At 45.7% G+C, this 57,671-nt stretch carries 51 protein-coding genes and 4 tRNA genes (2 of these 55 running past the window's edge); 31 read left to right on the forward strand and 24 right to left on the reverse strand.

The genetic code is table 11. The annotated features are described in order from the left end of the window. The 4 genes in view from DLM76_RS02970 to DLM76_RS02985 are tightly spaced (at most 7 nt apart) and all read left to right on the forward strand, a layout consistent with a single transcriptional unit that may run on beyond the window. On the forward strand, window positions 1-100 hold the 3' portion of the coding sequence (locus tag DLM76_RS02970; RefSeq protein ID WP_118964550.1) for a beta strand repeat-containing protein. Its footprint begins 5,576 nt before the window's first position; only the last 100 of its 5,676 coding nucleotides appear in the window; its start codon lies off the left edge, out of view; it ends in the stop codon at window positions 98-100. Window position 101: 1 nt separating this feature from the next. Next, on the forward strand, window positions 102-581 hold the full coding sequence (locus tag DLM76_RS02975; RefSeq protein ID WP_241548167.1) for an LIC_10463 family lipoprotein: 480 nt from the start codon (window positions 102-104) through the stop codon (window positions 579-581). Then, entirely contained in the window at window positions 556-936 is a 381-nt protein-coding gene (locus DLM76_RS02980; protein ID WP_118964304.1) for a Bor/Iss family lipoprotein, read from the forward strand. Before DLM76_RS02975 ends, DLM76_RS02980 begins: the two co-directional genes overlap by 26 nt. 7 nt (window positions 937-943) lie before the next feature. Then, entirely contained in the window at window positions 944-1,252 is a 309-nt protein-coding gene (locus DLM76_RS02985) for an LA_3781 family PerA/PerB upregulated protein (RefSeq protein ID WP_118964305.1), read from the forward strand. A gap of 8 nt (window positions 1,253-1,260) precedes the next feature. Here the strand turns inward: DLM76_RS02985 and DLM76_RS02990 are convergent, their stop codons facing one another. Both DLM76_RS02990 and add read right to left on the reverse strand, forming a co-directional pair. Further along, window positions 1,261-1,671 (reverse strand): VOC family protein, encoded by a 411-nt coding sequence (locus DLM76_RS02990; protein ID WP_118955029.1) that lies wholly within the window; start codon window positions 1,669-1,671, stop codon window positions 1,261-1,263. Window positions 1,672-1,740: 69 nt separating this feature from the next. Next, window positions 1,741-3,069, reverse strand: coding sequence for an adenosine deaminase (add, locus tag DLM76_RS02995; protein ID WP_118955028.1), 1,329 nt, complete (start codon window positions 3,067-3,069; stop codon window positions 1,741-1,743). A 406-nt stretch (window positions 3,070-3,475) separates the two neighbouring features. Here add and DLM76_RS03000 point away from each other — a divergent pair, with 406 nt between their 5' ends. Continuing rightward, window positions 3,476-4,675, forward strand: a complete 1,200-nt coding sequence (locus tag DLM76_RS03000) for a DegT/DnrJ/EryC1/StrS family aminotransferase (protein WP_118955027.1) — start codon at window positions 3,476-3,478, stop codon at window positions 4,673-4,675. Here DLM76_RS03000 and DLM76_RS03005 read toward each other — a convergent pair. Next, window positions 4,672-5,535 carry an alpha/beta fold hydrolase gene (locus DLM76_RS03005; RefSeq protein ID WP_118964306.1) on the reverse strand — a complete coding sequence of 288 codons (864 nt, stop codon included), beginning with the start codon at window positions 5,533-5,535 and terminating at the stop codon, window positions 4,672-4,674. The genes DLM76_RS03000 and DLM76_RS03005 overlap by 4 nt on opposite strands. Window positions 5,536-5,719: 184 nt before the next feature. On the opposite strand from DLM76_RS03005, the gene DLM76_RS03010 reads away from it, so the two are divergent. Genes DLM76_RS03010 through DLM76_RS03025 form a run of 4 tightly spaced genes read left to right on the forward strand, consistent with a single transcriptional unit; the run spans window position 5,720 to window position 11,334 of the window. Then, window positions 5,720-8,041: a PAS domain S-box protein gene (locus DLM76_RS03010; RefSeq protein WP_118964307.1), complete on the forward strand. Its 2,322-nt coding sequence runs from the start codon at window positions 5,720-5,722 to the stop codon at window positions 8,039-8,041. A 31-nt stretch (window positions 8,042-8,072) separates the two neighbouring features. Further along, the gene (locus tag DLM76_RS03015; protein ID WP_118955024.1) at window positions 8,073-9,584 is read left to right on the forward strand and encodes a hybrid sensor histidine kinase/response regulator; all 1,512 of its coding nucleotides are present in this window, start codon (window positions 8,073-8,075) and stop codon (window positions 9,582-9,584) included. A gap of 6 nt (window positions 9,585-9,590) precedes the next feature. Beyond that, complete coding sequence (locus tag DLM76_RS03020) at window positions 9,591-10,595, forward strand: aminoglycoside phosphotransferase family protein (RefSeq protein WP_118964308.1); 1,005 nt, start codon at window positions 9,591-9,593, stop codon at window positions 10,593-10,595. A gap of 10 nt (window positions 10,596-10,605) precedes the next feature. Beyond that, window positions 10,606-11,334 (forward strand): sugar phosphate nucleotidyltransferase, encoded by a 729-nt coding sequence (locus DLM76_RS03025; RefSeq protein ID WP_118964309.1) that lies wholly within the window; start codon window positions 10,606-10,608, stop codon window positions 11,332-11,334. On the opposite strand, the gene DLM76_RS03030 is transcribed toward DLM76_RS03025, so the two are convergent. From DLM76_RS03030 to DLM76_RS03040, 3 genes are all read right to left on the reverse strand, one after another. Beyond that, the gene (locus DLM76_RS03030) at window positions 11,325-12,212 is read right to left on the reverse strand and encodes a hypothetical protein (RefSeq protein ID WP_118964310.1); all 888 of its coding nucleotides are present in this window, start codon (window positions 12,210-12,212) and stop codon (window positions 11,325-11,327) included. The genes DLM76_RS03025 and DLM76_RS03030 overlap by 10 nt on opposite strands. A gap of 310 nt (window positions 12,213-12,522) precedes the next feature. Continuing rightward, a complete protein-coding gene (locus tag DLM76_RS03035; protein WP_118955020.1) occupies window positions 12,523-12,858 on the reverse strand; it encodes a hypothetical protein in 336 nt (111 codons plus the stop codon). A gap of 125 nt (window positions 12,859-12,983) precedes the next feature. Further along, window positions 12,984-14,321 carry a glucose-6-phosphate isomerase gene (locus DLM76_RS03040; RefSeq protein WP_118964311.1) on the reverse strand — a complete coding sequence of 446 codons (1,338 nt, stop codon included), beginning with the start codon at window positions 14,319-14,321 and terminating at the stop codon, window positions 12,984-12,986. A 197-nt stretch (window positions 14,322-14,518) separates the two neighbouring features. On the opposite strand from DLM76_RS03040, the gene galK reads away from it, so the two are divergent. The 3 genes from galK to DLM76_RS03055 are packed head-to-tail and all read left to right on the forward strand — an operon-like array spanning window position 14,519 to window position 16,759. Beyond that, complete coding sequence (galK, locus tag DLM76_RS03045) at window positions 14,519-15,670, forward strand: galactokinase (protein ID WP_118955018.1); 1,152 nt, start codon at window positions 14,519-14,521, stop codon at window positions 15,668-15,670. 35 nt (window positions 15,671-15,705) lie between these two features. After that, window positions 15,706-16,128 (forward strand): STAS domain-containing protein, encoded by a 423-nt coding sequence (locus DLM76_RS03050; RefSeq protein ID WP_118955017.1) that lies wholly within the window; start codon window positions 15,706-15,708, stop codon window positions 16,126-16,128. A gap of 13 nt (window positions 16,129-16,141) precedes the next feature. Beyond that, window positions 16,142-16,759, forward strand: coding sequence for a uracil-DNA glycosylase family protein (locus DLM76_RS03055; RefSeq protein ID WP_118955016.1), 618 nt, complete (start codon window positions 16,142-16,144; stop codon window positions 16,757-16,759). Window positions 16,760-16,787: 28 nt separating this feature from the next. Here DLM76_RS03055 and DLM76_RS03060 read toward each other — a convergent pair whose 3' ends face one another. Continuing rightward, a complete protein-coding gene (locus DLM76_RS03060) occupies window positions 16,788-17,708 on the reverse strand; it encodes a TIGR01777 family oxidoreductase (RefSeq protein ID WP_118964312.1) in 921 nt (306 codons plus the stop codon). 87 nt (window positions 17,709-17,795) lie between these two features. Here DLM76_RS03060 and DLM76_RS03065 point away from each other — a divergent pair, with 87 nt between their 5' ends. Then, window positions 17,796-18,416 (forward strand): hypothetical protein, encoded by a 621-nt coding sequence (locus DLM76_RS03065; RefSeq protein WP_118964313.1) that lies wholly within the window; start codon window positions 17,796-17,798, stop codon window positions 18,414-18,416. A 146-nt stretch (window positions 18,417-18,562) separates the two neighbouring features. Here the strand turns inward: DLM76_RS03065 and DLM76_RS03070 are convergent. The 7 genes from DLM76_RS03070 to sppA all read right to left on the reverse strand — a co-directional run bounded on the left by DLM76_RS03070 (window position 18,563) and on the right by sppA (window position 21,860). Then, window positions 18,563-18,638, reverse strand: a tRNA-His gene (locus tag DLM76_RS03070). Window positions 18,639-18,653: 15 nt separating this feature from the next. Next, window positions 18,654-18,730: transfer RNA gene (locus DLM76_RS03075), tRNA-Arg, on the reverse strand. An 18-nt stretch (window positions 18,731-18,748) separates the two neighbouring features. Continuing rightward, window positions 18,749-18,820: transfer RNA gene (locus DLM76_RS03080), tRNA-Pro, on the reverse strand. A gap of 35 nt (window positions 18,821-18,855) precedes the next feature. Beyond that, a complete protein-coding gene (locus DLM76_RS03085) occupies window positions 18,856-19,563 on the reverse strand; it encodes a tetratricopeptide repeat protein (protein WP_118964314.1) in 708 nt (235 codons plus the stop codon). Beyond that, window positions 19,556-20,305 (reverse strand): 5'/3'-nucleotidase SurE, encoded by a 750-nt coding sequence (gene surE / locus DLM76_RS03090; protein ID WP_118964315.1) that lies wholly within the window; start codon window positions 20,303-20,305, stop codon window positions 19,556-19,558. Before surE ends, DLM76_RS03085 begins: the two co-directional genes overlap by 8 nt. Next, window positions 20,302-20,901, reverse strand: a complete 600-nt coding sequence (locus DLM76_RS03095) for a hypothetical protein (RefSeq protein ID WP_118955012.1) — start codon at window positions 20,899-20,901, stop codon at window positions 20,302-20,304. The genes surE and DLM76_RS03095 overlap by 4 nt, the downstream gene beginning before the upstream one ends. A 5-nt stretch (window positions 20,902-20,906) precedes the next feature. Next, window positions 20,907-21,860, reverse strand: a complete 954-nt coding sequence (sppA, locus tag DLM76_RS03100) for a signal peptide peptidase SppA (protein ID WP_118955189.1) — start codon at window positions 21,858-21,860, stop codon at window positions 20,907-20,909. Window positions 21,861-22,034: 174 nt separating this feature from the next. On the opposite strand from sppA, the gene DLM76_RS03105 reads away from it, so the two are divergent. Further along, window positions 22,035-25,148: an efflux RND transporter permease subunit gene (locus DLM76_RS03105; RefSeq protein WP_118964316.1), complete on the forward strand. Its 3,114-nt coding sequence runs from the start codon at window positions 22,035-22,037 to the stop codon at window positions 25,146-25,148. Between the two features lie 4 nt (window positions 25,149-25,152). Next, window positions 25,153-25,848, forward strand: coding sequence for a TetR/AcrR family transcriptional regulator (locus DLM76_RS03110; RefSeq protein WP_118955010.1), 696 nt, complete (start codon window positions 25,153-25,155; stop codon window positions 25,846-25,848). Between the two features lie 127 nt (window positions 25,849-25,975). Here DLM76_RS03110 and DLM76_RS03115 read toward each other — a convergent pair whose 3' ends face one another. After that, entirely contained in the window at window positions 25,976-27,640 is a 1,665-nt protein-coding gene (locus DLM76_RS03115) for a porin (protein ID WP_118964317.1), read from the reverse strand. Between the two features lie 471 nt (window positions 27,641-28,111). Here DLM76_RS03115 and DLM76_RS03125 point away from each other — a divergent pair, with 471 nt between their 5' ends. Beyond that, complete coding sequence (locus DLM76_RS03125) at window positions 28,112-28,978, forward strand: MBL fold metallo-hydrolase (RefSeq protein ID WP_118964319.1); 867 nt, start codon at window positions 28,112-28,114, stop codon at window positions 28,976-28,978. A 6-nt stretch (window positions 28,979-28,984) separates the two neighbouring features. On the opposite strand, the gene DLM76_RS03130 is transcribed toward DLM76_RS03125, so the two are convergent. Continuing rightward, the gene (locus tag DLM76_RS03130; protein WP_118955006.1) at window positions 28,985-29,386 is read right to left on the reverse strand and encodes a hemerythrin domain-containing protein; all 402 of its coding nucleotides are present in this window, start codon (window positions 29,384-29,386) and stop codon (window positions 28,985-28,987) included. Between the two features lie 328 nt (window positions 29,387-29,714). Here DLM76_RS03130 and DLM76_RS03135 point away from each other — a divergent pair, with 328 nt between their 5' ends. After that, window positions 29,715-31,385, forward strand: a complete 1,671-nt coding sequence (locus DLM76_RS03135; RefSeq protein ID WP_118964320.1) for a GGDEF domain-containing phosphodiesterase — start codon at window positions 29,715-29,717, stop codon at window positions 31,383-31,385. Here the strand turns inward: DLM76_RS03135 and DLM76_RS03140 are convergent. From DLM76_RS03140 to metG, 3 genes are all read right to left on the reverse strand, one after another. Beyond that, window positions 31,382-33,079 (reverse strand): acyl-CoA dehydrogenase family protein, encoded by a 1,698-nt coding sequence (locus DLM76_RS03140; protein ID WP_118955004.1) that lies wholly within the window; start codon window positions 33,077-33,079, stop codon window positions 31,382-31,384. The two genes, DLM76_RS03135 and DLM76_RS03140, sit on opposite strands and share 4 nt — an antisense overlap. A gap of 160 nt (window positions 33,080-33,239) precedes the next feature. After that, window positions 33,240-35,870 carry a [protein-PII] uridylyltransferase family protein gene (locus DLM76_RS03145; RefSeq protein WP_118964321.1) on the reverse strand — a complete coding sequence of 877 codons (2,631 nt, stop codon included), beginning with the start codon at window positions 35,868-35,870 and terminating at the stop codon, window positions 33,240-33,242. A gap of 25 nt (window positions 35,871-35,895) precedes the next feature. Continuing rightward, a complete protein-coding gene (gene metG / locus DLM76_RS03150; protein WP_118964322.1) occupies window positions 35,896-38,052 on the reverse strand; it encodes a methionine--tRNA ligase in 2,157 nt (718 codons plus the stop codon). A gap of 116 nt (window positions 38,053-38,168) precedes the next feature. Between metG and DLM76_RS03155 the strand changes: the two genes are divergently transcribed. Together DLM76_RS03155 and DLM76_RS03160 are read left to right on the forward strand one after the other, a co-directional pair. Further along, window positions 38,169-38,672 (forward strand): tellurite resistance TerB family protein, encoded by a 504-nt coding sequence (locus DLM76_RS03155; RefSeq protein WP_429946397.1) that lies wholly within the window; start codon window positions 38,169-38,171, stop codon window positions 38,670-38,672. Between the two features lie 65 nt (window positions 38,673-38,737). Then, window positions 38,738-39,706, forward strand: coding sequence for a hypothetical protein (locus DLM76_RS03160; protein ID WP_118964324.1), 969 nt, complete (start codon window positions 38,738-38,740; stop codon window positions 39,704-39,706). Window positions 39,707-39,815: 109 nt separating this feature from the next. Here the strand turns inward: DLM76_RS03160 and DLM76_RS03165 are convergent, their stop codons facing one another. Further along, complete coding sequence (locus DLM76_RS03165; protein WP_118964325.1) at window positions 39,816-41,006, reverse strand: DUF1554 domain-containing protein; 1,191 nt, start codon at window positions 41,004-41,006, stop codon at window positions 39,816-39,818. 271 nt (window positions 41,007-41,277) lie between these two features. Further along, window positions 41,278-42,435 carry a helix-turn-helix domain-containing protein gene (locus tag DLM76_RS03170; protein ID WP_118964326.1) on the reverse strand — a complete coding sequence of 386 codons (1,158 nt, stop codon included), beginning with the start codon at window positions 42,433-42,435 and terminating at the stop codon, window positions 41,278-41,280. A gap of 672 nt (window positions 42,436-43,107) precedes the next feature. Between DLM76_RS03170 and DLM76_RS03180 the strand changes: the two genes are divergently transcribed. Both DLM76_RS03180 and DLM76_RS03185 read left to right on the forward strand, forming a co-directional pair. After that, complete coding sequence (locus DLM76_RS03180; RefSeq protein WP_118964328.1) at window positions 43,108-45,306, forward strand: Lcl domain-containing protein; 2,199 nt, start codon at window positions 43,108-43,110, stop codon at window positions 45,304-45,306. Between the two features lie 13 nt (window positions 45,307-45,319). Continuing rightward, on the forward strand, window positions 45,320-45,952 hold the full coding sequence (locus DLM76_RS03185) for an Lcl C-terminal domain-containing protein (RefSeq protein ID WP_158586363.1): 633 nt from the start codon (window positions 45,320-45,322) through the stop codon (window positions 45,950-45,952). 103 nt (window positions 45,953-46,055) lie between these two features. Here the strand turns inward: DLM76_RS03185 and DLM76_RS03190 are convergent, their stop codons facing one another. Continuing rightward, window positions 46,056-46,670, reverse strand: a complete 615-nt coding sequence (locus DLM76_RS03190; protein ID WP_135581128.1) for a hypothetical protein — start codon at window positions 46,668-46,670, stop codon at window positions 46,056-46,058. A gap of 261 nt (window positions 46,671-46,931) precedes the next feature. Here DLM76_RS03190 and DLM76_RS03200 point away from each other — a divergent pair, with 261 nt between their 5' ends. The 8 genes from DLM76_RS03200 (at window position 46,932) to DLM76_RS03235 (ending at window position 54,844) form a co-directional block, all read left to right on the forward strand. Further along, the gene (locus DLM76_RS03200; RefSeq protein ID WP_118964330.1) at window positions 46,932-47,915 is read left to right on the forward strand and encodes a c-type cytochrome; all 984 of its coding nucleotides are present in this window, start codon (window positions 46,932-46,934) and stop codon (window positions 47,913-47,915) included. Between the two features lie 302 nt (window positions 47,916-48,217). Then, window positions 48,218-49,699, forward strand: a complete 1,482-nt coding sequence (locus DLM76_RS03205) for a SpoIIE family protein phosphatase (protein ID WP_118954990.1) — start codon at window positions 48,218-48,220, stop codon at window positions 49,697-49,699. Between the two features lie 5 nt (window positions 49,700-49,704). Then, on the forward strand, window positions 49,705-51,156 hold the full coding sequence (locus tag DLM76_RS03210) for a tetratricopeptide repeat protein (protein ID WP_118954989.1): 1,452 nt from the start codon (window positions 49,705-49,707) through the stop codon (window positions 51,154-51,156). Further along, on the forward strand, window positions 51,153-52,136 hold the full coding sequence (locus tag DLM76_RS03215) for an LB_137 family protein (protein WP_118954988.1): 984 nt from the start codon (window positions 51,153-51,155) through the stop codon (window positions 52,134-52,136). Before DLM76_RS03210 ends, DLM76_RS03215 begins: the two co-directional genes overlap by 4 nt. Window positions 52,137-52,149: 13 nt before the next feature. Continuing rightward, a complete protein-coding gene (locus DLM76_RS03220; protein ID WP_118954987.1) occupies window positions 52,150-52,557 on the forward strand; it encodes an STAS domain-containing protein in 408 nt (135 codons plus the stop codon). A 94-nt stretch (window positions 52,558-52,651) separates the two neighbouring features. Further along, window positions 52,652-53,428: a helix-turn-helix domain-containing protein gene (locus tag DLM76_RS03225; RefSeq protein ID WP_241548168.1), complete on the forward strand. Its 777-nt coding sequence runs from the start codon at window positions 52,652-52,654 to the stop codon at window positions 53,426-53,428. A gap of 51 nt (window positions 53,429-53,479) precedes the next feature. Further along, window positions 53,480-53,971 carry an Mpo1 family 2-hydroxy fatty acid dioxygenase gene (locus DLM76_RS03230; protein WP_118955187.1) on the forward strand — a complete coding sequence of 164 codons (492 nt, stop codon included), beginning with the start codon at window positions 53,480-53,482 and terminating at the stop codon, window positions 53,969-53,971. Between the two features lie 276 nt (window positions 53,972-54,247). After that, window positions 54,248-54,844: a DUF1569 domain-containing protein gene (locus DLM76_RS03235; RefSeq protein WP_241548185.1), complete on the forward strand. Its 597-nt coding sequence runs from the start codon at window positions 54,248-54,250 to the stop codon at window positions 54,842-54,844. Between the two features lie 102 nt (window positions 54,845-54,946). Here DLM76_RS03235 and DLM76_RS03240 read toward each other — a convergent pair whose 3' ends face one another. Next, a complete protein-coding gene (locus DLM76_RS03240; RefSeq protein ID WP_118964331.1) occupies window positions 54,947-55,777 on the reverse strand; it encodes a metal-dependent hydrolase in 831 nt (276 codons plus the stop codon). A gap of 275 nt (window positions 55,778-56,052) precedes the next feature. Here DLM76_RS03240 and DLM76_RS03245 point away from each other — a divergent pair. Together DLM76_RS03245 and DLM76_RS03250 are read left to right on the forward strand one after the other, a co-directional pair. Next, a tRNA-Val gene (locus DLM76_RS03245) sits at window positions 56,053-56,129 on the forward strand. A 195-nt stretch (window positions 56,130-56,324) separates the two neighbouring features. Beyond that, complete coding sequence (locus DLM76_RS03250) at window positions 56,325-57,527, forward strand: MFS transporter (protein WP_118964332.1); 1,203 nt, start codon at window positions 56,325-56,327, stop codon at window positions 57,525-57,527. Between the two features lie 67 nt (window positions 57,528-57,594). Here DLM76_RS03250 and DLM76_RS03255 read toward each other — a convergent pair whose 3' ends face one another. Then, window positions 57,595-57,671: the 3' portion of a HEAT repeat domain-containing protein gene (locus DLM76_RS03255; RefSeq protein ID WP_118954983.1), read on the reverse strand. The gene runs 802 nt beyond the window's last position; only the last 77 of its 879 coding nucleotides appear in the window; its start codon lies off the right edge, out of view; it ends in the stop codon at window positions 57,595-57,597.

The raw sequence follows: 57,671 nt of genomic DNA on the forward strand, positions 1-57,671 counted from the left end.
CTCGGCGATTTCTGGAGCGGACGCCGGAATGAACTACATCTACGTCAGCGTCGGAAAGAACAATCAACCCGTACGAGTTTACAGACAACAGAATAATTGATATGCTACATCGACAAACCTTATCACTGATCGTTACCGTGCTAATTCTAATCTGCTTCGTTCTCTGCGGAGAAGAGGGAAATTCGGAACGACTTTCGTTTACGACGAACGATCAGAACGAAATGATTCGGCTTCAATCCTTCGTTCACGGAAGAATGGAACCGGGAAGAAACATTCAAACTTATGAATTTATTCTCAAACAATCGGAGAATATGCGTGGAGTCTTTCAAATCGATTCCGTGAGTTCCGATCTGAAACTCGAATTGATCAAAAAAGAATTTCCCTTCGACTCAAAGACTTCCTGTGCAAACACGAATTCAGGAAACACATTCTCCTGCAAAATCGAAATCCAATCCCTGGAAAAAGGAACGTATCGACTGACCGTTTTCAGGGCCACAAACAAAAAAGAATCCGATTTCAATCTATTTGCAGGGATATTCGGGAAAGGTTATATAGATGTCGACTCAACATCCGATCGTTAAAGCGACGATCGTGCTTTTATTCATGGGAATCTTCGTCGCATGTCAGCACACACGCGTCCGATTTCCGCAGGATCCGCCCAAATCCTGTTTAAATCCGTCCGCGCAGAGACAGTGCAGGGCCGCGCTGGAGGACAGAGAACGGTTGAACGCGGAGCCGTCGCAGATGCACGTGATTCCTCAGTCCTTTTATTTCTGGGGAATGAGTCCGAAAAACTATCCGGTGAACGCGGTCAGCTATTGTCCGAACGGAGTGAAGGAAGCGCATCAGTATTCCACTTTTTTCGACGCGCTCTACGAACAGCTTACGCTCGGAATCTATTCACCGCGGACTCTGGATCTGATCTGCTACAACTGAGAACTATATGAGATTTTTGAAAACTATCCTTTTTGCGATTTTGATCGGAGCCGCGGCGGGATGTCACAATACCACATTACAAATTTATAATACATCCGAAGCGGTCGCATTTCCGGTAGAAACCAAAGCGGATCAGACCTATAAACAAGGCGGTTACGCCGTGGGTTTGATCGAGTCTTTCGATACGCCCGAGGTGAAATGTCAGGAAGGAAAACCCCAGATCCTCATCCAAAGAAACTTTTGGGATAACGTGATTCACTGGACGATCGGTGGAATCTACACCCGAAGGACCGTCCAAGTGTTTTGCAAAAGGTGATTCAAGAATCAGGAATCTTTCGGTCCCGGATAAAACGCAGGATTCCAAGCGACTTCCCAATAATATCCTTCGGGATCCTCGAAGTAGCTCGAATAACCGCCCCAGAAAACGTCTTGAGGTCGCTTAACAATTTTCGCTCCCGCCTTCTCCGCTTTTGCGATCACTTCGTTCACTTCCTCTTTGGAATGTCCGTTGTATGCAAGCGTAAATCCCCGAAAACCGCTTCCCTTTGCGGGAACTCCGACGTCTTCGGCGAGGTCTTCGAGCGGATACAAAGCGAACCAGGTTCCGTTTAACGTAAAGAAGGCGATGTTTCCTTCGAACTTCATGCGCGGGAATCCGAGTCCTTCTTCATAAAAACGAACCGCTTTTTCGAAATCTTTTACCCCTAAGGTGATGATGTTGATTCTTGGCTGCATGAAACCGGATAATTCCTTTCAAAAAAATTTTGAAAAGAAGAATTCTAAGGAAATTTGAATCAGTATTAATTATCTTTTAAGACCGTATCTCGCTTTCACAGCTTGGATTTTCTTTTCCATTTCCGCCCAGAGCGATTCCTTGTTCGGATGAAAGGAGGCGAAAACACCCTGACGAATCAGATCCACGATCTCGTCCAAAGAGAAATCCAAGAATCTCCAAAGTTTATAATATTCGTATGTAAGATTTACGTTGAATATTTCCGGATCGTCCGTGTTCACGCTGAGAGGAAGTCCCTGATCGTAGTAGTATCGAACCGGGTGATTCTGTTCTTTGCGGACGTATTTTCCCGTAAACACGTTAGACGTCACACAGATCTCGATGGGGATGTGATTCTCTCTGAGATACTTTACGAGTTCCGGATCTTGGATCGCGGAAGTTCCGTGTCCGATCCGTTCCGCTTTGAGAAGTTCTACCGCTTCCCAGATCGCCCAAGGGCCGTCGTCTTCTCCCGAGTGAGCTACCACGCGAAGTCCCGCTTCTCTCGCTTTTTTGAAAACTTCCTGATAATCCCGCGCTGGTCCCATCAGTTCCGCGCCGCCCAAACCGATCCCGATCACTTCGGGATGTCTGAGTTTTAAAACGCGGTTCAGGTTGTTCATCGCGTTTTCCGGTCCGAACGAACGCGACACATCGACTAACAAGCGTATGGTGATTCCGTCGGCTTCCTTTTCTTCACGGATGCGGTTCACGAGAAAGTCGATCATCTCCTCGAAGTCGAGTCCGTTTTGGATGAACTTGGAAGGAGCGAAGAATACTTCGGTATAAACGATGTTGTTGGCCCGCATGTATTCCGCCAAACTTCCGACAAAGTAGGAAAAGTCCGCGGGTTCTTTCACGAGTGATTGTATAAAAAAGAATACTTGGATGAATCCGTTCAAGTCCTTGAAGTTGAACTTCGCTTCGAATTCTTCGTCCGAAACGCTGATCCCGTTCTTTGCCATCAACTGTTTCATCGTGTCTTTGTTGACGCAGGCCTCGAGATGAAGATGGATTTCGGTCTTGGGGAGTTCCCGCAGGAAGTTGATCACATCCTGGTCGTCGGGTTTCTCCTTGGAAAGATCTCCAGAAGGAAAAAGCCCTTTGATCGGGACCGGAGTTTCCTGAGGAACACCGGCCGTGGGAACTCCTAAAATCCAAGAAGGAGGGTCCAGAACCTCGAGTTCCATGAGCCCGACCCTTTCGTTCAAGAGTTCGTTGATCTGTTTGTCGAAAGAAATCTGTAAGGAAGAAGAATAAGGACGGTCGGCGGGAAGCCTGGATTTCAGGCGGTTCAACTCGGTTACATCGCGATCGATGATCCGAATTCTATCTAAAATCTCTCCAAAAGTTAACGCCACTAAGGCAAAATATATTTCCGGGCAAAAGATTTCAATTCTATATCGAGCGACACGTATGAAGCGAGATAGCCAAAAGGTAGCAGAGCGTCACCGTTGGCTCTCAAGCGAAGCTTGAGATAAACAATCTGAAACAAGGCAAGCTCAGTGGTAGTTCCTACACTTCCAACCGCAAGGGACAGCAGGGCTTGGTCTGAAAGACCGAGCGGGACTCCGCGAGCCCGAAGTCGGCCCGGTCCGCGAAGGGAAACTCAACGCTTTCCCTCCCTATGGGTCGCTTCAGCGGGATGCGGCCGCAAATTTTCCGAAAAAGATTTTGTAGTAGTTCCTACGCTTCTCCCCATTTCTTGCTCAGGAAAAATCCAAATCTGCCGAAGCTTAAAAAAGCACCGGGGGTTATGTCCGATTTATGATTACAGCACGCAAAACCTTTCTCCCATTCGCACTGCCTTGCATTTCCGAAAGGGCCATCGAAGAAGTTTCCGCAGTTCTACGATCCGGCTGGATCACCTCCGGTCCTAAGGTAAAAGAATTCGAGGAAGAATTCGCGCGTTACACCGGAGCCCAATACGCGCTCGCTCTCAACTCCGCGACCGCGGGCCTTCATCTCGCACTCGAGGCGATCGGAATGAGCCGGGAAGACGCCGCCATCTGTCCCGCGGTAACGTTTACCGCGACCGCGGAAGTCATCTGTTACTTCGACGCGGAACCGATTCTTACCGACGTCGATCCGATCTTCAACCTGATGACCCCGGAAACTCTCCGCGCCACCATCGAAAGAGACTGTATTTATCAAAACGGAACCCTCTTCCATAAGAAGACCGGAAAAACCGTACGAGCGATTCTTCCCGTGCATCTTGCCGGAGTGATCTGCGACATGGAAGGTATATTAGAAATCGCTAAAGAATATCATCTATACGTGATCGAAGACGCGGCTCATGCGTTCCCCGCCGTTCACAAAGGAAGAAAGATCGGAACCTTCGGCGATTTTACCGTTTTCAGTTTTTATGCCACGAAGGGAATCACGACCGGAGAAGGAGGAATGGTCACAACGAACCATTCTCACTTTGCGGATCGGATCAAATTGATGCGTCTCCACGGAATCAACCGGGAGACCTACGATCGCCCGGGTTGGTATTACGAAGTCGTTTCCCCCGGTTTTAAATACAATATGACCGACGTCGCCGCCGCGCTCGGAATCGTTCAGCTTTCCGAAGCGGACGATCTCTGGAAACGTAGAATTTCAATAGCCGAATTGTATAAAAAAGAATTCGCCGATCTTCCGTTTTTGCATCTGCCTCTTTCCGCTCCGGACGGAGAACATTCCTGGCATCTCTTCCGCGTGGAAGTGGATCGCGCTTCCTCCAAAATGGATCGAGACATCTTCGCATCCGAATTAAAAAAACGGAATATAGGTTCGAGTCTCCATTTTATTCCTCTTTACGAACACCCGTTTTACGGTTCCCGTTTCGGATTTAAAAAGGAACATTTCCCGAACGCGAACGCGATGTATTCAAGATCGCTTTCGATTCCTTTGTTTCCGGGAATGAAGGACGAAGACGTTCAGGATGTGATCAAAGCGGTGAAAGAAATTTTCAACGCGCTTTAATCCAGATAACGATTGATTTCCAACGAAAGCTCTTCCGGTTTTTCCATGTGGATGGCGTGTTTCGCATCGGGAATCAAAACGAGCTTGCTCTTCTTCAAGTAAGAATGAAGCTTCTTCGTCATCGCTACGTCCGTGATCGGATCTTCTTTGCCGGATACGATCAGAGCGGGAATTTTAATCTCACCGAGTTTTTTGCCTAAAAAGATTTCTTCTTCCCGTTCGAGCGTATTGATCGTCAGAAATTGATTGGGCAGTTCGTTCCAAGATTGGATCAAAGCCTTTCTCGCAATTCTTCCCGGAAGTTCGGGAGTTTCGTAATACAACGCTTCGATCAGTTTTACGAGATCGTCTTCGTTTTTCGGAAATAGAAGTTCTTTCATCTCGTCCCTCTTCGGATGCGGAATTCCTCCGGGAGAAATCAGAACCAATTTGGAAATCCGTTTCTCCCGATCCCGCAACGCGATATGCATCGCGATCAAAGCGCCCATAGAATGTCCGCCTAACACGAGATTATCGAGATCCAGTGTGCGGATCGCCTCGTAGATCAAATCACCGAACACGTCCACTTGATAGAGATATTTGAGAGGAGGAAGTTTGCTCTTTCCGAATCCCGGAATGTCCGGAATTAAAATACGATAATCCTGCCGCAGCTTGGGAGCGACCCTACGAAGTCCCGTAGCCGAATCGAGCAACCCGTGAATCAACAGAATCGACTTATTCCGGTCCGGATTCTTCTCCAAAAAATAAACCGAATTGCCCCCGATATCCGCTTTAAGATCCCCGAACCCGAGAATCTCTTTCATGTATTTTTTCTTTTTCCAGTGATAGTAGCGCAGGAACAATCCGTACATCGATTTCATGATTGCATATTCTCTATGTTAAAAGTTGCAAAGTTCCGGCGAACAAGAATAAGAGCCGGTCCGATTTCAAAAATTCCATCCCCGTTCTCGCTGTAAATCCTTCCGTTTACCCGTTTCAGGATTTAATTCTTGCAAAGAATCGAAAGTAATCCGAAATACAATATAGGTTTTACCTGGAATCAGAATGCCCGACTCTTTACTTTCCGTGCTTCATTCCTTCTTCTATCCGGTTAAGGAAGGAATTCTCGCCTTAGACACGGAAACGGAGAAAATTCTATACGTCAATCCGACTCTCGAAAACCTTCTCGGTTATTCCAGCGAAGAACTCAGCGGGAAACCTCTCGATTTCATTCTTCCCAGTCCGAACAATCCGAGAGAAACGTTCACGATCAAACGCAACGAACCTCTCAAAGTCTATTGGCAGTTAAGGGATAAGGACGGACAAAGAAAGCTAGTCAACTTTACCATCAACACCTCCAGCTTCGGAGGAAAGGACGTCTTTCTTTTTTATTTCACGGATCGATCCGAGATCCAACAAACGGAACTCAGACTTTATTATATGCAAAGTATCTTAAGAACCCTCCGGCTCTTGAGACAAAACCTGAGATACTTGACTTCGGAAAGTTCCGTCTTTCAAAAACTCTGCGACACTTTAAAGGAGAATCCGCATTACTTTTTAGTCTGGGCGTTCTTTTTTAAAGAGGGAGAATTGCAGGTCATCGGCCAGCGGGACATGAACCCGGTTCTCAAACAGCAGATTCATTCATTCATTTCTTCTAATGCTCCCTTTCCGATGCGGAACCTGATCGAAACGAAGGACAACTTCATCATCCACGAATTCGGAAACGGAAAATACGCCGATTGGGAATCCCTGTTCGCGGATCATAAATTCCGCAGAAGTCTTTCGATCGGAATCCGGGAAAAAGGACAACTCCTCGGAGGTATCGAAATTCTTTCCTTGGAAGGAATGGCCTTCGATTCGGGGGAGAATTTTCTCTATGAAGAGATCATCTCCGACGTTCACAGCTCGCTTCAAAACGCGAAGACGGAACGAACCCGGATCGAGAACTCGAAAAAACTTCAGTTCCAAGGAGCGCTTCTCAACTCGATCGAGGTTCCCCTGATCTCGACGGACGACGAGGGTTACATCACCTACGGAAACCGAAGTCTCGAAAGAATATTAGGAGTTTATAAAGAAGATTTCATCGATCTCCCGATCGAGGAATTCTTAAACCTCACGCCTTCGGTTTTGGATCGCCTTTCCAAGGAAGAATTCAGAACCGAAATCAAGATGAAAATTTTTCCGGGCATCGAGGCGCCGATGCTCCTCGCCTCTTCCCGCATCCGGGACGAATACGGAAACTCGATCGGAACGATTCTTCTCCTGCTCGATATCACCGAACAAAAGAAAAACGAGGAATTGATCCGTTCCTCGGAAATAAAACTCAGAAACCTTTTTTCCGCGATGAACAACGGGATCGTGATTTTGACTCCCGAAGGAATCATTCTCGAAGTCGCGCCGATTCTCAAATTTCTTTTATTCCAAATTTTGAATGTAAATCCCGGAGAGGATTTCTTTTCTCTATTTGCGGAGAACGTTTCGGACGAACTCAAGGTCGGAATCAAAAGCTGTCTCGATTCTCAAAGGGCCGTCTTTTTGGATCTTCCGATCCAATTCATCGCGGGAGAGGAAAACTTCTTCTCGATCAAGATTCTCCCTTTAAAAAAATACAGGGAAGAAGGGGAAGCGGTGATGCTGATCTTCTCGGACGTCACGCAGACAAAACTCCTCGACAAACAACTCTACGAAACCGCGAGATTCGCTTCCATCGGGGAACTCGCGGCCGGGATCGCGCACGAAGTCAACAACCCTCTGCAAGCGAGTCTTTTGTATTTGGAAGATTTGATCGAAGCCGAGGAAGCCGATCCGGTCGAACGTCTCAAAATTTACAAGCGCATCGAAGCCGCAAGCATACGCATCCGAGACCTCATCAAATCCCTTTTGGATTTGGGAAGAACGGTAACACGGGAAAAGGAACTCGTTTCACCGTATTACATTCTTCTTCGAGCCTGCGAGTTGATCGAAGTTTCCTGCAGAAAAAACGGAATCGAACTCAAACGGATCGCAAGCCCCGATCTTCCGAAAATCCGCGTCGCATGGCAGGAGATCGAACAGGTTTTGATCAACTGTATGGTCAATGCGATCAACGCAATCTCCGAAATGGAGGTAAAACCGGCTTCTCCCAAAATTACGATCAACGCCAGAAAAGAATTTCATTTGAATCGGGATTCGATTCTTTTTACAATTTCAGATAACGGTCCAGGAATGACGAAAGAAGTTCGAGACAAGGCGTTTCTCCCTTTGTTTACGACTCGAAGAGGAAAACAAGGAACGGGATTGGGTCTTGCGATTTCGCAAAGGATCATTTCCGAACACAACGGAACGATCTCTTTGGACTCATCTCCCGGAAACGGGACTAGGGTTTTGATTCGCCTTCCCATATAGATCGGTTTTTCTGGTAAAATAGCGTTGCCCTATGGAATCCAAGTCAACATCAGTACTCGTGATCGACGACGAATCCGAAATCCGCACGGTTCTGGAAAGAGTCATTTCCAGAGAAGGGTATCGCGTATTCCTGGCAAAGGATTACGACTCCGCTCTTGAAATCATCAAAAGTCAAAACATCGACATCGTGATTTCCGATATCGTGATGAACGGTAAAAACGGAATCGAAGTCACGAAGGAAATCCGCAGAATCAACGAAAACATTCCCGTCATCTTAATGACCGGAAATCCGGATCTCACAACCGCCGAGGAAGCCGTCCGCAACCGCGCCTTCGATTATATCTCCAAGCCGATCCGAAGAACGAGCATCTTGGAAGTTCTCGAAAAGGCCAAAGTGGAAAAGGAAACGCGAGACCAACACGCGGAAACCCTCATCAAGTCGGCGACGGAGAATACGAAACTCGCGCAGAGAGCCAAGGATCTTTATTTACAAAATTATAATATTCTCAGCGCAACCAGCGACTGCGTCATCACCCTCGACCAGAACCTCAATTTCTCCAGCATGAATCAAGCCGCGTTAGACGCGTTCGGTTATCCCGAGGAAGAAATCATCGGAAAACATTTCAACATCCTGATTCCTCCCGGCAGAGAGAACGTATACATGGAAAAGGTGGCGCAGCTTCTCAAACGCAAGGCGAGAAAACAAATCGCGAGAATCAACCGATCCGATCTCAAAAGCAAAAACGGAGAAGTGCGGACCTACGACATCTCGATCTGTTATTACGACATCGAAGGCCAAACCTATTACACGGGAATCGCGCGGGACATCACGAGCAAACTTCTGATTTCCGAAAAACTCATCGACGCGGAAAGACGCGCGTTCCTTTCCACGCTCGCGTCGAGCATCGGACACGAAATCAACAACTCCCTGACGGCTATTCAGGGTCATATCGAAATCGCAAGGCTTCCCGATTCCACGGAAGAAACGCGTCAAAAGGCGATTCAGATCACTTGGAGTCAGCTGATCAAACTCAAAACGCTTACGAACAACCTGCTTCAGCTCGGCAAACCGGGCGAGAACTTGAGAAAGTCCTCCGAACCGATCAACCTAAACGATTCGGTGGAAAGCGTGATCGACGTTTTTCAGAAAACCTCGCGGCTCAAACACTGCGTGATTCATTTTAAACCGGAACCCAATCCGGTGCTGGTCGAATCGAATCAGGATCAGCTTTCCCTCCTGCTTTCCAACATCATGTTGAACTCCGCGGACGCGACCGGCAATCGGGGAAACATTAGCATTTCCGTATATATTAGAAATCATCATCCCATCGTCGCGATTTTGGACGACGGAGTCGGCATGAACGAAGAAGTGATTCAAAAAATCTATCAACCCTATTTTACAACCAAGGGAATCGGAAAAGGAACGGGACTCGGAATGTTCGTCGCAAAAGAAATCGCCGATCAATACGGAATCAGAATCGAAATCGAGTCGGAACCGAACTCGGGAACGGAATTCCGTTTGGTCTTTCCGGATAAGGTATAAACATCTATGAGCAACGCTGCGGCAACGGCCCTTACCGAACAAGAACTGAAATTTTTGGAATACGACGGTAAATTCCCCGAAAAGATCTCGCCGATCACATTGGAAGCTTCCGATCGGAAGTATTTCCGGGTCCAATATGCGGATCGAACGCTGATACTCTGTAAAGACGTTCGTTTTCAACACGACTTCATCGATGTCGCGGAGTTCTTATCTCACGAACACTTTCACGTTCCCGAAATTCTCAAAAAAGATCTGATTCACTTTTTGATCCTAATGACGGACGGAGGAGATAAGGATCTTACTTCGATCACGGACGACGTGGAATACAGGGAATGGCTCGTAAAGTCGATCGAGATTCTGGTAAAACTGCAAAAGACGCATCCGATTCCTCCCGTGAGTTCCCGGGAATTCGACGTGGAAAAATTCGGGTTCGAAAGCAAATTCACATATTCAAATTATCTAAAGCTTCAGAAACAATTCAATCTCAAGACGCAGCTTCGAAGCGAAGTGAAGATCTTCATCGAGGAATGTTCCGCATTTCTCGCGGAATATCCGGTCAAGGTTTTTTGTCACAGGGATTTTCACGGAAGAAATCTTCTGATCAATCCGCAAAATGAAATCTGCATGATCGATTTTCAGGACGCGAGAATGGGAACTCCGTTCTACGATCTTTCCAGCATTCTCTACGACGCATACAGGCCGATTCCCTTCGCGATGCGGCAGGGACTCTATCAGCTTTTTCTAAAGTTGAGCGAACAGAATTTCCCGAGATCCAAGGAATGTTATTACATTCAATGTCTGCAGCGTTCGTATAAGGCGTTAGGTTCTTACTTTTATCTAGTCGCGGACAAAAAGATGGATAAATACAGACCGAGTATTTTGAGCGCGCTTGATAATCTATTGGAAATCGTTCAGGCGGGATTGTTTCCCGATCAGTTGTATGTATTCTTTCATCTTTTAAAGGAAGAACTTCTGGAGAATTCCTCCTTTAAAAAAGGACTCAAGCCTTGAGAGAAACGTTTTGAAATTCTTTATCCCCGCCGCCGGTTTCGGAACGAGAATGAAGGAACTGACCAAGGATCTCCCGAAACCTCTGCTTCCGGTAAACGGAATTCCTTTGATCTACTATTCTCTCTTTCAAGCCTGGATGCAAAACGCGGAAGCCGCGGTCGTCAACACGCATTATCTCGGAGAAAAGATCCGAAAGGAACTGGAAGGCTTTCGGCCCTTTCCTTTGTTTTTTTCGGACGAAACCAAAGAGATCTTAGGAACCGCGGGCGGAATCGTAACCGGGCTTACGCGAGCCGGTTGGATGGGAGAGACGATCGGAATCGTAAATCCCGATTTTCTCTATTTTCCCGAAACCGGTTTTCAACTCCCGACCTCGCTTCAGGAAGAGGATTGCCTTTTGTATTTAATGCCTCAGCCGTCGAATGCGGGTTATACGGGACTCGGACTGAACGAGGGAAAGGTCACGTTCGGAAACGGAAATCTTTTCTACATCGGTATTTCGGTGCTGAACAGCGCGGTGTTAAGCGACATTCAACCCGAATCGTTTTTCGATCTTTCCAATACGTTCCGCGAACTTTCCGCAAAACGTAGGTTGGCCGGAAAAGTTTTCCCGGGGGAAGCGATCGATCTCGGCGAAAAAGAATATTATCTTTCTCTAAAGAATCAGGATTTTTCTCCGAACCTCGGCGACCGCTGGCCGGAATTTTTGGATCTTTGCGGTTTAAAGATTCAGAGATAGGAGGAAAGACACCAGGCGCAGATTCCGTTTCCAGCCCGAATCGGTTCCGGGATTCCCTTTACGGGAATGTCGTCCGGAATTTTGGAAAAGAAAATCCGATCGTCCACCGTTCTCCCGCAAAAACTGCAACGACTCGTTTTCCAGGGAAGCTCGGCTTCTTCGTGAATTTCTTTCGGAAAAGGAAGAATCTCCTCGTCGTTCAGTATTTTTTTGCGGATGCTCCGGTATTCCTCCCCGAAAGGAACTTCCAAACGCGAAGTATGAACTTCTTCTCCCGAACCGATACGAAGCAGTTCCGGTTTCAATCCGGTTTCCCTGAGCATCAAAATCGAAATCGCAAGTCCTATGTCCCTGCCCTCCCGATCTTCGGGATAACGATCATAGTAATCCATCAAATTCTTAAATTCCATCGCGGCAGAAAGATACTTTCTTAGGCGCTCTTCCATAAACGGAATCAGTTTAGAATTGTGTAATACTTCCGCGGCAAGACCGGTCTCGTTGTGATGAATGATCACTTTTAAAAACAATCCTTTCGCTTTGAGAGCGCTTCGCACCGCCTTGGCGTCGAACGTATTTAAGAATTTTCTAAAGTCTTCCTCACTGGCATCGAAGGCGTTTTGATCAAAAGGATCGATCCCCTTTTCGAAGGAAAAAAATTCGCGCAGGTTGGACATGGCGGCGCGCAAAAGCATTTCCTGAATCACGGAATATACGACAGGCGCCAAATCGTTCTTATTATAATTTTCGAGACAGAGTTTTACGAACTTTTCCAAGTTGGTCCGAAACGAATCGTTAAGGATATAACCGGTAAGCTCGATCCGGGTTCCGGATTCGATCGCCCGCAGGAGGCGGGTCCATCTTTTAAATTCTTGGTCCATTTTTGCTTCGGGGAAAAATTCCCCCGCAAAACTATCTCAGCTTTGAGAGAAAAGAAACCTATTTTTAGGCGGGGAAAAAAATATGCCAACCCCGGTTTCGAGAACGAGTAAATTCCCAAGAACCGGGATTGGCACAATTTGGAGATCCGTAAGTTGCAAACAGTAATAAAGACAAGGATAGAATCGATAATAAGAACAAGGCCGCGACCTCAACGGTCAAGAGGACGACGCTGCATATTACGAAAACAACGAACAGAGAATGGTACGACATATTTCCCCCGTAAGAACAAAACTAGAAAGCAAGGACTAGTTATACGAGAGAAGGAGGCGGTAAATTCAGCAGATTTAGAGTTTGGAGGTTACAGAAATGGAATTGGAACCTATCCTGGAGGGAAGTTATTTTGCCCTTGAATACGAATAGAATGTTTTTGTGGGTTAAAGAGAGGAAACTGAAAAGGAATTCGGATTCCTCTTCCAGTTGAACCGGCTCTTTATATTCGGATTCAATCCCGTCTATAATCTGTTTTTGGGTAGGCAACTTCCCAGGAAGATTGCTGGAAAAAGAGGTAGAAAACGTAAGAAACAGAAACGCCAAAGCTAGGACGCCCGTCAGCGAAACGCTGATTTTGTTTCTAAGCCCTCTCATGCCTTCATAGCGTGCTGAATTTTAAAACATGTCAAGCAGTAAAATAATTTTCACCGAAAAGATAGAATGACCGGAATGTATACGGGAAGAAACGCTACAGTGATGGAGTTATCGGAACTAATCCTTCAGTTTCCGAGAATTCTTTTGCGCAGCAATTCTCCCTCTTTCTCAAAACCGTTTTTATTCAAAAGGGCGAACATATTTTTTTTATAGCCCTCGACACCGGGCTGATCGAACGGATTGACTCCGAGAGAATAACCGGAAATCGCGCAGGAATACTCGAAGAAATACATCAGTTCTCCCAAAGACATCGGCGAAATATCGGAAAAAATCAATTCCAAACAAGGAACACCGCCGTCCGCGTGCGCGAGAAGAGTTCCAAGACGGGCCTGTTCGTTCACATGACCGAGCGTATTTCCTGCCAAGAAATTGAGAGAATCGAGATTGTCGGGCGTGGGTTTTAAAGTCAGATCGGAACGGATTTCGACCGGACTTAAAACGGTTTCAAACAGAATCCGCTTTCCATCCTGAACGTATTGACCGAGGGAATGAAGATCCGTGGTAAAGTCCATAGAAGCGGGAAAAATCCCCTTATTCTCCTTACCTTCGCTTTCTCCGAAAAGCTGTTTCCACCATTCGGAGATATAACGCAGAGAAGGATTAAAATTCGCTAATACTTCCACGTGCCTTCCGGAGGATAAGAAATAATTTCTCAGAGCGGAGTAATGCGTGGCCGGATTGCGGAGCGGGTCCGATTCCGAATGTAAAACTTCCAGAATATTCTGAAATCCTAATATAAAATTTCGAATTTGAATTCCGGCTACGGCGAGAGGAAACAGTCCGACGGGCGTTAAAACGGAATATCTTCCTCCCACGTCGTCGGGGATCGTAAAGGTTTCAAAACCTTCCGAGTCCGCAAAGGTCTTCAAAGCTCCCTTGGAGGAATCGGTGGTGGCAACGACTCTCGAAGCGGTGTCGTTTCCGTATTTTTTACGGAGAAGTTCCCAGAAAAGACGGAATGCGATCGCGGGTTCGGTGGTCGTTCCCGATTTGGAAATTACGTTTACCGAAAAATCCTTATCTTCCAGATACTCCATCAACTCGGACAAATATCTGGATTCGAGATGATGTCCCGCAAAGACGACTTCCGGATTTCCTTTGGACGGTTTTTGAAAAAAAGGAAGAGTCGCTTCCAGAACCGCGCGCGATCCCAAATACGAACCGCCGATTCCGATAACGACCACCACTTCGGAAGAGGCACGAAGTCTTTGTGCGGCTTGGATGATTCTTTCGATTTCCGATTCTTGGATTCGTTTCGGAAGATCCAGCCAACCCAAATATTCGTTTCCCTTTCCTTGAAGGGAATGAAGCGTCTTTCTTGCGGATTCCGCCTTTGCCAAAAAGGGTTCGAATTCCCCGGAAGGAACGAAGGAAGAAGCGAATCTGGTTTCCAATCGAATCATAAATTATTACGAAGTGACTTTTTTACGTTTTGATTTCGGGAACGACCGCGAAAATTCTCCCGAAAAACGAACGCTTGAACAGTTTAGAAAAATGGAATCGAGGGGCAAGAAAAAACCAAGTCTTCGCGACGGAGAAGGATTGACGGAATCCGAGCGTCCATCAATGTTTCCGGGATTTTCAAACCGTTCTTATAAAAATGAATCAAGAAGAATTAGCGAAAGTTCTCCAAACGGAATTCTCCCCTAACGGAGAAACGATCCGATTTTTTTCCGCGCCGGGAAGAATCAACATCATCGGCGAACACGTAGACTACGCCGGAGGAATCGTGTTGCCGGCGGCGATCGATTTTTCGATTCGGATCGCGATCCGTAAGAACGAAGCCCGCAAGTTCAGAATCTTCTCCGTTTCAACGGGTGAAAAAATCGAGTCCCCGTCCGCCGCTTACGATTCGAAACATTCTTGGGTGAATTACGTATATGGAGTGATCGACGAGTTCCAAAAGCTCGGTCGGGTCGCGGACTTTTTCGACTTGGTCGTTTGGGGAAATATTCCGCAAGGGGCGGGGCTTTCTTCCTCCGCTGCGTTCGAGGTCGCGGTTGCATTTGCGCTTTCGGAAATTCACGGCTGGAATTTTTCCAGAGAAGAAATCGCCCTACTCAGCCAAAGAGCGGAGAACCGGTTCGTCGGAGTGAACTGCGGAATCATGGATCAATTCGTGATCGCGACCGCAAAGGAAGGTTTCTGTATCGCGTTGAATACGGAAAGTCTCCGATATGAATTCTACGAAATGCGTCTCGACGGTTATGAATTCTATCTGATCGATTCCAAAGTGAAACATTCGCTCAAAGACAGCGCTTACAACGATCGCAGAAAGGAGGTCGAATCCGCGTTTCAGAAAATCAAAAAACACAGACCCGAGCTTACGACCTTATATCAAGCGGAACCGGAGGATGCGGAGAATTCTTCCTTCGGTCTGAACGAAGCCGAAATCCAACGGGCAAGACATGTTACCTCGGAACGATATCGAACCCGCAACATGATCGAAAACTTGAAGTCTGGTAATGCGAAAGAAGTAGGAAAAATCCTATTCGAATGTCACGATTCCCTCTCGAAAGACTATGAAGTTTCGTGTGAAGAGACGGATTTTATAGTCGAAGAACTCAAGGCCGAAGGAGTCCTCGGCGCGAGAATGATCGGAGGCGGTTTCGGAGGTTGCGTTTTGATACTGGACAAAGAGGGAAGAAAAGATATACTGTTCGAAAAAATAAAAGCCCGTTACTTTAAGAAATTTGAAAGCAACCCCGAGTTGTATACGTTCCGAATTTCGGACGGAGTCAAAGAATTCTAAAAATCCGAATTTAAATAGAACTGGAGATAAACAAAATGGGAGCAGACGATTCTCTTAGCCTCGACGGCGACGAAGTGGATTTTTCAATCAACGAACTCAAGGTGGTTCTTCAAAAGGAGGATCTTCCCGGAAATTTTCCGAAAGACGCGGTCGTGCTGAAAATCAGCGGGGAAATCAATCTCTATTCCGCTCACGCTTTAAAGGAGAAGATCTTCGATCTGATCGACAAAGGTTTTATTTATATCTTCGTGAACATGGAAAACATCCGTTATATCGATTCTTCCGGTCTTGCGGTTTTTATGAGCACGCACGCAAAGCTGGTCAAAAACGGAAAGGGAGGAATCGCGATGTTCTCCCCTTCTTCCCAGGTGAATAAAATCCTGGAACTCACGAAATTAAAATCGCTGATACGCGTAACCGGAACTTTGACGGACGCGATCAACATCATCGTAAATTGATTTTTCCCTCTGAATGAAAAACAGAAAATTAGAATATTCAAATCACATAAATCATCTTTTAAGCTGCAGAAAATGTCCCAAAATGGAAGGAAACCCGGTTCACGGCTGCGTTCCTTCCGCGAGAATCATCAGTTTAGGTCAGGCGCCCGGAGTTCACGAGGAACGGTTCGGCAAACCCTTCGCTTATACGGCCGGAAAAACTCTCTTCGGTTGGTTCAAGAAAATCGGAATCGAAGAGGAAACCTTCCGAACCAAAGTAAACATGTCCGCGGTTTGTCGTTGTTTTCCCGGAAAGGCGAAAAGCGGAGATCGTAAACCGGACTCGGACGAAGTTTCAAACTGTTCGGAGTTTCTGGAATTCGAAGTACGGTATCACAAACCGGAACTGATAATTCCGATCGGAAAGCTGGCGATCGATCAATTGTTCGAGATGGGAAAATACAAACTGGAAGACGTGGTCGGTCAGCGGTTTACGAGGGAATTCCACGGAGTTAATGTGGATTGGATTCCTTTGCCGCATCCTTCCGGACTCAACGTCTGGAATCATACGGAGATCGGCAAGAAGCTGATCGAACAAGCCCTGAACAAACTCAAAAAACATCCCGTCATCCGGGAAGAATTCTCCCTTTAAAACTATATTCGAAAAGAATAAACAACGATCACGAATGCGCGTGTAGCAGCTCGCGCAAAGCGTCTTCAAGATTCGGATATCGGAACGTAAAACCGGATTTGGAAAGTCGTTGCGGAACGACCGTTTGTCCCTGAAGAATCACGTCCGCTCCTTCTTCGAACAGAAACTTCAATACGCTCGCGGGAACCCGGAAAAACGCGGGTCGTCTTAAAACGCTCGCAAGCGTTTTGGTGAACGTCTCGTTGTTAACGGGATGAGGAGAAACCAAATTGAAAGCCCCGCTAAGTTCCTTGTTTTCGATCAAATGAAGAATCGCGCTTACCATGTCTTCGATATGAATCCAACTGAGAATTTGTTTTCCCGAACCGATCGGACCGCCCATCCCGAGCCGAAACGGAGAAAGCATGCTTTTCAATGCACCGCCGAACGGACTCAAGACGACCCCGGTTCTAATCTTTACGAGACGAATTCCCGCGTTCGTTACGGGCTGTGCGGCGGCTTCCCAATCAGCGCATAACGTTGCAAGAGAATCGCCGCCTAAAGGTGATTCTTCCGAAAAGGTGTTTGCATCGTCTTCATACGAACCGTAATAGCCTACGGCCGAACCCTGAATCAAAACCTCCGGCGGAGTTCCCGCGACCGTTTGCAAAGAAGCCACCAAGTTCTTCGTATAATCGACTCGGGAAGAACGGATTTCCTGTTTCACTTTTTCGGTCCAGCGAACACCCGCAATGGGAAAGCCCGCAAGATTTACGATCGCGTCCAATCCCTGCAGATCCTTGGACTTAGGAAAACTTCCCGCGACGATTTCCAGATTTCTTTGTCCGCGAAGCAAAGAGGGAATGTCGGAAGAACGGCTGAAAATTCTCACGAAGTTTCCGGTTTGAAGCAAACGATGCGCCAGTGTTCTTCCGATCAAACCGGTTCCACCGGTAATTCCTACTTTCATAGTTGATTCCTTTCTTCTATTGTTCGGTTTTTGAAAACGCAAGAATCCTGATTGCCCAAACGGAGGAGTTCCCGCAATTTTGATCCTGTGATTCCTAAAAACGTTCTCTTCAAAAGTTTAACCTTAATTTTCCCAATCGCAATCCTATCCGGAAATCTTTATTTATGGAATACCACAAAGAATCGAATCGAGACGTACACCGAACGTCCTCCGTTTTTGGCGTTCGATTTTACAAACTCGTATCTTTCGGATCGGAACTCGAGAATTTCTCATTTGTTGGACCGCAATGAAGCGACCACCTGGACAAAGCTCCGGAGTTCCGACCTGAAACAGGACTTTCTCGTGGAACTCAGACAAACGCATCATCTCCAAAATGGAAAGCCCGAAATTTCCAACTGGAAAACTCTTCACATTGTCGGTTGTCGGGAAACCGTCGGAGATCTAAAGTTGGAAATTATCTTGCGAGAATCCATCGACATGGATAAAGAATTGCGATTGCCGAAGGATCAAATCCTCGGCGAACAAGTTCTCCGTTTTTCCGAATCCAAACATTTCCAAATCCCGCTCGGGCAATACTATCGACCCGGAAAAAGCGAGGAGTTCCCACAAAACATGTTTCTTTGGACGGTCGGCGGAACTTGGGTTCCTTCCAAGCCGGACTCAAACCGGAAATTCTGTCTCGAAGATATTTGGCTGAGCGAAGAGTAAGCGACTCGAAGATTCGATTTCACGAAGACTGAAAGATTGAAAATCGAAACGAGAACAAAAGAAAACGAAGAGGAACAAAAACCGGAAAGAATCAAACGAACTTCTGCGGAAATTGAATCGGAAGAATTAGAAGTTTCTGCAAAAATTGGGGAGAACGACGGGAATCGAACCCGCGACGGCCAGTACCACAAACTGGAGCTCTACCAACTGAGCTACGTTCTCCGTCTCTGCTCATCCTGGTGACCCGAGAGGGATTCGAACCCCCGACCCACTGCTTAGAAGGCAGTTGCTCTATCCAACTGAGCTACCGAGTCTTGGGAGGATTTGGAAAATCGGGATGATAGGATTTGAACCTACGACCCTCTGCTCCCAAGGCAGATGCGCTACCCCTGCGCTACATCCCGTTTCCGACTCCATGTTTTTAAAAACAGCCGCACTGTCAAGTAGAGTCTTCTACTTTTTCTATATGTCGTAAGATCTCGGGATGTGTAGGAGCTTTCACGAGAGCTTTTTTAAAAGCCAAAATCGCTTCTTCTTTTTTGCCGCTCTTGGAAAGAAGAACGCCGAACGAATCCAGATACGCGGGATTATCCGGTTCGTTTTTCAGAACGGATTTCAGACAATCCGCGGCCAATTTCCATTCTTCCGGACTCGGTTCCCGATGATTTAACAAAAGATACCCGAGAGAATTCAAACTGTTCTTATAATCCGGTCGCAAGCGGAGAATTCTTTTGTGAATCTCGATCGCGTCTTCGATACGGCCCGACTTTTCCAGAGCGAAAGCCTTCATCGAAAGAATCCGCAAGTCGTCCACTTGCACCTTGAGACGTTCCTCGCATTTTTCCAGGGCCTTGTCGTATTCCTTGTTTTGAATCAAAGAATACACGATCATCAAAATCGAATTTTCCCGCTCCCCGAAACGCGGAAATTTTTCCAAAAGCTGTTCGAGAATCGAAACGCATTTTTTGTAGTTATCGGTTCTCGCGCAACATATAGCAAAATTATAATATAGTTCCGGATCTTCGTTGCCGGAGGAGATTTCGCGGTCGATCAGAGTGAGCGCGAAAAGAAAATTCTCCTTATTGATTTCCTGAAGAATCCGTTTCTTGGCGGAGGCGGATTTTTTATTCTTGTCCTTATCAGACATTCTTACCCAAGGAAGCGGAAAGTTCGTTTAACAAAGTCGCATCGGTTTGATCGAGAGACAAAGGAGTTAGGGAGATTTTTCCCGAAAAGAACGCGGTAAAATCCGCTCCCTCGTCCGTGGAATGTCCGAGTTCGGAACCGCCGAGATAAAAGTCCGCGATTCCTCCGATGATATTCTTTTTGGAATACGTGTCCTCGTAGGTTCGCTTGCCGAGTCTCGTAATTCTAAGATTCTCCATAGAAGGTTCGAAATCGGCGGGGATGTTCATGTTGTACACCGTTCCTACTTTCAAGAATGAAACGTATTCGCGGATGAAATGTTTGATAAATTCAGCTTCTCGAATATAATCGTATTCTTTATTTACGTTTCCCGAACTCACCGCCAAGGAAAGACGATTGTGGATGGCACCGTGTCTCGCCGCACCCACCGTTCCCGAATAATGAACGTCGTGCCCCATGTTCACTCCGCGGTTGATTCCGGATAAAACGAGATCGATCTTCGGAAAGATGTCACCGTGCAGACCGATGTTCACGCAATCGGCCGGATAACCGTCCACGATATAATGATTGTCGTTGATCCGTTCCACGCGCATCGAATCGTAAATCGACAAAGCCATGGAAGTCGCGGATCGTTCCCGCAAGGGCGCGATCAAATACGTATTGTGTTCTTTTTGAAGGACCGCTTCCAGAGCCTTGATGCCCGAAGAAGCGATTCCGTCGTCGTTGGTAATCAGAATATTCATAAAATCAAATGAAGAATGGAACCGGAGATATAGAAGTAAAACACGAACGGAAACGCGCCCGAAATCGCGGCCGCAGTGATCGCAAAACGAACCGCATCGGAGGTTTTCAAATCGTAGATATATTGAATTCCTCTGGAGAGAATCGCGACGTAATATCCGATCAAAAAGAGAAGAATCAGAAAATAGCCGATTCCTCCGGTTAAACCGGTTTCCCGCAAAAGAATGGCAAGCGGCGTAAAGAAAACGAAGATCGCCATTCCGAAACGGCAAAGATTATACGAATAATGAACGTTGCCCGTTCTTTGTTTTTTCTGCGCGTGAAAATCGATCACCGCTCCCAACATCATAGGAAGAATGGAAATCATGGAAAGGTTAGCTGCAAAGGCAAGAAAGATCAAACCCATAGAACCGCTCGTATACGGAGGCGAAAGATACGTCGCTCCGACGGAAATGCTGAGCGCGCTCGGAATCAAAACGATCCAAGAAAACAGATTCAGATTCTTATCGGTTAGGTTTGCAAGCGCCGCTTCCAAACGGATCGGCTCGTATAAGGAAGCTTCCAAAACTTCGAGAATGGAATTCAATAGATCTTTCAAGGAACTTACCTGATCGCCTGAGGAAGAATCACAAGCACGGGAGAATTCTTAAATTCTTTGAAGAAGATCTTTTCGCCCGAAAAGGAATTCATCTTGGAGCCGAGCATCATGAAGAGTCTGTCGAACGGAGATTCTTCCTCTTCGTAAAGAGGGATTTCTCCGTCGTATTGACAAAGCCTGGATAATTCGTCGAGGGCTTCTTTTCTTCCTCCGATTTCATCCACGAGTTTATTGCGAAACGCGTCTTGTCCGGAATAGATGCGCCCTTCCGCGAGATTCTGAACGGACTTAACGGTTTGGTTTCTTCCTTTCGCGACGTCTTGAACGAATTCGTTGTACGTGTCGGAAAGCATCTTCTGGATCATCTCGTCTTCTTCGGAAGTGGAATCCCGGAACAAGGACAAGGAATCCTTATACTTTCCTTCCTTGTAAACTTTCATCTTCACTCCGTAACGATCCAGAAGTCCTTTGATGTTCGGAGCCATCGCGATCACACCGATCGAACCGGTGATCGTTCCGGATAACGCGAAGATTTTATCCGCGGAAGCCGCGATATAATATCCGCCCGAAGCCGCCATGTCCTTCATCGAAACGACGATCTTTCTGGTTTTGCGAAGACGCATTAATTCGTTGTAAACTTCCTGAGAAGCTCCGACCGTTCCGCCGGGTGAATTGATTTCGATTAAGATTCCTTTAATATTCGGATTTCCTTCTATATCCCGCAGCTTCTGAAGAATACTTTCGGAGCCGGTCGACTCGAACGTTGAATGTCCGGAATGAATTTCCCCTTCGATTTTGATCAACGCCGCTCCGATCGGGGCCGTGCTAAAAAAAGTTCCACCCGTGGTTTTGGAGTATTTCGAGGTAGTTGTCGCTAAGGAAATGTTCACAAGTCCGATGAGAACGGACAAAATGGTTAATACGAATGTAATTGCTAATGCAAGGCGGTTTCTTTCCACTCTTGAGATCAGATTCTTCCCTTTAAGCGGTGTCAAATGAAATAAGGGGAGAATTTAGGACGGAGTTCCGTCCAGTTTCCCCGAAAATCGGGGATTTTGCAGGAGTTCCCACACTTTCTCAATTGACAGCAAATCAAACCTTTTAGAAAACTGACCAGCCAGTCAGAAATATATATGAGATCCTTAATCGAATCCTTTATCAGAAACCGCCTTTTCATGTACTTGGGGATGACTTTCATCTTCTTGTCCGGAGTCGTATCCCTTATGGGATTGCGACGAGACGCTTTTCCAAACGTGGACATGAAACAAATGGTCATTTCCACGAAATTCCCGGGGGCTTCTCCCGCGGATGTGGAACTTAGAGTCACGTATCCGATCGAAGAACGACTCAAAGAAATCGACGGAATCGACGAGATCCGTTCGTTTTCCCGCAATTCGGTCTCGGACATCGACGTTCGCGTTAGTTTGGAGGAAAAAGACCCCGAAAAAGTTCTGAACGAAATCCGAAGAGCCGTGGACAACGCGATGTCGGAATTCCCCGCTCAAGTCACCGAAAAACCGAAAATGACCGAACGGAAGTCGGGCTCCTTTCCGATTCTCGAGTTCTCGATCTTCGGAGGCAAGGATGAAATCGAACTCCATACCACCGCGGAATTCATCGAACGCGAACTGGAAAAAATCCAAGGCGTCGCACGAGTGGACGTTTTCGGGAAACGCGACAGAGAATGGCAAATATTAGTCAATGCTAATAAACTAAAACAGTATTCCCTCGATCTTACGGATATAACCAATACGATCCGCAATCGAAACATCAATCTTCCCGCGGGCTCGGTGGATTCCGAAACCGCGTTCGACTTGAGAATCGACGGCGAATTCAAGGATCCTTCGGAGATCGGAAAGATTCCCGCTAGGACAAACGAAATTTTTTCCACCGTAAAACTCCGGGATCTCGCACGAGTCGAGGACACGTTCGAATATCCAAGATTTCTCGCGATCGCAAACGGAAAACAAGGTTTGATTCTTTCCGTGATCAAAAAAGAAAGAGCGGATGCGATCGAAGTTGCGGATAACGTTCACAAACGACTGGGAGAACTTTCCACAACCTATCCAGCCGGCATGAAAACGTTCGTGTTAAACGACGAGGCGAAACGGACCAAGAACCGCTTAAACGTAGTTTCGTCTAACGCGCTTATCGGATTCACGATCGTATTCGGAATTCTATTCCTCTTTTTGGATTTCAGAACGGCGACTCTGACTTCCCTTTCCCTCCCGTTCTCGATGTTGATGACCTTTGCCGTCCTTCCGTTTTTCGACGTTTCGTTCAACATGATTTCGATGATGGGTTTGATCATCTCGCTGGGGATGCTCGTCGACAACTCGATCGTCATCTCGGAAAACATATACACGTATCTCGCGGAAAAGAACGATTCGTTTACCGCTTCTTTGCGGGGAACCGTGGAGATGATCGTTCCGATTTTCGGTTCGTATCTCACGACCGTCACCGCGTTTTTACCGATGCTGTTCATGTCCGGGATCATGGGAAAATTCGTTTGGGAAATTCCTCTGGTCGTGATCGTCGCGCTTACCGCGAGTTTGATCGAATCCTTTCTCTTTCTTCCTGCAAGAATCGCGGCGTTCGCAAAAACTCCCGATCAGATGAAGATCAAAAGCGGATTCCGTCAAAAGATGGATTCGATCTTTCATTCGATCGAGGACAGATTTTCGAGATTCGTTTCGTTTAACATCAGACACAAGAAGTCTTCGTTTGCGGTGATTCTTCTTCTCGTATTCGGCTCCTGCGGAGCGATGTCTCAGATGGACTTTATTCTTTTCCCGAAAGAAGACATCGAGATCATCATGATCAAAGCGGAATTTCCCCCCACTTCGAGAATCTTTCAAACAAGAGAGAAAATGAAGTTTATGGAAAGCATCGTTCAGCGAATTCCTAAAGAAGAATTGGTCAGCTATTCCACGAAAATCGGAGTTCAACAAACAGATCCCGACGATCCGTTGTCTCGTTTCGGCGAGAATCTCGCGGTGATTCTGATTTATCTTACTCCGGAAGTGAAACGGGATCGAAAGGCTTCGGAAATTCTACGCAGCATCGAACCGGATCTGAGAAAAACTCCGGGAGTGAACGAAATCTTTTTGGAAGAATTCGGTAACGCTCCTCCGATCGGAGCACCGATCACGATCTCCATTCAAGGAAGAGATTACGAAACTCTAAAGAAGATTTCGAACGAACTACAGTCCTTCTTAAAATCGATTCCAGGCGTGTTTTCGGTCCGAGACGATTATCGTTACGGAAGAAAACAGATGTACATCCAACTCGACGAGGGTTTGGAAAGTTTTACGGGAGTTTCCACGTTATCCGCGGCGAACAGCCTTCGCGCCGCTTACGACGGAGAAAGAGCGGGAACCGTCCGCAAAGGAAGAACGAAAATCTATCTGAGAGTTCTTTACGACAAGGACTTCCGCAAAAATCCGAACGAGATCAAATCGATCCCTCTCCGCAACAAGGCGGGGAACATTACGAATCTTGCGAAGATTTCCAAGATGGATCTGATCGAATCCCCCGAACTTCTCGCGCACAAGGATTTTGAAAGAGCGATCACCGTCAACGGCGACGTTAAGTTAGACGAAATCACGGCGCACGACGCGAACCAAAGAGTGATCGATGAATTCAAACCGCTGATCGAAAGACAATACCCGGGTATTTCGATCAGCTTCGGCGGAGAAGAAAAAGACACGCAGAGATCGATGGCCTCTCTCGCAAAAGCGGGACTGATCGCGATCTTCGGCATTTTCGGAATTCTCGCGTTAACGATCCGAAGCTTCTGGAAACCCATGTTGATCCTAAGCACCATTCCGTTGGGAATCATCGGGATCGTAATCGGCTTTCCTCTTTCGGGCAAATCCATCAGCTTTTTGGCGATGATCGGAATCATCGGTCTTGCGGGAGTTCTCGTAAACGCTTCGATCGTTCTTGTGGATTGTATCGATTCGATTCAAAAGGATTCGAAAGCGACGATGGACGAAATTCTAATCGAAGCGAGCCAGCGAAGATTCAGGCCGATCCTCTTGACGACTCTTACAACGGTCGCGGGTCTTTTACCGACCGCATACAGTCTCGGAGGTTCCGATCCGGTTCTGATTCCGATGACCTTAGCCTTAGGTTGGGGATTGGGTTTCGGTACGCTCGGAAGTTTACTGTACGTTCCGGTCACCTTATCCGTGTTCAACGACCTTTCTATGAAATTCAGCGGTAAAAAATCCAAGAAGAAATAAGGCGTTGACTTCCGATACAAAAGAAGAACTCAAAAACGAATCCGGGAAAAAGGAAAACTTTCCCGGATTCGGAGCGTATTATCCCACTTCCGCAAAAAAAGAATCGAAAAAGTCCGTCGAAACCAGGGACAAACTTTTGGAAGCGACCTTGATGATTTTCGGAAGTAAGGGATTTCACGAAGCGAGGGTCGAAGATATCACCGCTCAAGCGGGATTCGCCAAAGGGACATTTTACGAACACTTCAAAAGCAAGGACGATCTGATTTACATTCTGATCGACTACGCTGCTCGAAAAGATCTGGAAATCACGCAATCCTTGTTTCAGAAATGCACGAGTTCTGTCGCAATCCGGGAAGAATACCTCAAACCGATTCTGTTAGAGATCCATTCCAAAAAGGAACTCAACCGCGTTTGTTATCAATTCCTCACGAACGAAATTCTCACCAACGAAAAACTACAGAAGAAGATCAATTACTACAATCGATTGTATCAGCGATATCATCTGAGCAACATCAAGCGCGCCCAAAAGCTCGGTTATATTCGAAAGGATTTTGAAAAAGAGGAGATCTTTCTGATCTTCCGATACCTGATCGAAGGGTTTACCATCAATCAGGCATATTCATTTTTTTGCACATTAGGGGGGGACGTGGAGATCGGCTCCCTTTTGAAACTCTACGACCGATCCCTTCTCGTAACTTGAAACGCTTTCAATGAAAGCGTTTCGCTGAATTTGCCGAGTTCGATTTGTTCGCCGGGTTTCTTAAACGGAAACGAACCGGAACGGACATCGCGTCGATCGGATGATCCGTCCCTTTGTCCGGCTCGGATCAATAATCCTGTCTGTAAATCGCACCGCCGGAAATATTTTCGGGAGAAGTAGTTCCCGTCCAAAAGTTCGCTTGGAACTGAAGATAGACGTTTCTCGCGTCCCGATTGTCCGGAGTGTTCCAAAAATAATTCTTCGCTACGTTCGTATGAATTACCTGATAAAAGAGTTGAACCTTGAAGAGATGATAATCTCCCATCAAGTTGATTCCGGCCCAGTAGATGTAATACGCCTCGCCGGGTTCGAACATCTGATTCTGATTCCAATCCCCTTTCATAAACTCCGCTTTGAGAACGGGCATGATGTATTTGGAATCGTAAAGATGGAAGTTGTAACCGATCATACCGTGATATCCCATCACTTGATTTGCGGCCGAGCCGGAAAATTTGCTCCAAGCTCCGTTCAAGTAAAAACCCTTCCATGTAAACGTCATATCGTAAGTATGACCGACAATTCCGAAATTCGGGCGTCCCGGAGTCGTGATATTTCGGGCGGCTAGATAATCCGAACGAAGCCCCGTCGGATCCGTACCTCCGGTAGGCGTAGTCTGCTGAATCGCAAGAGCCGTCGTAGGGTTAATATCTTTAAACTGATATTCAATAGGAACGGGCTGGGCCGTTTTGAGCTGAGTCGTTTGAGCGACGGCCGCTCCGAAAGACAACTTCGCATCGTTCTGAAAGATCTCGTCTCCTTCCACCCAACCGATATCGTTGTCCTTCTTCACCAAACCGCCGAAAGCGTTGTATTGAATTCTTCCGTAATAAATCGGAGCGAGTAATTGAGGAAGGTTCTGACGAGTCGCAGTGTTGTCTTGTCTTCTACCGTAGCCGTAGTCCCCACCACCGCCGTGACCGTTTCCGATAAAGCCGTGCAGAGATAAATATCTCGTGTATTTTTTATCGACGAGGCTGAGAGGGTGAACCGCGATCATCGCGCCCGTGTCGAACTGAGGAAGCATATTGGTTACGATCGATCGTTCCAAGGAAACGAAGTTCGCGGAACTTTGGATGTATTCCCGGTTGAACGGAACGTTAATTTGACCGATCGTAAATCGGGAATGCATAAACGGAATGTTCAACCAAACAACCGCTTCGTGAATCAAACCTCTCGCGTCGTTCAAAGTTACGTCTTGAACGTCTCCCGTCGTTTTATCCTTCGTAACTCTTAAGAACTGACTGTTAATCGCGTTCTCCAAACGAAGCTGGGTAGCAAAACCCCACCACTTTGCACCTTGATAAAAGAATCCGAGGCGGAGTCTTCGAAAGTTCGCATCCGCCGTATGAAAGTCCTCGTTCCCGGAAAAGGGAGATTGGCGATCCCCGCTCACCGCGCGGAACTGGGTTCTTGCCGCGATCACGAGTTTCTCTTCGTTGATGTTTTCCGGTCTGTGTTTGTAATGGTTGGGAAGCTGCATATCCTTGCGTTCCGGATAAGCCCCGTCTTTGCTCAAGGAATCGATCTTAGTTCGGTTTGGACCCGGCTTTGTGTAAATCAGACCGGTATCGTTATCTTCGTAAAATTCCTTCTTCGGTTTTTCGGACGGTTTATCTCCCGCGGGCTTATCCTGGGCGAATAAGCCGACCTCGGTTAACAAAACCAAGCCGATTATTTGAAAACTGATTTGTAACTTTCTAACCCTTATATTACGTTTCTTTATCTTTTCCATTTCAAGATGCCGGATTACGATCCGTCCCCTTCTCTGTTTGAACCTTTTTGTAATTTCATTGAAATCTATATTTCATTCACGTTACAATCAGATGAGAGAATTGTTTCATTTTGATTACAAAACCCGAACCCGATAAAACGTTTCTTCTGGGATTCCGAAGGCGAATGCACAGATGTTTTCTTTTAGGAATGGTCCGGTGAACGAATCTTCGGACTTTGTGTGGACGTTTTTCCAACTCGAAAAGCGTTGCGAGAGAATCAACCGGCCGAATTTTTACATGTAAAGCGTCCGGTAAGACCGGAAAATATACCAAATAGGACGGAAAAAGAAAGTCTTTACAACCGGGGGAATGAAGGATGTTGGAAATTTATTTCGCGGCTACGATACGAATTTCAAACGACACGGATCGGAACAGAGCAAAGCTTCCCGGGACGAATGCGGTGTTTCTCGAAACTAAGGTCTAACTAACACATGGCAACTCTGCAAAAAAAGCGCCTTGAAAACTCCCCGGGGAACTTCTACGTGGATTCGACCTGCATCGACTGCGAAACCTGCAGGATTCTCGCGCCTTCCACGTTCTCCGAAAAAAACGGGGCTTCGTATGTTCGGCAACAACCCGAAACGGACCTCGAAAAGAATGCGGCCCTACGGGCCTTGATCGCCTGTCCTACGACATCGATCGGAACCGAAGACAGAACCGACCTAAAAGAAGCGAAAGAAAGCTTCCCATCGCTGATAGAAAAGAACGTATATCATTGCGGTTATCATTCCAAGGATTCTTATGGGGCGTTTTCGTATCTGATCGTTCGAGAGGACGGAAACATACTCGTGGATTCCCCGCGATTCGTTCCTTCGCTCGCCGATAAGATCGAAAGTCTCGGCGGTATCCGTTATCACTTTCTGACCCATCGCGACGACGTCGCCGATCATCAAAAATTTCACGAACGGTTCGGATGCGAACGGATCATTCACGAAGACGAGAGAAGCGCCGTTCCGAACGCTGAAATTTTTCTTTCTGGAAATTCGGTTTATACGTTGGCGGAGGACGTAAAGATCATTCCGACACCGGGGCATACGAAAGGGCACGCGGTTCTTCTTTTAGAGGATCGATTTTTATTTACCGGAGATCATCTTGCATACGATCCGAATCGTGATCGATTGATCGCGTTTCGAAGCGTTTGTTGGTATTCCTGGCCGGAACAAACGAAATCGATGAAACGGTTGTTGGAACCTTCTTTCGAATGGGTTTTGCCCGGTCACGGTTATCCCGTAAACAAGGGATACGATACGATGCGGAGAATGTTGCAGGATTGTGTTTCTTGGATGGAGAAACGTTAGGCTTTTTTAAAAGAGAATGTAGATCTCGTTTTCTTCCTTTCGAATTCTCTCTCTCAAAGCGAGGATGAGTTTTTCAGTATCTTCCCGAAACTGAGCTTCGTTTTCTAAAATGGAAGAAGGCAATAACCATTTGGAATGATATGTTTTAAAAGAACTCTTTAATTCCATCGTACGCTTTTTATATTCCTCAGCGATGGACAAGGAATTCTCAACGCCGCTCTCTTTGATTTTCGGATAGATTAGATTTTCTTCCACATTGATATGAAGTTTCAATCGAGCACAGAAGCTAGCAAGTTCGTGAAGCAATCCGTCGATACTTTCGGAAATTTCGCCGTATAATCTTTTTTCAAGATCGATGAGAAGTTTTTGAATTTCAGCGTATTGAACTTTATAGAATTCTATGTTCAAAATCGTTTCCCTTCACTTAGAAAATTTATTCTACAACTTGTTCAATATAAACACTGAAAGCAAGAATCCTAAATCCAAAAAGACGAAACCTCGTTTCAGGCCAAGTGTTTATTCCTTGAATTCATCGTTTGAGCGTAAGAAAAGATTGTTTGCTTCTATCACAATTTTTACAGATTCGAAACAATCTCGTTGAATGTTCCAAGTTGTGTTCGTTTTTACCAGCGAAATCATCCAAGCAAAGAATGTTTCTCGATGCAGAGTTATAATAGCGAACATTTTGAATTATAGTACGGATTTCATTATTAGGGTTTGACGTTAATATTTTAATATGGGAACGCAAATACAAAATCTATCTCCGTCTTTACAGAAATCGCTGCTGTATTTTTCGGATCAGTCTACGGAAGGAATCGTTGTTGTTGATCGCGAATGGAAGAAAGTATACGCAAATCATAAGTTTCAAAATTTTTGGTCGTTTCCCAATTTCCAAATACTTTACGAAAAGATAATACCCGTTCTAAAATCTAAAAAACAGGAATTAGAAAGCGATACGAACATCTCCCATCTCTTGCAGGAAACGGAAGAACCGGAAGATTCTTTTCTGAACGAAACGAACTTTCAACTGCAACTGAGCGTTCACGACTTCGACGATTCTTACATGATTCGTTTTAAGCCGCAACTCGGTGTTCAACCCCGCAAGGATTACGAGGCCGGACATTGGGACCGCAATACGAACCTCCCCAATCAAAAATATTATCTGCATCATTTCGGCAATCTTCTCGCGGAAGATGAGTCGGTTTCCGACGGACATTTTTCCTTCCTGCTTTCCGTCAGCAATCCGGACGCGATCGCATCCAATGCAAACAATTCCTATTTTGAGGATATTTATATCAAGGTGACGGATCGTTTGAAAAAATATCTGAATCCGACCGATCATCTATTTCGAATCGAAAGCGATAAATTTCTGGTTTCTTCTCCGATCGTCGATTCCGACGTCAAAGCGGAATGGTTTGCGGAATGCCTTCGAATGCTCTTCGATTTTCCGTTCACGTACGAAAACCGGGAATTTCATTTAAACGTAAACATCGGATATACTCGTTTCGATTCCGATACCGGAGCCGATATGAACGGTCTGAGAATTTTAAAAGAAGCGCTTCATCGTTCCTGTCTGATCGGACCGAATTCCTTGTTCTACTACGACCACGGCGCGATCCGCCGTTCTTCCGAAAAGGCCAAAATCGAAATCGATCTGAGAAAGGTGCTGAATCGAAACGAGTTGGAAATTCATTTTCAACCGATCATCGATCTCAAAGAGAATCGAATCTTCTCTATGGAAACTCTGGTTCGTTGGAATCATCCTCAAAAAGGAAAGCTGTTGCCCGGAAGTTTTATTTCCATCGCGGAAAGTTCCAGTTTTATCAAAACGATCGGAGAATGGATGATCTGGGAAACGTTTCGTTATTACGAAAACTCGATCTTAAAATCCAAGAACGTTTCCCTTTCGCTTAACATTTCTCCGAAACAATTGAGCGATAAGAATATCTTTCCTTTGCTGAAGGAAGCGAGCGACTTTTATAAGATTCAACCGGGTCATATCATTCTGGAAATCGTGGAGGATTCTTTCGACGCGAAAGAAAGACAGATCAGCAAGGTTGTCGCTTCGTTGAAGGATTACGGTTTTAAATTCGCGATCGACGATTTCGGAAAGGGATATTCTTCCTTGGGAAGATTGATCCATCTTCCGATCGATTACATCAAACTCGACAAGATGTTTCTTTTTAATTACTTTCAGACTTCCACACGCGCGGTCATCACGTCGATGGTGAACTTAGTGCAGGCGATGGGCAAATCGATCATCGTGGAAGGCGTGGAAAACGAAATGCAACACGATCTTCTCAAGGAACTCAACTGCGACTTCGGACAAGGATATTACTACTCTCATCCGGTCGAAATAGAACTCGCCGAAAAGATCGCGCAGAATCAATCGTTTCCTTCCGCTTAAAAGTGAATCACCGACTTTAAACGTTCGCTGTTTCCCGAAAAACTTCCGGAAGGTGCGAACTCACGGGAAGTATTCACGAGATCCAAATAACCGTCTCGGAATACGGACAAATCCTTTTGTGCGTTCGGAGCGTTCTTACCGGAGATGTCGGAAAGCGCAGCCAGTGCGAACGTCTCGAACGCGAGATCGGCGATGTAAATCCGATTCAAATCCAATTCTTCCGAAGACGAGTCGTCCAAAAGATTCTGTAAGTGTTTGGACTTCTTTCCGATCGTTGCAGCGGCTTCGCTGTTCGAATCGGTGATCTCTTCCACGTATTTAAAAAACGCCTTTGCCACCTTTTCCCGTTTAAACGCTCTCAAAACGTGTTCGCTTAACAAAAGATGCGTTCCTTCCCAGGTTTCGTTGATGATGGAATCGTTGTGCAGTCTCGGAAGCGCGGAAAAATCCCCCACGATTCCGTTTCCTCCCAACACCAATATCGAGTTGTACGTGATCTCCGTGGAAGTCGAGGAACATTTGTATTTCAAAAGAGGAGCCAACACTTCCCCCGCGAGTTTGAGAGATTCGGGCGTGTGAAAGTGACGGAAAACGGAGGTCAACATCGCCGTGTGCTTGAGTCTTTGGTCGCTCAACTGTTTTAGTAAAGAAGAAAATTCTAATATTTTGCTTCCGTACGCCGTTCTGAACTTCGCGTATTCGTAGGCTTCCATCCAAGCCCTTCTCGAAATACCCGAAGCCGCAAGCGATACGTGCAATCTGGAAATTCCGATCACGTATTTCATGAGGTTCACGATTCCGTGCGCGGGACGTCCGAGCGCTTCCGCTTCCACTCCGTCGTAGATGATTTCGACGGTAAGCTTTCCTCTGGAACCGATGATGTCCTTTTTACGGAGAATATGATGTCCGTTTAACGTACCGTCGTCTTTGATGCGCGGAACCAAAAACATGCCGATCGTGTTCGTGTCTTCCACTCTTGCGGTCGTGACCCAAAGATCTCCGGGATTGGAACAGAACCATTTTTCTCCTGTAAGAATCCACTTTCCGTTTTCCTGTTTTCTCGCGATCGTTCTGTTCGCGCTTACGTTGGAACCGCCCACTCTTTCAGTCACGTATTGACCCGCCATAAAGTGGGAATCGCTTCCTTCGCCCGCCACGAGACGAAGATATTTTTCTTTTTGTTCGGGAGTTCCGAGCGCTTCGAGAACCTTGATCATGCCTTCGGTCATCGCGAGAGGACAAGTGACTCCGCCTTCTCCGTTTTGATTGGCGAGATACGCGAGCGAGTAACGATGCAGATCGGTAAAAGGATGTTTCCAGGAAGAATGATAGTTTAAGTTTACGATTCCGTAATCATAGGAAAGTTTTCTGGAAAGTTTTTGTTCGTTCGAATAAACGACCGCGTCGATTCTATTTCCGGTTCGATCGTATTTGACGACCTCTCCGTATTTTCCTTCCTTATGAGAAGCGTCCGTGAGTTCGTCCAAGATTCCTCCCACCAAGGAACCGTAACCCATCAGATGTTCGATCATCGCCTTTTTATGTGCGGCGTCATATCCTTTGGAATATTTCTCCACAAGAGTTTGCAACACTCTGTCTTCTTCGTAAAAATTCTTTCCCCGATTACCGCGGTAATCGGAAATATCAAACGGAGCAAGAGCCGGGTTTGCGGCTTGGTTTAAAGGATACTGCATCATTCTCTCCTAATTCTTTGGAAAGTATAAGTCCACCCGTGTTTTCAAGCGAGCAAAAAAGAATCGAGCGAACTAACGTGAACCTTTGTTCGACAAAACGAACAAGGTGCGATAGGAATGAGAAAGAAGATTTTAGAAGAGAAGAAAAAGGAATTCGGAATCAGATCGAAATTTCTTCGAGGATTTGTTCGCCCAAAGGAAGGGTTAGAATTTTTTCCCTCAGTTTAAAAAGAAGATTCGGATCTTCCAGTTTGGAACCGTCCCCGGTCTGCAGATAAAAAGAATCATACGCATAATCGGCGCTTGTCGAAACTCTCAGATAACGCACCTTTAAATCCGAATGAAGAATTACCTGAAGAATCCGATACACCAAACCGACTACGTCCGGCATGCGCACTTCCATGATCGTGACGTCCGGAAGATCGCTGTTGTAAAACATCACCGAACGATTTACGATGCTTTCCGGCGTGGGTTTGCGCGGATTCCAATCCGTTCGTTGAAAGGCGATGCTTTCCCGTTTCAAATTTCCGGACGCGATCGATTTGAGTTTCGCTTCGACACGATCGAGTTTATCCTGCGATAAGTTCCCGCCGCCAGCGGAATCGGTCAGCTGAACCGAAGTGATCCAATATTCTCCGATCGTATAACTCTTCATTCCCAAAAGACTCAAACCTTCGGAAGAAATCGCGCAGGATAAATCCAAAAGAATCTCAGGCTGATTCACGGTGACCACGTCGATCGTTACGAACGCCGGATCTTGTTCCGTCTCGAAGATCGTCCGCAAGGAAGAATCCTGCGCGAGCGTTCCGATCGCTTTAAAATTTCTTAATATTTTTCGGTTGGACGCGGTGTGAAGATACGTGTTCGGAACGACCTCGTTCGCAAATTGAGTCACGGACTTCGCGATCGATTCGTCCAAACCTTCCTTTGTTACGAGATAATTTTTCAGGTCTTCGAGTTGAACGTCTCGGACCGGACCGGTTTCTCCGAAGTTATCCGCCGAGTCGCTTACGAGATACGGAATCGTATTCCTATAGAGAGTGTTCAAGATCGAACTCTTCCAATTCGTAAGAACTCCGGTTCCAACGGACTTCGTGTCGATTACGGTAAGAATATACAGTTTTCTTAATCTTTCTCTGCTTCCCACGATTCTCGCAAAATCAAAAAGGAGTTTCGGATCGCCGATGTCCCGCTTGGAACTCAGCTCGGACATAAGAGTGTGTTTTTCCACGAGAAAGCGGCAAAGCTCCGTGTCTTCTTCGCTTAATCCGAGACGATCTCCGACGGACACGACGAGTTCGGCCCCGTATTCCGAATGATCCCCTTCCTTTACTTTCCCCGCGTCGTGCAGAAGAATCGCGAGCGCGAGCAATTCTATCTTGGAACATTCCTGATACGCCTTTTGCACTTCCGCGTCCTGAAACTTTCCCTCGTCGAGAAGATCCAGTTCATGCAAAATCAATAATGTATGTTCGTCGACGGTGTATTCGTGATGATAACTGAACAAAGGAAAGTTCGTGCAGGCGCCGAACTCGGGAAGAATCGCGGCCAAGACTCCGGATTCGTGCATCAACTTGAGAATGCGTCCCCTTTGCGACGGAGTTCTCAGGATTCTCAAAAATTCCTCGTTCACTTCGGAAGAATATTTGAAGTCGTCGTCCAGAAAGTTAGATGCGAATCGGAATTCGTTCAGCAGCGTTCCGGAAATCTGAAGATTCTTTTCCTGAATCATCCGGAAAGAACGCATAACGTCCCTGTAGATCGTATGCGGGTTCGTAAACAAAGTCCCGATCACGGGAGGAAAAACCGTATCTCCGATCTTAAAGAAGTGAAGATCCTCGTATGGAAAGCTTTCTCCTTCGGAACTTTTTCTTTTTTCGATAATGGAATCCAGATATGTGCGAATGATAAAGTAGATGTTCTTTTGATGACGATAAAGCGCGTGCATGAACTTTTCCACGGAGGAAAGTTCCTCTTTTTTACCGAAACCCAGGGATTCCGCGACGTTCTGTTGCAGGTTGAGATCGAGACGGTCCGTTTTACGGGACGTGATCCTATGCATCGCAATCCGGGTGCGGAGAATGAAGTCGTATGCTTCCTGCAAAAGCTGGATTTCCCCTCTTTGAAACACGGGAAGAATCGATAAACCGCCGAGAGAAGGAAGATTGCGGACCGACTTTTCCATCCAGAACATATACTGAATATCTCGAAGACCGCAGAGATCCGTTTTGAGATTCGGTTCGCTTAACAAAATCGGGCGTTCTTCGTTGAGAAAGCGGGAGGAAAGGATCTCCTCCTTCGCCTCATTGTAGCGCTTTGTCCATTTAACGGGAAGTTTTTCAAGAAATTCGGATTTGAATTTTTCGAATAAAACCCTCGAACCCGCTAAGAAGCGCGCGTCCAGAAACGCGTGATACGAGGACATATCGTCCAGATATTGAAAACATTCCTTGATCGTTCTGCAGGAATGCCCCACTTCCTTTCCGGAATCATAGAGATACGTGTTGATCTTGGATATGACCGATTCCAGTCTTTGTTCCTTGATTCCGTTGTGAAGATACAAAAGATCGATGTCGGAATGGGGAGCCATCTCCATTCTTCCGTAACCGCCCATCGCGATGATGCAAAGTTCGTCCCCGGATTTGAATTCGACTCCCGAGTTTTCGAACTTGGAAAGAATAAAGGAATCTACGATATGCGTAAGTTGTCTGGATACGAGACGGCCGCCGACATTCTTGCTTTTTTCCAAAAGCCTTTGAAAGCTGTATGCGATATCCAGTTGTAAGGGCATAATGCGTTACGAATTCCGTTCGCTCTTATTTCAGTTTGTCGCCGGGCTTCGCGTCCTTGTGAGGCACAAACAAACTCAGCGTTTCACCTTCACCCGAAGCGAGCAACATCGCTTCCGAAACGCCGAACTTCATCTTTCTCGGTTTGAGATTCGCGACGACCACAACCTTTAGACCTTTCAGATCCTCCGGTTGATAAGCGACTTTGATTCCAGCGAATACGTTCTTGATTCCGAGTTCGCCGAGATCGACCTTTACGTTCACGAGTTTATCCGCGCCTTCCACCGGTCCGGCTTCCACGATCTGACCGACCCTCAATTCCACTTTCGCGAGATCTTCGATCGAAATTTCAAGTCGTTTCTCTTGGGAAGAACCTTCGGTTGTTTTTGCGGGTTCCGCCTTTTTGGAAGCTTCTACGGATTGTTTATTTTCTTCTAACATAGCGCTGATTGCCTTTTCATCCACACGTTTTGTGATCATTTCGTACGGATTCACTTTCGTTTTTTCTAATACTTTGGAAAGATCCAAATCGTCGAACTTCGGAGTTCCTTCCAGATTCAGAAGTTTATAGATCTTTTCGGAAATATTCGGAACGATCGGATACAAATACGCCGCAAGAAAACGACTCGCGTTCAACGTCGTAGTTACGACCTCTCTCGCTTTATCGGGATTCTCCTTGATGAGTTTCCAAGGAGCGTTGTCGTTCACATAACGGTTGACCGTATCGCCGAGACGCGTGATTTCCCGCATCACTCTCGCGTAGTTCTTTTGTTCATACGCGGCTTTGATGACTTCGCAAACGCTTTGTTCATCGGTTCCGACCCTGATCTTTTGATGGATCAATTCGTTTAACAATTCTTTTCCGTCTTCGGTAAGAACGCCGAGCGTGCGATCGAGTTGATCCAAAATGCTCGTGGAAATTCTCGAAACCAAGTTCACGAGATTTCCGACCAGATCCGCGTTGACTTTAGAAGTATAATCGTCGAACGAAAGATCCAAGTCGTCCATTCCCGGACCCAACTTGCCTGCGAGATAAAACCGAAGATGTTCCGGATCAAGATGTTTTACGTACGTGTTCGCGTTGATGAACGTTCCTCTCGACTTCGACATTTTTTCCCCGTTTACGGTGATAAAACCGTGAACGTGAACCTTGGAAGGCGCTCTGTAACCGCTCCCTTCCAACATCGCCGGCCAAAACAGAGTATGAAAGTATAATATATCCTTTCCGATAAAGTGAACGATTTCAGCGTTTTCCGAATTCTCTTTCTTCCAGAAAGAATCGAACTTATTCGGCTCATTCGGAAACTTCTCTTCAAAGAAGTTTTTGGAAGAAGCCATATAACCGATCGGAGCGTCGAGCCAAACGTAAAAGAATTTGTTCTTCTCGCCCGGAATCTCAAAACCGAAATACGGACCGTCTCTGGAAATATCCCAGGCCTGCAAACCGTCTTCGCTATCAAGCCATTCGCTCAATTTTTTTTGAACGCCTTCGACAGTCCCGCCTTGAATCCAATCCTCCAAATAGAACTCATTGGTTCGCTTCTTTTGATCCTCGGCGGTTGCAGTTTCGGCTTTTTTTCTGTGAAAGTTTCCGAGTTCAAAAAAGATATGCTCCGAATCCTTACGAACGGGAGAAGTTCCGCACAAAGCGCAATGAGAATCGATCAAGTCTTTCGGACTGTACGTCGCACCGCAGACTTCGCAGTTATCTCCGTATTGATCCTTGGATTTACAATTCGGACAAGTGCCCTTGATGAAACGATCTGGAAGAAACATCTTATCGTTTTCACAGTAAGCCTGTTCGATGCTTCTTCTCGAAATATGTCCTTTCTCTTTGAGTTTCAGATAAATTTCTTCAGAGATACTCTTGTTTTCGTTCGAATTCGTGGAATAATAGTTATCGTATTGAATTCCGAAAGAAGTTAAGTCTCTATAATGTTCCTGTTGAACTCTCTCGATGAGTTGTTCCGGAGTGATCCCTTCCTTACGCGCCGCTAACATTACCGGAGTGCCGTGCGTGTCGTCCGCACAGAAGAAATAACATTCGTTTCCTTTCGCCTTTTGAAAGCGAACCCAGATGTCCGTTTGAATTCCTTCCAATACGTGTCCTAAATGAATAGGACCATTCGCATACGGAAGCGCCGCAGTAACCAATATCTTTTTTGGAATAGAAGAAGAGTTCACAAAAGTCAGGTTCTTAAAATTTAGGTCAAAATCAACGTCTTTCTTTTCAGATTTTCATTGCAAAATCAGTGGTTCGGATAGAATTTTCTGAAAACCTGGAGGAACTCCCGATGCCAATGGAGAATCTTTCATCCCTTGCAAGTAAAGTTCTGCCGGGGCATGAATTCTATGAAAAGTTCAGAGAAGAAATGAACCCGGAGCAAGAAATATTCCATTTGAAGATGAACTACGCGAAGATCCTCGTCAGCGTTTGGTCTTATTCCTGTATGGCAGACGGAATCTTTCATCAAAAGGAAGGAAGTCTCGTTGGACAAATGGTAAAGGCTCTCTTTGAGGAAGGCTGTATCTTCTACGATCATCAGGGAGAAAAAACTTCCATCATCAGCGAGTTATCGGACGTGTTCGAAAATCCTCTTCCCGTAAAAACGATCCGCAATTTTTCCGAAGGCAATCCGATTATGGCAGCGGGCTTTTACGAAGACGCTTGCGTGATCGTGTCGATGGACGGAGGCCTTACGAAAAAGGAAAGAGAATTCCTGGACGATCTCGCCAAAGAACTCGAAATATCTTCTATGGATAAGAAGAATATCGAGAACAGAATTCTCGAGAAAAAGAAGTAAATCCATCTTTTGAGAAATTATTTATTTCCAAAGCTTAAATCAACCCGATTCGAGGAATCGATTCCATGAACTGGGTTTGGGAAACGTTATTCTATCTTCTCATCCTGTACGCCGGACTACAGTTTTTGTTTTCCGGCCCGATCCTCCAACTTCTCGTTAATTTTTTCTCCTTCCGTCACTTCAAGTTTCGCTGGATTTCTTCCGGAGTTCTTCTGCCGATCTTTTACGTCATCTCCAAGAACTGCATGATCGAGTTTCCGGGAATCTTAAAAACGGATCAAGTCTACGCGAGAGTTTCGTCCTTGAATTTCAAGATCGATTTTCTTTCTCTCTTCAAGGGAAAACTAAGAATTCCTTCTTCTCTCTTTAAGAATTTTCACATGGATTATACGAACATCATCAGTCCGCATAAAAAAATCGGACTTATGCCCAAGCGCGGAAGAATCGTATTCCAAAATATGAAAATAGAAAACGGATCGATTTCGATCGTGGATAAAACGCTGACTCCCACGTATTCGATTCAGCTTCACGACATCGCGATCGACGGCGGATATATGGACTCGGGATCGCCTCTCGAGATTCTATTCAGAACCAAAAGCGGATCGTGCAGGCTCGGCAAAAGAGGGAACTTAAAGATCGGCGTTTTAGGCGGAGAAACGAGAGGATTCTTATCGTTAAGCGACATCACTTGGTCCGAACTCGCCGGACTGCAGGTGATTCCTCTTCCGTTTTTAAAAAACAGGGTGCAGATCTACGTGGAATTCAAACATATCAACGAGGATCAAACCGCTGTGGAAGGAACTCTGATTCATTTCGGACCTCATTCTCACGATAAACCCGAACAGAGTTATCCGTTTCACTTCACGATCGACTGGAAGAATTACAATCTTCCCTTCGATCTCGCTCTTCGTGAACTCGTCTTGGAATTGTTTCTGAAGATCAAATTGAAAGGCGTGATGACAAGAGCCCTGCAAACGGTCGCCAAAGGATTATACGCGATCATAGGAAGAAACAGATCGCATCACCACAGGTAAATCCCCGATCGATCGTGTACAAGACACAACTTCTTTTAACAAAACTGTAAAGCGAAGTCGCTCGAATTCAAAGATTGTCACAGCGCGCGGGCAATGTTGTCTTTCTCGATCATTGCTCGATACAAAGAATCAGCCGCGGCGCGGTTGTACACGAATATCCCGTAGTACCGTCGCCGGATAAACCAGTTCCGGTTGCGTTATTCGTCCAATCTCCGCAATTTTGCGCATCTACGGCCCAGTTCGTAAGAAATCCGGACCAGAAATTATTAGCAGGATTGGCGGTGCTTCCATAGATCGTTGCATAAGGGATTAAACCGCTCCCATCGGAAGTAGCGATCGCGTTTAAAGTATCATAATTGTAATAGCGGGTGTTCGGCTTGATCGGCCAACCCGCGCTTCCCGGAACACGAGATGCAACACCAAGCAACGCTTTTGAAGCAAATCCCGCATTGGCAGAACAAGATGAATCCGCGCCATCCACCCCGAATGCGCTTCCGCCATACTGCATATTTCCGCCGCTGATTCGGACTACTTCGCGAACTCTTCGATCGTTGTCCAAAATCTTCACCGTAAAACTCAAAGAAAGTCCGATCGGAGTCGCCGTTACGGCTAACGTATGAACTTTGTCTCCGAAGTCGCTCGCATTTGTCGGGGTCAAATCGGAAGCGGTCACGGAAACCGTATCCGGGTTGGCAAAATTCGTATCGAAGTTTTCCGGTCCCGGACTGAAATGATCGATCGTCGCGTTCGTCGAAAGACCGATATGCGTAACCGGATCGTTCGGCCCCCAAGGTCCACTCAAAGAAATCTGCACGTTCAACGCGGTGCCGTCTTCTTTGATTTCAATCGTATCTCCGGCAACCTTACCGTTGATCAAAATCGTAGTGCAATAAACGATTAGGTTGGAAACGTTTGCGGTCGCCGTCCCGGAAGGATTTTCGGTCGTATCGGAATAGACCTTACACGAATGGTTTGCGGCGGCGCTTGCCACGCTGATTTGATAATTCTTATTTTGCGCAACGGAAGAATTGAACTGAAAGGTTCCGTTTGCCGAAACAGGAAGAATTTCATCGTTTAACTTGAGTTGTACCGTTCCGGATTTGAGTCCTTGTACGGTTCCGCCGATTCGAAAACCTGAGGAGTTGCCACCCAGAGACGCAGATTCGGAAGCGTCTTCCACAATGCTGATCAACGCCCCGCTCTGACCATCTAACGTAAAACGGCTGGCTTCGGCACAAGCTGCAAAAAAAAGAATGATCAGTAAGATTGCAGTATATTTATAAAAAGCAATTGGCTTCATATCGTCAGCGAATCGGGCTCATTGGGTCGTCTACCCAAGAGACAATTGATTCAGAAATTTTTTGATTCCTTTTTATTGGGATTTCATTCTTTTTATTTCAAAATCAAACTAAATTCTTTCTTTTTGCAAGGTTTTTTGTGGATGATTCTCTTGTCGAAACGTTTCAAGTAGTAGCTCCTACAAAATCCGCAATTTCAAAACTCCCAACTCTCCCCAAGATATAAAAAATCCCTGCCGCGCCCATACGCAAAACAGGGATTTTTGGATGGGTTTAAATCGTGTGGGAATACCGAGAATCGAAGTCTTCCATCTCGTCTTCTTTACTTTTGTAGTTCGTAAGATTTTCTTCCCGGAACGCTTTCGGAGATTTTTTCGTCTCTTTCAAAAAGGCCCGATGAAAGGCGGAAGAAGAACTAAAACCGACAGCCATTCCGATTGAAAGAATCGAACGATCCGGTTCTTCCAACAGCATAACCTTTGCTTCTTTTACACGATGGTGATTGATAAAAGAATTAAAATTCATTCCCATGTGTTCGTTTAAAAAAGCGGAAAGGTGATGTACCGAAAGTCCCATTTCCGAAGCCAAAGAAGGAAGTCGCAGTTCCTCATCCAGGTGGATTTTCTCTTTTTGCATCAATTCGGTCAGCTTACTCTCCACCTTTTCGATGTTAAGATCTTCCAAAAGCGATCGTTTCTCCTGGCTGGAATCTCGATTCGTAAGATTCTTATCCGTTTCTTCGTTTTCCGAATCGCTGAGTAGGAATTCGTTCTGGGTTCTCTGCAAATCGGAAATAATCGGAATAAATTCGCTCAGAATAATCGGTGAAAGAATTAGAAAATAATAATTGATCGTGTTGATCGGCTCGATAATTTTCGCTCCTTCAAAATACCGGAACACTTCGGTTAATTTAATGATCAGCAACACGCAAACGGAAGGAAGAATTCTCACCAGATTCGCCTTGTTTTTAGCGGAACGCAAAGGAATCAGAATCTGAAAAAGAAGGTAAACAAAAAACAGGAAGGTTCCCAATGAAACCATTTCCGAAAGATTCGGAATTTTGAATTCATCGAGCAGATCCCAAACCACCACGATTGCCGCAGTCGCTGCAAAACTTCTAAGAAGCAATTTTCGGAACGCGCTAAAAGAGTCGATACACTGAAAGCTACCGCTCTTTACATTTGAAGCGAGGTTCATAAAAAAGAACGCGACGGTTACCGAAAAGTAAGCGTAAAAATACTGGGCTAATTTTTTTGCGAGTGTGTTTTCCGTAATAAACATCGTGGCCGTAAACGACCAAAAAACGCAGGCCATCAGAAAAAACAACGCAGGGGCGCTGAAATTCTTTTGCCGATCCCTTTTGAAAACTCCGAATGCGGCAATCATAAAGTATAACATTGCCGCTAATGAATAATATTTAACCTCTTCCACATCCGAATCCTTTTGTCGTTTTGTTTGTATTTTTCCCAGATCAACTTTTTATTTCGGCAAGAAAGCTTTCGCTTTCGATGGAAGAGGAATTTCTCTTTGTCTCTCCCATTGCAGACAATTTTAGCTTTCTTGATTACTCAACAAAAGGTTTCCGAGCTTTTGCTCATTTTTTATTTTTTTAGAATTATAATTCGTAATTTCCTGAAAAAAATTTATGAACTAGGCAGTTTTGAATTTTTTGTTTGGAATTCAAAATAATAAATGAACAGATTAAAATGCTTCTAATCGGCATTTTGATAAAGAATTTCGAACTCCTGAATTATAGGAAAGTTGGGTTCGTTGTGATGGAAAAATTAAGTCAAAAAAATGAACAATCGTTTTCTTTTGAAAATATTTTTTTCAGGCACGTTAGTCAATCTTTTCATAACGCAGGTTCTATTTAAACCATTCCAAACAACTTTTTGGAACGTAAGGAACATACTTTTCCCATATTTTTTATAACAACAAACAGAATTTTCATGAACATTACAGACAAAGTTGATGGCTCTTGCATTGAATTTTGCGCTAAGCTCTAAATTATAATCAAAGAATTCCTTACTTATATGCGATGACGTATTCTTTAAAAAAAAGAAGTAAATTACTCCCAAGTGAATTCAAATTCTTCGGATTAAAATGTTGTGGGAGTCTTTTATGGGTCAGGGAATCAAAAAACAACATGCGAAATTAAAAAAAGAAATTTGCTTATTATACATTCTTTTCCTTTGCTGGGGCATCGCTTTCTCCAATTGTTTGGTAGGTGAAGGGAAAAAAGGGTTCAATTTTTTCTTTCTTCCAGGTTCCAGCATTTCAAATCCTGGCGGCGGAATTCAAGATAGTCCGATCCTTACAACTCCGGTTGCCCCTCAGGGAAATATTACTTACAGTTCCGCGACCACTTTCTATGTGAGTAACAATGCGGGAGCGATTCAGTATTACGATATTTCTTGGTCCTCCAGTCTTGGAGCATTCTATGAGCTCCGCAAAGGGGCAACCAATTGCAGCGATGGAAGCGTTCATACCAGCGGAAACGTAACCGCATCCACCTCCAACACCGATCGAATCAACGCATCCGATTTAAGCGCTGGAAGTAACGGAATCAAACTTTGTCTCAAAAGTCCCGATGGAACTCTCGCTTGGGATACCGTTAGCATCACCGGAATTCGTGACGACGTAGCGCCATCAATCGGATTCTCCCCTGCAGGAGGAACCTACGGTTCATCTGTTCCGAATATTACTCTTTCTTGCACCGATACGGGTGGATCCGGTTGTCTTGGAATCGCTTACCGAAACGACGGGACCAATCCCGGCATAGCCGCAGATGGAACGGTTGCATCCGGATCCACAGGATATTCCTCCGCGTTTGCCGTAGCAAACAACGCCACGACCGACGTGAAAGTGATCGCTGTGGATAAGGCCGGTAACGCGAGTGCGGTCAGCACAAGTCAATACGTCGTTGCGGTAGGAAACCCTACGATCACGATCAATTCCGTTTCCAAAGCCGATATGAGAAGCGTCGATTCCAGCGTTGTCAAATGGCAATCGGATCTTGCAGGAAACTACGATATCCGAGTGGGTGGAACGAATTGCAGTGCCGGCACAAACGGAACTTCTTTATCCCTCACGGGTTCTGCGGCGGCGAACACGGAAATCACCACAACGATCAGCGGTGCCGCCCCTCTCGCAGTCGGTGCGAACACGATTCGAATCTGTCTTACTACCGCAGGAAGCAACGTAGGATCTAACTCGACCGCGATCAATATCGACAATACGGCGCCGACTCTTACTTCTGCCACGCCTGCAAATAACTCCACTTCTTTAAGCGTTGATCAGAACACATTTGTTTTTACGTTCAACGAAGATATGGATCAAAGTCTTAAACCGCTTCCTGAGCATCACGACAGCGGAGTGAGCGGAAATCCTCAAATCGCTTGGCCTACGATGGCCGGAACTTGGACGGATGCCAGAACCTATTCCTTAGCTTTAAATAGTAAATTACCGGAATTACATACGTTTTACCTGCAATTCACCGCTACAGGGTTTAAGGATAAAGCAGGAAACGCCGTAGGCACAACGCCCGTTGCAATTGTAGGTGGAGTGTTCAAGCTCAACTATAAATCGTTAACCGAAACAAAAGTCACTCTTGTTACGGATACGGCTCAAACAAACTGTTACGATTCTACCGGAAACGCAATTGCTTGCGCAGGTTCCGGTCAGGACTCGGAACTCAGTGTTATGCCCTACGGTCTTGGAGTTCCAACGACAAACCCTGGATATCCGAACGATCGAATCACAAGAGATACGGTTAACAATGTGATCTGGAAGACCTGTCCTCCGACTTATGTTTGGTCCGGCGGAACCTGCGTTCAAGACGCAGTGGATCCTTATAACGCCGCTCTCATCGCGAGAAACACCGGATCGGGGGTTTTGGATCTGAATTGGGGGGATTCTCTAGAATACTGTTTGCAACTCAATCTTGCAAACTCCGGGGCCGGATTTGCTGGAGTGAAAACGTGGAGACTTCCGACTCTCAGCGAACAGATGAGCATTCTCACCTATGAAGGATCTATCGGAAACGAAACGATCCAGAATACGAGCTTCCCCGGGTTTATTAAGAACGATTACCAAAGATATTGGACCTCTACGAATGCAGTCAGCGCTTCGATCGCTTTGAACGGTTACACGGGAAGCGAATTAGGAAACGGTTCCAATGCTTGGGGCGCTTGGCAAATTTCCGTTTTCGGCGGAGGAACTCATATCAACAGCAAAGGGAAAGCGACTTCCTGGAACTGGCCGAATCGATATATGGCGCTCGCGATGTGCATCGCTGATTAAGGAGAAGAATCACATGAAACTATTGAAAACGTTTATACTTCTTACCATCTTACTCGGAATCATTGAAACGTTAACCGCCATCGGAGGACCTTATACGGATCCGAACGATGGAACGATCAACGATACGGGAAACCGTCTGCTCTGGAGAAAATGCGGAAGAGGACGGGGAACTGCAGGTTCGAATTACACGAACTGTAACGTGGTTTCCGGTCCGGCAGAAACGAGCAATTGGGCGACAGCGGTCGCTTATTGCAGCAGCCTCGGAACGACCTTGGGTGACGGAAGACAATGGAGATTGCCCACCGTAAAAGAACTCATCTCGATTGTGGATTACAGCCGATCGACAAAGCCGATCATCAATCCGACCTTGTTTCCCAATACGGCGGAAGGAAGATTCTGGACGTCCACGAATTCCTTCGTAGCGGGAAATAGTCCGGTTTTACCAAGCGCTCCTACCGACGAAACAGGCACGACGGACCCGAAACAATACGTGACCAACCCGGGGAACACAGAACAACACTATAAAATTCCGCAGGGCGCCAATTACAGATCGATGGCTTACATCGTGGAATTTACCGTAGGCGGTGTGGTAGAATACGGAAAATCGAACAACGCATACGTTCGCTGCGTCACCGGACCTTACTGATCTTTTTAAAACGACGTCCGCCGAAATCGCGGGCGTCGCTCTTCTCTTACTTCTTCCCATCCGATCGTTTTCGTAGAAGTTGGATTTCACGAAATTCAAACGATCATTCGATGACAAAGCAGGCATTCAGCATGAATTCGATATTCTCTTTGGAAATCAAATCCAAACGCTCGTTCCACTTTGCGACCGGAAGAACCTTGTCTTCCTTTTCGAGATAACTCAACTGAGGAATCAGAGTATACGTCTTATTGACTTCGTGAACGTCCGAATCGGAAAAAGAAATCAGATTGTGAATTACGGGAACACAATTGGATTGGGCCTGATCGCAGTATTCCACCCTTTGTTGAACGTGTCTAACGTGGATCTCCGCTCCCTTTCCGATCAACATCTTCTTTTTTGGAAAGATTTTTTTCAGCACTAAAACCAATTCCAGAGCCTTCGTAAGATTTTTTTCTTTGGTCGAAGGCGCGAAAACTTTTTTCCATAACTCTTGTTGTCGTTTGTGAATACAGGATTCGCTTTCTACGTCTGCTGCGGCCGGATCGGGCGCTTTCTCGCAAATTTCGCGGATCGAGGCGGGGGAAAAGGATTCCACCACTACGGACTTTGCGGTCTGTATCTTTTCAATTTGATTCTGATTTTCCGGCTCTTGGGTCTGTGCGGTCGCACAGGAGAATAAAATCAATGCCGGTAAAATGTAGGAAACTCTTTTTATCATATAACTCGAAACAACGAAACATCAACGTTTTTGAATACATTTTGCGGAACATTTTATTTTTTTCGAATTTGATGTCCGTCTTTCGAATCGATTCGGATATGATGTCCTCGTATTATTCTTCCAAAAGGAAAATCGAAACTCTTACTCGGTAGAATTCAAAAATTATCAAGTAGGCAAGCAGTTATAATCTGGGAGGAGGATAATTTTTTATAATTTCAAATTCATCTCCTGCGATTGTTTTAAAAGCAACAGGAGAATATTATGAAAATATTAGGAATGATTATAAAGAGAACCTTGCTCTCTGCGGTCCTAATCGCACTCGGAGCGCTGAGCTTTCTCTTTTTAAAATTTCCGGATATCGGTGAGAGGGAAGAAATCAAAATCGCGCATACACCGGAACAAATCCGCCGCGGCGAATACCTCGTAAAATCCGTGGCGGGTTGCATGGGATGTCACACGGGAGATAGAGATCCGCAGCAACTCTTCTATCCAGTGACGCATAACGTGGGAGCGGGAAATCTCCGTATGGCGGAAGACAATTTCGGTCTACCCGGAACTTTTTACTCTAAAAATATCACTTCCGCCTCCACCGGATTGGGAAATTGGACCGATACGGAAATTTTTTACGCGATTACTGCGGGCGTCTCCAAGGGCGGAAGTCCTCTTTTTCCGATCATGCCTTATCCGAATTACTCGCAAATGGACAAGGAAGATATCTTTGCGATCATCGCATATATAAGAACTCTCCAACCGATCGAAAACAAAGTGGAAAAGTCGAGCGTGAAATTTCCGGTGAATCTCATCATGAGAACGATTCCAAAATCTCCCGAGTTTCAAAAACGACCCGATCCGAATGATTCGGTCGCCTACGGAAAATATCTAACTACCTTTGCCGGCTGCGACGACTGCCATACGCAAAGAATCGAAGGCAAAGCCGTGGCAGGAATGGAGTTCGCGGGAGGAACCGTATTTCCGCTCTCGACCGGAGGAAAAGTAAGAGGAGCAAACATTACTCCCGACCGCAAAACTGGAATCGGCAACTGGACTCGTGAAAGTTTTATCGCAAGATTTCGCGCCAATCAGCTCAGAGCAAAAACCAATCCAACCATTCAAGCGGGAGAATTCAACAGCGTTATGCCTTGGTTGGAATATTCGGGAATGAATGACCAAGACTTAGGAGCGATCTTCGATTATTTGATGAGTTTGAAACCAGTTTCGAATTCGGTTTTGATTTTCGAAAAATAAAGAAATCAAGGGCTTGTACGAAGAAGAAAACCGTACAAGCGTACGTCTTTCGTTCTTGAATCCGTTCAGGAAAGAAATTTCTGTATTAAAAGAAAAGCAAAGAGTACGGATGCCATAAAAATGAAACAATTCACGCGTGAATGAGTGATGCTCCGATTTGTTCGAGAGCGGACCCCTTTTTTTATAAATAAAGATCACCGTATCACACCCTTTGGAGTCACTAGTAGCACTATATATTCGGCGATTATCAAATTATAACAAACGAAGAAAATAAAGGATTAGTTCAGTATACTCATTTGAGTATGAAACGATCACTTCGACTTCAGATTATTTCCATTTATTCTTTGCTGACGGTGATCAATCTCACGTTCGTTGCGGTAATGATCTTTGAAAATCAAACCGATTTGCTCATCGATAATTTCACTCTGGAGTCGGATCAGATCGCGAGAAAAATTCTCAAAAAGATCGAAGGCTTAGAATCTCAAAACTACGAGGATCCGGACAAACTCGCCGACATCGAAAGTAAACTGCTCAGTATCGGAGTCGAAAATTTTTCCGTAATCTCGGTCGAAGACCGTTCCGTCGAAAAATTCAAAATCAATCTCGAACACGGAAACAAAATTTCCATCGATTATCTGAAAGGAAAGCTCGCGACCATCATCAACGCAAAGGAAGCGATCAACAGTTCCTATGACATCGAACTTGATTCGAAAAACTTCATCGTAAATCTTATCTTTTATCTTACGGAAAAAACCTTTTTAGTTTCGCAGGTTCGCGTAAAGGAAATCCTCGATCGTCTCAATTCTCTTTATATACAGCTCGCACTTCTTCTTCTGTGGGGAGTGGTCTTTCACATTCTATTCGGAATCTTTCTCTACAGAAAAATTTTCGTTCGTTTATTCATCTTGAAGGAAGTGAGCGAGACTATGGCTTCCGGTGATTTGACCGTACGGGCCGGATGGAATTTTTCCTCCAAGGACGAACTCGATCTTTTGGGAAGCACCTTCAACGGAATGGTCGAAAGAATCGCCTCTCAGGTTGAAAGTTTAGAACATAAGAACCAACAGATTCAAACCGAGTTGGAAATCGGAAAGAACGTTCAGGAATGTCTTCTACCCGGCCGCAGAAGAAAATTCAATCTGATCACTGCGGATATTTTTTACAAACCGATGCGCGAAGTCAGCGGCGATATATACGACATTCTCGAGATCAACGACGAACGCACCGGATTCTTCTTGGCCGATGCGACCGGCCACGGAGTTTCTGCGGCTCTTATCACCTCGATCATTCACTTCAACATCGAAAACATCATGAAGGAAACGGTAAATCCTTCCTTCATCTTCACGCGATTGAGCGAAAAACTTTTCGACACGCTCCAAGGTTCGTTCTTTGCGACCGGGATTTTTATGTTGTTCGATAAGGAAGGATTCGCTTATTTCTGCAGCGCGGGCCATAACCCGATCTACTATTACAGAAAGAGCAAGAATAAGATCGTTACTCTCAATTCCACCGGACATATCCTCGGCATCGGTATTCCGGAGGAATATCAGGTTCTTAAAATCAAAACGGAACCGGGCGACAAAGTTCTTATCTACACGGATGGAATTTTGGATGCGACCGCTCCAACGGGCGAACAATTCGGAGACGATCGTCTTCTCGAAGTATTCCAAGCGAACGTTCATCAGGAAGCAAAACAGATCACCAACGAAATCAAAAAGGAAATGGACACGTTTGCGGACCGTTTCCCGGACGACGTCACTTTTGGAATCATCGAAATTCAATAATCATTATGAAGAAGAGCGTATTCATAGCCTTAATCGGATTTTTATTGATTCTCCCTTTGGGGTTTATCGTACTCGAAACCAAACTTTTCGAGTTGAGAATCATATTAGAAAGACGTAAAATTCTTAACTTCTCTTTTTCAAGCGAGATTCTCCGCTCCAAATTCGAAGGAATCATTTCGAACAAGGAAAACATCAAGGCGGAAATGAAGTTGAATCACTTGCAGAGTTCCATGATCAACAACACGAACACAACCCTTTCTTTGGAACCGAACTTTGTCCACGAAACCGGCGCCGTATTGATCAACTCCGTCCGTTCCCTTTCCTTAAAAGCGGGAATCAATCTTCATATGAATTCATCCAAGATCCGTCTTTTGGAACACGCCTTCGCCTTGGAAAGAAATCAATTCTATAAGGAAGCCTACCGCACTTACGAGGAATCCTTCGATCAATTCGGTAAACAATCGGAGGAAGGCGGATTCATCCAGTTGCATCAGGGTTTTTGTCTTGCGGTTCAAGGAGAATTCGATTCCGCTTTGCGTCCTCTCTACGAAGTGAAAGCGAATCATCCCGGCACCTTGCTTTCGAGCGACGCGGAAATTCTCATCTCATTGATTCTGAAAGCGAAACAGAGCGCGAAAGAAATCGAAAACAATCTGGACGATCCTGAAAAAAGAGCCAAGGCTTTTTTTGCAAAAGGGAATTACGCGAAAGCTCTTGAAGAAATCGAAAGAGCGAAGATCAACAACCCGGAAATAAATTATATCAAAGGTTATTCTCTGGAAAAAACGGGACATCAATCCGAGGCGATCCGAGAATATGCCGCCCTCGCCTTTTCGGACAAGAACAAGGACATCGCGATCAAGGCGAACCGAAGATTGTTGATGCTCGGTTATTATTACAATGCGGGTTCGGAGATCGCTTCTCTTTCCGATAAGAACGCGGAACGTTTGGGAGACTCTTCCGAAGCGAAGGAAATCAAAACCTCTTCCGAAAAATTGAAACAACCGAGCCGCCTTTTCGGCAACGGAGATTCCGAATCGAAAAACGAAATTTTGGAAAGGGATCTTTCCAAACAGAATCAAGCGATGCTGGAGGAAGTGATTCAGAAATCGAATCAGTTTCTGAAAAAAGCGGAAGCTCCTCCGCCGCCGAAAGCGATGATCAAGATCGTCGTATCCGATTCGGATCCCGTTTATGCGAACCACATCGTGATCGAAGGGGACAAGGCGAGACTTTTCTCATCCCACTTTCCGATCACCCTTCCGACCTTTTCCATCGAATCGATCTCGATGGATAAGAACGCCACGAAAAATTCCAAGCTGATCATGACCAAAGACTCAAACAAGCAATCTTTTTTAAAAGCTTCCGTAGACGACGATTCGATTACTCTTATGGACAAGGTTTCCAAGAAGAAAGTTCAAATCAATTCTGCGATTAAGATAGAGGTTATTCAGTGAGCAGAATTCTTTTTTTACTTTCCGTTGCGATTTTTCTGTTGTTATCCTTCGAGATTTCGGCTCATCGGATCATTCTAAAATCCGGAGAAGAGATTTCGGGTAACGTTACCGATAACGATCCGGCTCTCGAGGAAATTACGATCCAAACCGGAGACGGCGAAAGAAAGATTAAAAAGAGCGAAATCTCCGAAATGCGCTTCGAAGAAGCCGGAAACATCCTTTGTTTGGAATTGGACGAGGATCCGAAGCGAACCTGCACGCACAAGCTTACTCGAATCAACGCACAAACCTTGTTTTACGTCACGGAAGCGGGCGAATATCTCAGAGTCGCGATCGAACGGGTAAAATACGCGAAGATCACCGAGCCTTCTCCGAGGATTCTCCAGCAGCTTTCCAAAACGAATCTGAAGTTCACTGTCTCCTCCGAAACGGAAGACGATATTCTTTCCAAGATTTCGATTCTCAACGACGAATCGATCATGTTGACGCGCGGAGAAACAGAAGCCCCCACTATTTTAGAAAATAAGAATATTTCAAAAATCGTATACAAACTGGAGGACCTGACTCCGAAAAATCCGGAAACGGGCCTGGTTCTTTGGGACTATCTGATTCCGGGTTATTACCTCGCAAGAAAGGAACATACGAAGTCCGGCTACGCTCTCATGGGAGTCACCGGATTGTTCGCCTTGGGCGCCGCTTACGAATACTATTCGGGAATCAACGTAAAGGAAAAACAACCGATGTTTCTTCCGCAGGACAACGGAACGTTCCTTTTATTCGACCAGGACAACTCCGAATATTCGAGACACAAACAGCTCAATCATCTTTTTCTAATATCCTTGTCGTTGAGCTATATTTTCAACACGGCTTTGATTTCTTTCCCTGCGGTTTTTTCGATCGCCGCAACCGAAAGAAATATTCCTTACGCATCGGCGGTGAGGGAACGAAACATCGAATTTAAAATGACGTATAACTTTTAGGGAGAATTAACTTATGCAAAACACAAGCGGCGGACTCGCATCCAAAGACGAACTTTTAGTTCAGGAAATCACGGACTCTCACGTTCAGGGAGTTCTCAAAAAGAACATGGCGATCTTGAAGACGACGGGAGAAATCAGTTTATTCTCCGCTAAAAAATTCAAGGAAGCGATGAACGACAGAATCGAAAACGGAGTGAACATCTTCCTCGTAGATCTTTCCTCCACTACGCATATCGATTCTTCGGGATTGGCCGCTTTTATCAGCACGCAAGCGAGACTTTTTAAGGAAGCTCAAGGAAAGATCGTGATCTTCTCCGTTCCGATGCACCTGCAGAAGATTTTCGAGCTTACAAAACTCGACAAACTCATCGGGATCACCATCGATCTGGACGCGGCGATCGACCGCGCAATGGCGTCCTAACCGAGCCGAGGAACGAATCGCGGCCGTTTGAGATCGGTAAACCGGCTCTCAAAATGAGTTGCAATGGGTTGAATGCTTCCTAAGCTTTCCTGCGATGGCAGGAAAGCTGTTTCTGATCGGGTCCAACGTTCTCTTGAGCGGGGTTCCGGTCTCCAACGAACTTCACGAACACTATAGCGCCTCTTTTCTTTTGAGCAAAGGAAAACCGTTCCGTTTCAGAACCGGCGTTACGGATTGGATGGAATCGAAAGCCGTCCTCGTCCGTCCGAACGTCGAACAGCAGTTAGAAGCTCCGAACGAGGACATCTTTATTCTCCATTTCGATCCGGACAGCGTTCGAATTCAGGGAACGATCTTCGACTTCCGATCCGATTTTCTCGAACTGAAACCGGAAGTATATTCACAAATTCTAAAATTCTTAACTTTTCCCGCAAACGAAGAGGAAGCGGTTCTTCTTTGGAAGCGAACCCTCGACGTGCTTAGAAAAGAGGGAAACGATCGAAAAGAAAGGGATCCTCGGATCAAACAGGCCTTAAAAAAAATTTCCGAATCCATTCCCGAAAATCTTCCTCTCGAAGAATTGACCCAATCCACTGGTTTATCCGAAAGCAGACTGATGCATTTGTTTAAAGAAGAGGTCGGAATTCCGATCCGAAAATACGTTCAATGGCTGAGGATCAAGACCTGCGTACTTTCCCTTGCAAAAGGAAATTCTCTGACCGTCGCTTCGCACGAAGCGGGCTTTGCGGACCAAGCCCACATGAGCCGGACCTTCCGGGAAATGTTCGGTTTAAAACCCTCGCTTTTTTTGAAAAATAGCAGTTCCGTTCAAGTAATCTTCTGCAAAATCGGGGATGATGTGCAGCTCTAAACGGAGCCGAAAATTGAAACACGGCTTCAATCTTCGATGAAGGGAGTTGATATGAAAACGATCGAACAGTGGTTGACCGAATACGCGGAGAGCCACCAAAACATCATTAACAAAAGAATTCACTGGATCGCCGTGCCGACCATTATGTTTACGTTGCTCGGAATGCTTTGGTCCATTCCGTCCGGTTCCATTCAGAGCCTTCTTCCGGAATCCCTGGGACAAACCAGATTGTTTCTGAACTGGGCTACGATCTTCGTTTTAGTGACGGGAATTTTCTATCTCAGACTTTCCATCCCCATGTTTCTCGGAATGATGACGATGGTCGCCGTTATGCTCGCGGGCGTTTATTTCATTTCTCTTTCCGGAATTTCCACTTTGATCAGCATATCCGTGGGAGTGTTCGTCGTCGCTTGGATCTTTCAATTCATCGGCCATAAGATCGAAGGGAAAAAACCTTCCTTTTTCAAAGACCTTCAGTTTCTTCTGATCGGACCCGCGTGGTGTCTGAGTTATTTCTATAAGAAAGTAGGAATCTCCTACTAAGAAAAATTTAGGGCGCTCCTGCGCCGATACGACGATTTACGAATCACGAACTAAGAAGGCGCAGGCCAGGCTCGCTACGCGCTTCGGCTACCGCCTTCGGTTGCATCGCGATTCGTAAAGGCGAGATGACCACAAGCAAAGATTGAAAGGCTTTGCAGAATAACGGCGATGCAACTGCTACGCACCCTCCGCATCCTTAGCGCGTTGACAAAACGGTTGACTCGATCTTCAAAAACGACTAATCTCGCCTTCCACGGAGAATTAAAATTGAAAACGATCCAAACTACATTCACATCTAAAAATTTATCCAGAAAGGAATTCCTCCGTTCTTCCACGAGGTTTCTCATTTTGAGCGGCACGGGTGCGGCGGTCCTTTCTTCCGCAAACGGATGCAGCTCCGGTCCGAAAGGAATCGTCGACAAAGGATTGACCTTCGCTTCTCTTGCACAAGTGTTAAGCGAACTGGAAACATTCAAAAAATCGAATTCGATTCAAGGATACGGAACCTGGGACGCGGGAAAGGTGTTTCTTCACTGCGCTCAATCGATCGAATATTCGATCCAAGGTTATCCCGAAAACAAAAGCGCTCTCTTTCAAAACACGATCGGAAAACTCGTATTCTTAAAGTTCGCTTCTTCCCAAAAAATGTCGCACGACTTGGAAGCTCCGATTCCTGGAGCGGCTCCGATCCATTCCGACACGGATTGGAAAGCGAGCCTCGGCGTTTTACAAGAAACGATTTTGAAATTCCAAGCGTACGGCGGGGAACTCAAACCTCATTTCGCGTACGGAAGTTTATCGAAGGAAGAATACGATCTGGCGCACGCGATGCATATCGCGAACCATTTCAGTTTTTTGACTTTCAATTCTTAAGTTAAGAAGCGCTTAAAAAAAAATAGACTTCGGAATTCCGAGGAACTCCGAAGTCCGAGAGCAAGTGTTTCGGATGGATTCGTTAGTGAAAAAAATGTAGGATTACAAAGCGGAAAGGCTCGCTTCCGCCAATTCGTAGCCGCCCATTTGATCCGGATGAAAATTCGGTCTGAAATATTTCAGACATCCTTGGAACAAAGGAGGCACCGAAGCTCCTAGATGTTTGCGGGCGTAAAAACGATCCGCCCTAAACTTCTTCCAGGAAACTTCCTCGTCCGCGATCAAGAACCAATATTGAAACAGAATCGCGTACGACCAAAGTAGAACGGTCGCGATCGCAAAACCGAAAATTCTCAGGAAATAATTCGGAGCGACTTCCTGAAGAACGTCGTAAACGACCGATTTGTGTTCGATCTCTTCGCAAGCGTGCCAAACGAGAAGTTTTCTCATATCACCGTGAGCGTCGCGGGCCAGATCGTATTTCAACGATATTTCGCCTAACGTTGCCGTGTAGTGCTCCAAAGCGGCGGTGATCGAAAGATCGATCTTAGGTCCGAATAAAAATCTTAGAAACGGAAAGATTCCTTTATACAGAGTCGTGTAATAAAACTTGGCGATCTTATCGAGCGGAAGACCGTATCTGCGGATTGCAGACCAAACCCGTTCGTGTTCTTTTCCGTGCTGCACTTCTTGACCGATAAAAGACTTCACGCGATTCTTTAAAGGTTCGCTGAGTTGATCTTGAAACGGTTTCACGCTCCGGATAAAATAGCGTTCCCCTTCCGGAAAGATCACGTGAAAACTGTTCAACGCATGCGTAATGATCGCGTTATCGTTGAAATAATGTCTCGGAAGATTTTCCAAACCTTCAAAGTCCATTTTGCGGACCGAAGGCGATTGCCCATCAATCGTTTTTGCGAACGGCTTTTTCATTTTCCAAACCTCTTCTTCTTTTACCGGGAACTCTTTTTCTTTTCGATTTCGGCGAGTAGGATACCCGATCCTTCGTTTTCGTTCTTTCCGAATCCCGAAACACCTGATGGATTTTGAAATCGGCTAGGATTTTCTCGGGAAAGTTTCGAAAAAGACGCGGACTTCGTTCGAAATTCTAAGATCCGAACGCATTCTTACGTGATTCTTCCCCGGAAGGAGAAAAGGAATCTTCTTTACGAATAAAGCGCGACGCAGATTCTGGAATGCAAGGCAAAGGGGGATTAGCTCAGCTGGTTAGAGCGCTACCTTGACATGGTAGAGGTCACTGGTTCGATCCCAGTATCTCCCACCACCTGTGTCGCGATCCATAGAGAGCGACACGCTGAGTTTTTCCAAGCGCGGGCCTATAGAGAGCGGACACGCTCTGAGTTGCTTCGAGCGACTCGTAAAGCGCGAGGCAATCGAAGATAACGGAGAGTTATCGTAGGTTTTCGACAAAGTCGAAATGAACGGCTTATAGGAAACGAGTTGCCGAATTTCCTTCTTTATGTTCGTTCCTTCCAAAAGTATCATCACAAAAACCATTCTGATTCTTTCGGTTGTCAGTCTTTTGACGGACGTCGCATCCGAGATGTTGTATCCGATTCTTCCCATTTATCTGAAAGAAATCGGCTTTTCGATTTTTCTGATCGGACTATTGGAAGGAGTCGCCGAGGCGACCGCCGGATTCAGCAAAGGTTCTTTCGGAAGAATGTCCGATCTAAGCGGAAAACGTCTTCCGTTTGTTCGATGGGGTTACCTACTCAGCGCGCTTTCCAAACCGATGATGACTTTTTTGGCCTCTCCGTTTTGGGTTTTTTTCGTAAGAACCACGGATCGATTGGGAAAGGGAATCCGAACTTCCGCCAGAGACGCCCTTCTTTCCGACGAAACTACGATCGAAAACAAAGGAACGGTTTTCGGTTTTCATCGATCGATGGATACGTTCGGAGCGGTGCTCGGACCGCTTTCCGCTCTTGTGTTTTTATACTTTTATCCCGGAAGATACAAAGAATTATTTCTGTTGGCGTTCATTCCCGGACTTCTCGCGATCGTATTTACCTTTTGGATCCGCGAAAAGAATACGATACCGCTCATTCCCAAAGAGGAAGAGAAATATTCGATTCTTCTTTTTTTCAAATACTGGAAGAGCGCTTCTCCTTCGTATAAAAATCTAACGCGGGGAATTCTGTTTTTTACCGTGTTCAACGGTTCGGACGTGTTCCTTCTTTTGCGTTTGAAAGAATCGGGCATGAGCGATTCTTCCTCCATCGGAGCCTATATCTTTTACAACATCGTATACGCGGTCGCTGCATATCCGTTGGGAGTGATCGCGGATAAGGTGGGATTGAAGAAGATGTTTCTTTTCGGGTTACTATGTTACGCGCTCGTTTATTGGAGTATGGGATTCGGAGAATCCTCTTGGATCCTTTGGATCGCGTTTGCGGGGTACGGAGTGTACGCGGCTTCCACGGAAGGAATTTCGAAGGCATGGATCAGCAATCTGGTTCCCAAAACGGAAACCGCAACCGCATTAGGAACCTTTAATGCGTTTCAAAGTCTTTGTATGATTCTCGCGAGTTCGATCACGGGTTATCTGTGGGTTCAATGGAATTCGACCGCGGCATTGGCGGCTTCGGGAACGGCCGCGCTGATTGCGGGCGCGTATCTATACTTTTCGGAAGAATCCGTACAACAAAAAAGCTCCTGAACTTCAGGAGCTTTCAATACCGGTTTGGTCTTTCTTTTTGATTTAGGAGATTCTAAGAATTCGATTCTTATTCCGCAAAGATCACGGAGATAGTCGGAAGTTTAAAACCGAGAACGGTCGACAGATCTTTCCGAATTTGATCGC

The organism is Leptospira yasudae, assembly GCF_003545925.1.
GTDB lineage: Bacteria > Spirochaetota > Leptospiria > Leptospirales > Leptospiraceae > Leptospira > Leptospira yasudae.

Excerpts from the sequence above, each read along its gene's own strand:
- DLM76_RS02975 (WP_241548167.1), top strand. The coding sequence starts at position 102 with ATGCTACATCGACAAACCTTATCACTGATCGTTACCGTGCTAATTCTA.
- DLM76_RS02980 (WP_118964304.1), top strand. The coding sequence starts at position 556 with ATGTCGACTCAACATCCGATCGTTAAAGCGACGATCGTGCTTTTATTC.
- DLM76_RS02985 (WP_118964305.1), top strand. The coding sequence starts at position 944 with ATGAGATTTTTGAAAACTATCCTTTTTGCGATTTTGATCGGAGCCGCG.
- DLM76_RS02990 (WP_118955029.1), bottom strand. The coding sequence starts at position 1,671 with ATGCAGCCAAGAATCAACATCATCACCTTAGGGGTAAAAGATTTCGAA.
- DLM76_RS03000 (WP_118955027.1), top strand. The coding sequence starts at position 3,476 with ATGATTACAGCACGCAAAACCTTTCTCCCATTCGCACTGCCTTGCATT.
- DLM76_RS03005 (WP_118964306.1), bottom strand. The coding sequence starts at position 5,535 with ATGAAATCGATGTACGGATTGTTCCTGCGCTACTATCACTGGAAAAAG.
- DLM76_RS03010 (WP_118964307.1), top strand. The coding sequence starts at position 5,720 with ATGCCCGACTCTTTACTTTCCGTGCTTCATTCCTTCTTCTATCCGGTT.
- DLM76_RS03015 (WP_118955024.1), top strand. The coding sequence starts at position 8,073 with ATGGAATCCAAGTCAACATCAGTACTCGTGATCGACGACGAATCCGAA.
- DLM76_RS03020 (WP_118964308.1), top strand. The coding sequence starts at position 9,591 with ATGAGCAACGCTGCGGCAACGGCCCTTACCGAACAAGAACTGAAATTT.
- DLM76_RS03030 (WP_118964310.1), bottom strand. The coding sequence starts at position 12,212 with ATGGACCAAGAATTTAAAAGATGGACCCGCCTCCTGCGGGCGATCGAA.
- DLM76_RS03035 (WP_118955020.1), bottom strand. The coding sequence starts at position 12,858 with ATGAGAGGGCTTAGAAACAAAATCAGCGTTTCGCTGACGGGCGTCCTA.
- DLM76_RS03040 (WP_118964311.1), bottom strand. The coding sequence starts at position 14,321 with ATGATTCGATTGGAAACCAGATTCGCTTCTTCCTTCGTTCCTTCCGGG.
- galK (WP_118955018.1), top strand. The coding sequence starts at position 14,519 with ATGAATCAAGAAGAATTAGCGAAAGTTCTCCAAACGGAATTCTCCCCT.
- DLM76_RS03050 (WP_118955017.1), top strand. The coding sequence starts at position 15,706 with ATGGGAGCAGACGATTCTCTTAGCCTCGACGGCGACGAAGTGGATTTT.
- DLM76_RS03055 (WP_118955016.1), top strand. The coding sequence starts at position 16,142 with ATGAAAAACAGAAAATTAGAATATTCAAATCACATAAATCATCTTTTA.
- DLM76_RS03060 (WP_118964312.1), bottom strand. The coding sequence starts at position 17,708 with ATGAAAGTAGGAATTACCGGTGGAACCGGTTTGATCGGAAGAACACTG.
- DLM76_RS03085 (WP_118964314.1), bottom strand. The coding sequence starts at position 19,563 with ATGTCTGATAAGGACAAGAATAAAAAATCCGCCTCCGCCAAGAAACGG.
- surE (WP_118964315.1), bottom strand. The coding sequence starts at position 20,305 with ATGAATATTCTGATTACCAACGACGACGGAATCGCTTCTTCGGGCATC.
- DLM76_RS03105 (WP_118964316.1), top strand. The coding sequence starts at position 22,035 with ATGAGATCCTTAATCGAATCCTTTATCAGAAACCGCCTTTTCATGTAC.
- DLM76_RS03115 (WP_118964317.1), bottom strand. The coding sequence starts at position 27,640 with ATGGAAAAGATAAAGAAACGTAATATAAGGGTTAGAAAGTTACAAATC.
- DLM76_RS03125 (WP_118964319.1), top strand. The coding sequence starts at position 28,112 with ATGGCAACTCTGCAAAAAAAGCGCCTTGAAAACTCCCCGGGGAACTTC.
- DLM76_RS03135 (WP_118964320.1), top strand. The coding sequence starts at position 29,715 with ATGGGAACGCAAATACAAAATCTATCTCCGTCTTTACAGAAATCGCTG.
- DLM76_RS03140 (WP_118955004.1), bottom strand. The coding sequence starts at position 33,079 with ATGCAGTATCCTTTAAACCAAGCCGCAAACCCGGCTCTTGCTCCGTTT.
- DLM76_RS03145 (WP_118964321.1), bottom strand. The coding sequence starts at position 35,870 with ATGCCCTTACAACTGGATATCGCATACAGCTTTCAAAGGCTTTTGGAA.
- DLM76_RS03155 (WP_429946397.1), top strand. The coding sequence starts at position 38,169 with ATGGAGAATCTTTCATCCCTTGCAAGTAAAGTTCTGCCGGGGCATGAA.
- DLM76_RS03160 (WP_118964324.1), top strand. The coding sequence starts at position 38,738 with ATGAACTGGGTTTGGGAAACGTTATTCTATCTTCTCATCCTGTACGCC.
- DLM76_RS03165 (WP_118964325.1), bottom strand. The coding sequence starts at position 41,006 with ATGAAGCCAATTGCTTTTTATAAATATACTGCAATCTTACTGATCATT.
- DLM76_RS03180 (WP_118964328.1), top strand. The coding sequence starts at position 43,108 with ATGTTGTGGGAGTCTTTTATGGGTCAGGGAATCAAAAAACAACATGCG.
- DLM76_RS03185 (WP_158586363.1), top strand. The coding sequence starts at position 45,320 with ATGAAACTATTGAAAACGTTTATACTTCTTACCATCTTACTCGGAATC.
- DLM76_RS03190 (WP_135581128.1), bottom strand. The coding sequence starts at position 46,670 with ATGATAAAAAGAGTTTCCTACATTTTACCGGCATTGATTTTATTCTCC.
- DLM76_RS03200 (WP_118964330.1), top strand. The coding sequence starts at position 46,932 with ATGAAAATATTAGGAATGATTATAAAGAGAACCTTGCTCTCTGCGGTC.
- DLM76_RS03205 (WP_118954990.1), top strand. The coding sequence starts at position 48,218 with ATGAAACGATCACTTCGACTTCAGATTATTTCCATTTATTCTTTGCTG.
- DLM76_RS03210 (WP_118954989.1), top strand. The coding sequence starts at position 49,705 with ATGAAGAAGAGCGTATTCATAGCCTTAATCGGATTTTTATTGATTCTC.
- DLM76_RS03220 (WP_118954987.1), top strand. The coding sequence starts at position 52,150 with ATGCAAAACACAAGCGGCGGACTCGCATCCAAAGACGAACTTTTAGTT.
- DLM76_RS03225 (WP_241548168.1), top strand. The coding sequence starts at position 52,652 with ATGGCAGGAAAGCTGTTTCTGATCGGGTCCAACGTTCTCTTGAGCGGG.
- DLM76_RS03230 (WP_118955187.1), top strand. The coding sequence starts at position 53,480 with ATGAAAACGATCGAACAGTGGTTGACCGAATACGCGGAGAGCCACCAA.
- DLM76_RS03240 (WP_118964331.1), bottom strand. The coding sequence starts at position 55,777 with ATGAAAAAGCCGTTCGCAAAAACGATTGATGGGCAATCGCCTTCGGTC.
- DLM76_RS03250 (WP_118964332.1), top strand. The coding sequence starts at position 56,325 with ATGTTCGTTCCTTCCAAAAGTATCATCACAAAAACCATTCTGATTCTT.